Origin of the sequence: Thiohalocapsa sp. ML1, from assembly GCF_001469165.1 — a bacterium.
Lineage (GTDB): Bacteria > Pseudomonadota > Gammaproteobacteria > Chromatiales > Chromatiaceae > Thiohalocapsa.
On record NZ_JABX01000002.1, the window covers coordinates 57,323 to 112,550 of the forward strand.

Genomic DNA, 55,228 nt, shown 5'->3' on the forward strand with positions numbered 1-55,228 from the left:
GGCCTGCTCCGCGGCATCAGTCCGCCCCGGGTCGATCCGATACCGAACCCCCGTCACCCGCGGCTGGCCGGCAAAGCAGTCCGCGACTGCTTCTACGGCCGCGGTCTGGTAGGGCTGATGCTTGAGCTTGAGCTTCATGGGTGCTGTGCCTTTTCTGCATGTTGGCTCAGTCTTGCCCGTCCTCGAACAACGTGCGCATCCAAGCCACAAACCGCCTGCCAAGCGCCGAGTCATGACGGAGTGTCGCCATCTTGATGGCCGTACCGAAGGGCTGGCCTGGCTGGCGTTGCCACGCCAGCCAAGTGTGGCCTGAGCCTTGATCAGGTCCTTGGTCGCAAATGGGGCGCCAGCCGCCTTTGCCTCCGTTGCGCAGCGTGTCGACAGGGGCCAACAGGCATCCTGCTCGGGAATCAGCAACGACAGGAAGTCCTCCAATTTCCCGGGATTCTCGTTGTCGGGCATGATCCACACGCCGACGCGCCTTCCGTCGTCGGCCTCGATAACCGTGCCGTCGGCGGATGGCCGCAGAGGCGGGCAGAATCCCGAATCCCTGATGCGCCCGCATACGGCCGCCCAGCGATTCGCCGGGTTCAAGTCCGCATCCAGCACGATGCCGACCCGCCGGTACGAGCGAACGGCGATCCTCAGCGCATCGAGTGCCTCGGCATCGCTGCCGGCATTGTCGACGAACGGATAGTGAGCTTGCGGGTTGTCCCAGTCCCAGCCGTGCCTCGCCATGAGCTGGATGATCGACCATTTATCGTCGATGCCCTCGACGATCAGCCGATGCGATGACTCCGGCCTGATTCTAAGCCGATTCACCCGCGCACCTCGACGTGATGGCGGGCCGCTATCTCGATATCCTCGGCGCTGTAGCGCACCGCGCTTGGGGCATCCTTGTCGATGCGGTGCACCGATACGTCCTGCGCCAGCTCCGGGTGCTCGGTTTGCAGCCACGCCAGCGCGCGAATGCAGTCCCCGCTGTGGGTGGTCGCGAACACCTGCACACCGAGCCTGCGGCTGGCCTCGATGATGAAGCGCCACATCGACTCCATGGTGCTGTAGTGCAGGCCGGTGTCGATCTCGTCGATCAGCAGCACGCCGCCCTGCGCCTGCGCCATGCAGATCGCCAGGCCGAGCAGCCGCTTGATGCCGTCGCCCAAGCTGCCAAGCGGCAACCGTCCGCGGGCATCCTTGAGCTTGATGAGCACAGTCGTGTTTAGGCCTTCGCCGGTGAAGACCAGGCGCTCGAAGCTGGGCTCAATGATCCGCATTGCGTCGTACACGCCATCTTCCTCCGGCGTCAGCGCGATGAATCCCTCCCAGATCTGAGAAAGGACCGCAAGCGTCGCCCCAGCTGTACCGAGATACAGAGCGCCCCCCTTTTCGCGTGGCCTTTGCAGATCGGCCACATTGGGCCGGTCCAGGGACCACTGTCGAGCCATGCCCGAAGGCATAGGCTGTGCCCAGTGGGAAAACTCGGTATGACCGAAGGGGATATTGAAGATCCCTTTTGGCGTAACAGGAAGCTGCGGGGGACGTTCGGTTTCCAGTGGGCTGTTCAACTCCAAAAGGAATGCGGCCTCAAACCCGAGTGCTTCGGCCAACGCGTTGCGGGCCACATCCGCCGTTGAGGTGCGCGCTGCCTTGAGCGAGACTGCACTGGCCGCACCATCGCGCTCTGCGAGAATCTCCAACGAGCTCCCCGCGTCGATACGGTGCCCATGAAACAGATGCGACAGCTCGATCTCGAGCCGTGGCTCCTGGTGGGTAGACTGCTGAATGTAATACTCGTCTCGACGAATAGGGCTGTTGAGTAAGGCGCCGAGCGGCCCACCGAGGGCCAAAATCTCTACCGCATCCAGCACGCAAGTCTTGCCGGCGTTGTTTCGGCCGACCAGCAGGTTCAGCCGCGTCAAATCGGGAATCCCGAAAGACTTAAACGCGCGGAAACCCCGGATTTCCAGTGATTCAATCATTGCTGTCGAAATGGACACGTAAAGGCTCCTGCGTCAGTCCGGCGCCGAGCTGAAGTGCCTCAGCCGGTCCAGGGGCTTGAGACCGCAGTCCAGGTAAGGCTCGGCCCGGTCAGCGGTTGGGCGCATCGTCCACGCCGGGCGGGAGTCGCAACCTGCGCTCGCTGCGCCAGATCCGCACCACCCGTACTTGGCCGGGGTCATGGCGGTAGACGATGCGAAAGGGCAGATGGATCAGCTCGCGCAGAAACGGCTGTTGGAACTCGGGGACGACACGGCCTGAGTCCGGGTGGTCCGTGAGCTGTTCGATATGCGTGAGGATGTCTGCCACGAGCCGGGTGCCGACATCCGCTACGCCTTCTTCCGCGTACCAAGCGCGGATGCCGCGCAGGTCGCGCAGGGCGGAGCCGGATAGGGTGACCTTGGCTTTGGGCATCCTGTGCACGCTCGGGGCCGGCGCGGGGCGTTGCAGTCAATCGATGCCGAGGTCCGACTTGACTTCGGCCAGTGTAACCTCGCGGCCGGCTTCGAGATCGGCGAGGCCCGCAACCACGGCGCGCATAAACTCGCGCTCCTCGGCTGCGTGCTCGTAGGCGGCGACGGACTGGAGCACCGCGACACCGCGCCCGCGGCTGGTGAGCAGAACGGGACGATGCGCCTCGGCGCTGTGGCGTATCACCCGACCCGGGTTGATCTTGAGGTCGCTCAGCGGCACCACGTCTTCGGAGAAGCGAACGGTCATGCGTTGTCCTCGTTGATCGGATTGGGCGAAGAATAGCACCTGTTGCGGGTGCTCTGAACCGCGCTCGCAAGCGCGCATGCCCGCCAATACGATCCGTGCGAGGTGTCAGCGCACGGCCAATCGCAGCATCACCAGCAGAACAGCCAGCGCGGCGGGCAGCGGCCAGAGCGGGTCGGCGAAGACGCCGAGCATCGCCGAGTCGATGACGCACCACGCGAGCGGGAGCGGCAGCAGCAGCCAGGCGCGCGCTGCCGGGAGCAGCGCGACCAGGGCCAGGGTCGCCAGCGCCGTTGGCGTCGGTGCCGTGCCGAACCAGCCGAGCGTGCCGACGGGCTGCCCGGCCAGTGCCTGCGCCAACGGCAGTGCGAACAACGCCAGGGCCAGCAGCCAGGCGGCGAGGGCGGGCCGGCGCCGCGGCTCGCCTACTTCCCGCAGCGGCAGCAGTGCGGACAGCAGGAGCAGCGCCCCTTCCGCCGCGAAACCTAGCGCGAGCCAGTGCGCGGCCCACAGCAGCTCGCCGAGCGCCCGGAACAGAAAGGCCCAGGCGACCCATAGCCAGCCGGCGGCAAGCAACGCCTGCGCCGCGCGCAGCCGCCACGCGGCGGTGCCCGCGGCGAGCCAGAGCAGCAGCACGCCGGCGCCGATGCCGGCCAGCACCGCCGGCAGGTGCGCTTGGTTGTAGCGCGCAATGAGCCCGAGCCAGGTGTCCCGCGAGAAGGGCACTAGGTCCGCCGGGCTGTAGAGCGTCAGCCAGTCCATCGGCGGGCGCCCCGCTCAGAGCCGCGCAAAGTCCTGCACGATACGCTCGCGCAGCGCCGTGTCCGGCAGCGGGCCCCGCGCGGCGGCCATGTTCTCCTGCATGTGGTCCACGCGGCTGGTGGCCGGGATGGCGCAGGTGACGGCCGGGTGGGACACGATGAAGGTCAAGAGCGCCTGCGGCCAGGTGTCGCAGCCGATCTCGCGCCCCCAGCCGGGCAGCGGCTTGCCCGCCGCGCGCTCGGGCAGCTCTCCGCCGCGATATGGGCGGTTGGCGATGACGGCGATGCCGCGCTCGCTGGCAATCGGCAACAAGCGCTGCTCAACTTCGCGGTCCACGACGTTGTAGGTGAGCTGCACGAAGTCGATGGGCTGCTGCTCCATGATCCGCGCCAGCTCCCGGTGCCGGCGGCCGTGGGAGGTGGTGATGCCGATGTAGCGCACCTCGCCCGCGGCGCGCATCGCCTGCAGCGTGTCGAGGTGCGCCTCCCAAGCCAGCAGGTTGTGGATCTGCAGCAGGTCGAAGCGCGGCAGGCCCCAGAGGCTTCGGGAGGTCTCGATCTCGGCGGGCCCGGCGGCGCCGTCGTTGGTCCAGACCTTGGTGGCGGAGAAAAGCCCCTGCTGCCCCGCGTCCGGCGGCAGCGTCTGCCCGAGCACCGCCTCCGCGGAGCCGTACATCGGGGAGGCGTCGATCATGCCGCCGCCGGCCGCGAAGAAGGCGTCGAGGATCTGCCGGCGCACCGCGCGCGCGGCGGGGTCAGCACCGACGTTGAAGGTGATCCAGGTGCCCATGCCAATGGCCGGCAACTGCTCGCCGGCGCCGGGGATGGGCTTGGAGAGCGGGCCGGTAGCGGTGCTAGCCGCTTGCGCCGCGGCCGCGCCGGGCAGCGCAGCGGCAGCGATGAGGCCGGCGCCGGCTTGCAGCAGCCGGCGGCGATGGGGGTCGAAGCAGGGGGTGCTCATGCCTGGTTCGTCGCGTGTCGATTGGCACCGTGCGGCTTGAGACAACAGCGGGCGGCGGGGGTGCCCGCCCGGGCGCCAGGGCCGCAAGGACGCTGACTCACTCCCGCGCCGGCACGTAGCGCCGGCCGAGCCGCTCGGCGAGCGCCCAGAGCCGGGCATCCACCGCCGCGGCTTGTCGGGTACGCAGCAGCGTGCCGAGCGCCTCGCGCTGCTCGGCGAGCACCCCGAGCAGGTCCGCGCGCATCTCCTCGCGAAAGCGCGCCTCGTCGATCTCGATCATCGCCTTGTCCACGGCCAGCCAGGCGGCGGCGCCGGCGCCGATGCCGCAGAGCACGGCCCAGGGGCCGCTCGGTGCGCACAGGGCCGTGGCGCCGAGCGCGGAGGCCGCGGACGCGCCGCCCTTCTTCGCCGCCGCCTTGCCGGCGAGCGCGACGGCGGCCTTGAAGCTCTGCTTCGCGCCGAGCTTGGCGGCGACCGCGCCTACCATCTGCTTCGAGACCAGCTTGGCGGTCACCGCCCCGGCGGCGGCGCCGGCCGCGGCGGCGCTGCCAGCACGGCCGAGGTCGCGCCCGAGCGCGGCCGGGTCGGCGAAGGCGCCGGCGAGTCCCGTCGCGCCGAGCAATTCCACCGTGCAGTCGTTCTGTTCCGCGGCGCTGCCGAGCCGCGCGCCTAAGCCGCCCGCGAGCGCGGCCATCTGCCTGTCCGCGTCGGTGTCGAGCGACGCGAAGGTGGCATCGAGCCAGGCCTCGAAGTCCGTGTCCGCGAACAGCCGCTGTTCCAATTGCCCGGCCATGAACGCGCCCATGTCGCTGACAGCGACGGCGGCGAGGCGCTGGTACTCACCGACCACGGTGAAGTACCAGTCGAGGTAGGCATCGACGCCCTGCTCCGCGCGCGCGAAGTAGTCATCCAAGGCGGCGTCGATGTGCCGGTCCGCGGAGGCCAGCGCGTCGGCGCGGGCGACGCCGAGCCGCGCATCCAGCTCGCCGGATAGGGCTGCGAGCGCCGGGTCCGCACGGCAGGGGTTGGTCCAGGCGACGACGGTCTCGGCCTGCTCGGCCAGCGCCGCAGGGTCGAAGTGGCGGAGCTTGTGCGCGGCGTACAGATAGGGCACCGCGAGCACGAGGATGGTGTAGATGAAGGCGGTCGAGACGGTGGCGCCCGCGCCCGGCGTAGCGCCCGCGGTGGCGAGCCGGCGCTGCTCCACCAGCGCCAGCGTGCCGAGCAAGAGGCTCGTGAACAGCCACGCGAACAGGCCCGTCTGCAACAGCAAGAGCGCCCAGGCGGCGAGCTTGAGCATCGGCTCCGGCAGGCTCGGGATCACCAACAGCGACGCATGCCAGGCCAGCGCATCCGCTGCCGCCAGGGCGCCCAAGCCCCAGCCGGCGGGCGGGCAGGCAGCCACCGCGGACGCGTCCCGGAAGGCCGCCTCGGCGACGTCGTGCCAGGCCTGCCCGCGGCTGTCCGGCCCACCCAGCACCGCGAAATCGAGCACCAGAAAGGCCGCCGCGAGCAGCGCCAGGTTGAGCAGCATCAGCGGCCAGCGCCGGGCGACGGTGCCGACCTTGTCCGCCTGCAGCTCGGTGCCGAGCCAGCGCTGCACCGGGCCGATCAGCAGCGACAGGAGCAGCACGTCGAGCGCGAGCAGGAGCCAGTGCTCCGGCCCGAGCAGCGCGGTCAGCACCAGCAGCAGCGCGGCGAACAGCACCGCCGGCACGGTCGCAAGCGCCTGCACCAGCCAGCCGCGCACGAGCAGGCGCCGCAGCCCGCTCTCGGCGCGCGTCACGCCGCTGAGCCAGAGCCGTCGCGCAAACAGCGCGTTGCCCGCCCAGTAGGCCCACAGCAGCCAGGCCACCGGCACCAGCAGCGGCAACAGCACCCAGCAGGGCAGCCGGGTGAGGCCGAGCGCGGCGACGTAGAGGAGGCCCGCGGCGAGTGCGAGCGGCAGCAGACGGCGCAGCGGGGTGTCAGCCTGCATCGCGGTGTCCACGGGCTCGCCGGGTCAGCCGGCGCCGGGCGGCACCGTCACCAGGGGATCGGCTCCCCGTGGCGGAAGAAGCCGCCGCTCGGGCCGTTGTCGGGCAGCGTCGCCGCCCAGACGATGCCGCGCGCGCCCGCGGCGACGCTCAACGTCGCGTTGGGGCCGCCCATGTCGGTCTGCACCCAGCCGGGACAGACCGAGTTGATCTTGACGCCGGCGCCCTGGAGCTCGTCGGCAAAGATGCGCGTGACGGCGTTCAGCGCCACCTTGGAGAGCCGATAGCCGGGGCAGCAGCCGTTCATGTCGCTGAGCTGGCCCATGCCGGAGGAGACGTTGACGACGCGCCCGTGCCCCGCCATGAGCGGGATGAGCTGCTGACAGAGCTTGAGCGCCGCGAGCGTGTTGGTCTCGAAGGCGGTGCGGATGGTTTCCAGCTCCGCCTCAAAGATGCTCGCGGCGGGCGTCCCGGGGCTCGGGTCCGGAAAGATGCCGGCATTGTTCACGAGCACGTCGAGCCGCCCGTAGTCGCGCACGAGCAGATCCTTGAGCGTGCGGATCGACTCCGCCGCCGTCACGTCGAGCGGCGCAAAGCGCACATCGGCGCCCTCGGCCGCGAGCTGCTCCGCGGCGCCGCGGCCGTCCGCCTCGCGCCGCGCCGTTAGCACCACGCGATGGCCCATGGCCGCGAGCTGGCGGGCGGTCTCCAGGCCGAGCCCGCGGTAGGCTCCGGTGACGACGGCGACAGGGGAAGAGCTGGTCATGGTTACCTCACCGGGAATGCTTTGTAAGCCTTACGAAACAGCGGAACGCGACGGCCCAGCCACCGCGTTCGGGAGCCGAGGGCCAAGGGCCAAGGCGGCTTCCTCGGCCCTCGGCCCTCCCTAATGCCGCCACTCGCCACCGTCGTCATCGCCGGCGTCGTGCCAGTCGCCGCCCGGCGCGTCGCCAAGGGGCTCGGAGATCTTGTGGGTCTCGTCGATCCAGTCGCCCAAGTCGATCAGCCGGCAGCGCTCGCTGCAAAAGGGGCGGTACTTGGACTCCGGCCCCCAGGGGACCGGGCGCTGGCAGTTGGGGCATTTAACGATGGTGGTCATGACTGCGGCTGGTTGTGGGCCGCGCATCGGGCCTGGTCGATGCGCATCTGCGGCCGTTGCGGTGCCATGGCGGGCAGTCTCAACCGACGGGAGCGGCAGATCAAGCGGGCTGCCGTGCGCCCCGCGCCGACTTCAATGGGGACCTGCCGATGGCGACCCAACGCGACGGCAGCGGGTGCCGAGGTGCCGGCGCCGCGGTGCTAGACTACCCGGCTGATTCCAGACCGCCGGCACGCCGGGCCGTTCTTGCTCGGATGGCGGCGGCAACGGCAACCGTTCAAACCGTTCAGCAAAGAGCAGCAGAGGTCAGCATGGCCGGTCACAGCAAATGGGCCAACATCAAGCATCGCAAGGCAGCGCAGGACAAGAAGCGCGGCAAGGTCTGGACCAAGCTGATTCGCGAGGTCACCATCGCCGCGCGTGAGGGCGGCGGCAGCGACCCGGGCGCCAACCCGCGCCTGCGGCTCGCAATGGACAAGGCCTTCGCGCAGAACATGCCGCGCGACACCGTCGAGCGTGCCATCAAGCGCGGCGCCGGCGCCGAGGACGGCGACAACTACGAGGAGATCCGCTACGAGGGCTACGGCCCCGGCGGCGTCGCCATTATGGTCGACTGCATGACCGACAACCGCAATCGCACCGCCGCCGAGGTGCGCCACGCCTTCACCAAGCTCGGCGGCAACTTGGGCACCGACGGCTCCGTGGCCTACCTGTTTACGAAGCAGGGCATCATCAGCTTCCAGCCCGGCACCGACGAGGACAAGGTCATGGAGGCCGCGCTGGAGGCCGGCGCCGAGGACATCGTCGTCAACGACGACGGCTCGCTCGACGTCATCACCGCCCCTGACGACTTCAGCACCATCTGCGACCGGCTCACCGCCGCCGGCTTCGACACCAGCGTGTCCGAGGTCACCTTCAACGCCGCCACCAGCGCCGAGCTGGACCGGGACACGGCCGAGAAGCTGCTCAAGATGGTCGACATGCTGGAAGACCTGGACGACGTGCAGGAGGTCTACCACAACGCCGACATCGCCGACGAGATCATGGCGGAGCTGGACGCTTAGTGCTTGAGGCGCAGACTGCGCAGCGCGCACCTCTTACTCCGTACTCCGTACTCCGTACTTCTTCCCAAATGCCGCCGAGTCCGCCACTGCGCCACCGCATCCTCGGCATCGACCCGGGCTCGCGCAATACGGGCTACGCAGTCATCGACAGCGACGGCCGCCACAGTCGCGCCGTCGCCAGCGGCTGCATCCGCGTCGGTCAGGAGCCATGGCCCGACCGGCTCGGGCTCATCTTCGACCGCGTCGCCGAGCTGGTCGCCGAGCACAAGCCGAACGAGATGGCCGTCGAGCAGCTCATCTTCGCCCGCGACCCGACGGCGGCGCTCAAGATCGGCCAAGCCCGCGGTGCCGTGCTCTGCGCCGGGCTCAAGGGCGGCGTGATCGTGCACGAGTACAGCCCCAAGTCCGTCAAGCTCGCCGTCGTCGGCAGCGGCGGCGCCGACAAGGCCCAGGTGCAGCACATGGTGCGCATCCTGCTGAGCCTGCCCGCGACGCCCGGCGAGGACGAGGCCGACGCGCTCGCCATCGCGCTCTGCCACGCGCATTCCATGGGCATCCCGCAGCGCAAGCGCGCCGCGGCAAGCTGGCGGGACTTTCGCCCCTGAGCCGACGACAGCCGCCACCGGCGGCGCGGCCGGCTCGCTGTTCGCCAACGAGCGCACCACCGGCGTCGCATCGACGCTGGCGGCAGCACGGGATGCTGCCATGGGCCGCTCGGCCGGCGCTCAGGTGTGGTGGGGACCACCGGGTTGGGCAACGGCCTCGGCCGTCTCGCCCGCCAGCCCGGGCTCGGCCGCGGCGATGTCGCCGAGAGAGACGACGCCCACCAGGCGCTTATTGCGGTCGAGCACCGGCATGCGGCGCACCCGCTGATCGGACATCGACTGGGCGACCTGCCCCAGGTCCTCGTCTTCGAAGCAATACTTCACGTCCTGCGTCATGACGTCCTTCACCAAGGTATCCGGTCCTTTGCCCGCCGCCACGGCCCGGACGGCGATATCGCGGTCGGTAATGCTGCCGACGAGCTTGTCGTTGTCGCCGACGGGCATGAAACCGGCGTCGATGTCCGCCATCAGGCGCGCGACCTCTTTGATGCTCTGGTCCGGGGTCGCAACCCGGACGTCTCGACTCATCTGTTGGCTAACCTGCATCTCTGTGCTCCCCTTCGGTTGGGCGCCGGGGGATCCGGCGCGGTCGGTTGCGGCTGGCTCGCGATGGGTCCGATTGCGGGCCGCGCCGCGGTCCCCCAGGGGGCAGCAAGAAGGATGCCCCGGGGGCATGCTTGACGGCGCCAACTGCGTGTTGCGTCAAGTTTCACGACGACAGGGCGTTTGGAGGCAGAAGGGCCGAGGGCCAAGGGCCGAGGGGGTCCTCCTTGGCCCTTGGCCCTTGGCCCTCGGCATGCGCCACAGGATCGATCCAGCCATCGGCGCCCGGCATCGGATCGCTGCCGACCGGGGCATTTCCCGGCCGTGCGGGGCTATTGCGCCGCCCGTCGCCGTGCCAGCATCGGCTCCCGCAGTCGAGCTTGGAGAAAGATTCAGCGAGCCGCACGGGTCGTAATGAAGAGTCAAAGACAACCGGTACACTCCTCAAACGGGTCAGCGCGGCGGCACCCGACGGCTGGGCCATCGCTATCGCGAGCGACGATGAGCGACATCGCACGACAGAGGTATCTTGCACTGCGACGTCGCTTGAGCCAGATGCGCTTAAGGGTGAAATTTCGATCCCGATTTCGATCCCGATCCCGATCCCGATTTCGATTTCGACGGAGGGGCGGCTGAACGAAAGCAGCGGCGATGAGGCTGCATCCGATGCTTGCACATTGGTCTTGGCGACGCCGCAAGCGCCTTGCCGAGCGCGCTGCGCGGCCGGCGCCCCGGCCGGCGCCGAGCCGAGATCAACCCGAGGAACCCGCCATGACCCGCCGACTGCTCATCATCGAGGACGACGCTGCCCTCAGTGAGATGCTCGCGCTGCACTTCGAGGATCTGGACTTCGCGGTGACCCGCTCGGCGCGTGCCGCGGCCGGGCTGGAGCAGGCGCGCGCGGGGCGCTTCGACCTGATCCTGCTCGACCAGCAGCTCCCGGACGGGCTCGGCAGTGAGCAGATCGGCCCGCTGCTTGCCACCGACCCGCAATTGCCGATCCTGATGATGACCGGCAAGCACGACCTGGAGCTGGCCATTGAGGCCATCCAGAACGGCGCCGCGGACTTCGTGCACAAGCCCATCGACACGCGGGACCTAACGGCGACCGTGGAGCGCCTGCTGCGCGAGCGCGCGGCGGTGGGCGAGGTCGGCGCGACGACGCAGGCCGCGCCGACAGAGGAGCCCGCGCGGGATCTCATCGGGCGCAGCGGCGCCATGCTCGCCGTCAGCAAGGCCATTGCGCAGAGCGCCCGCAGCCAGGCGACGGTGCTGATCAGCGGCGAGTCCGGCACCGGCAAGGAGGTGGTCGCGCGGCTGCTCCACCAGCACAGCGGCCGCGCCGGGCCCTTCGTGGCCGTCAACTGTGCCGCCATTGTCGACACGCTGCTGGAGAGCGAGCTGTTCGGGCACGAGAAGGGCGCCTTCACCGGCGCGCACGCCCGCACGCAGGGGCGCTTCGAGCAGGCCGCGGGCGGCACGCTGTTTCTGGACGAGATCGGCGAGCTGGCGCCCGCGCTGCAAGCCAAGCTGCTGCGCGTGCTGCAAGAGCGCGTGTTCGAGCGCGTCGGCGGCGGCGAGCCCATCGGCACCGACGCGCGCATCGTCGCCGCGACCAACCGCGACCTGCTCGCGGAGGCCGCCGCGGGGCGCTTTCGCCAAGACCTGGTCTACCGGCTCCGGGTGTTCGAGATCCGCATGCCACCGCTGCGCGAGCGGCGCGAGGACATCCCGCTACTCGCGACCGGGCTCCTCGCGCGCATCGCCGTGCGCCTCGGGCGGCCCTGCCCGAGCCTCACCGCCGCGGCGCTGCAACGCCTCGGCGAGCACGACTGGCCCGGCAACGTGCGCGAGCTGGAGAACGCGCTGAGCCAAGCGCTGCTGCAGGCGCGCCACGGCGTCATCACGCCGGAGATGCTCCCGCTCGGCGGCAGCACGCCGGTCGCCGGCGGCGGCGCGGGCGATGCATCAGCGCCATCGGCAGACCTGCGTAGCCTGGACGAGGTGTCCGCCGCGCACATCCAGCGCGTGCTCGATCACACCGACGGCCATAAGGGGCACGCCTGCGAGATCCTCGACATCTCGCGCCCGGCGCTCGACCGCAAGATCGAGAAGTACCAGCTACGCGTGCCCAAGCGCTGACGGCGCCAGCCGCAGCGGTCGGCACGGCGCTCAAGCCGGCAGGCGCGGCAGCTCCACCTCGACGCTGGTGCCCTGCTCCGCGCTGGAGTGAATCGCGAGCCGCCCGCCATGCTGCTCCACCAGCCGGCGCACGATGGCGAGTCCGAGCCCGGTGCCGCTCTGCTTGGTGCTGAGGAAGGGCTCGGTTAGGCGCGGCAGCAGCGCGGGCGGGATCGGCTCGCCGCCGTTGTGCACCGCGAGCCGCACCTCCCCGGCGCCCGCCGGCCCAGCCGTCGCGCCGATGTGCCAGGTCACGACGCTGCCCGCGGGCGCCGCCTCGCAGGCGTTGTCCGTGAGGTTGGTCAGGATCTGGCGCAGCCGGTCCGGGTCCGCCATCACCCGCACCTCGGCGGGCGGGTGCTCCAGCCGGATCAGGCACGCCGGATGCTGCTCGCGCGCCGCCGCGATCTGCTCTTCGAGCAGCGGACCAAGCGCCAGCGGGCGCGGGTCCAGGCTCAGCGGCTTGGCGTAGAGCAGGATGTCCGACAAGAGCCGGCGCATGCGCTCCGCCTCACCCAGGGCCAGGTCTACGCGGCGCTGCACGCGCGGCGCCTGCTCCTGCCCCGCCAGAAACCCAAGCGCCATCGACACCGTGGTCAGCGGCGTGCGCAGCTCATGCACGATGCCAGAGGCAAACTCGCCGATGGCCGCGAGCCGCGCCTGCTCCGCGAGCCGCGCCGTGCGCGCGACGCCCTGGGTCAGCAGTTGCGCGATGTTGCCGAGCAGCCGCCGACGCGCGTCGCCGAAGCCCTCCGGGTCGCGCGTGGCGAACACCACCACCGCCGGGATCGGCGTCTGCGTCTGCGGCGTCAGCGGCAGGAAGATCGCATCGCGCATGCCGTGGCCGATGAGATGGCGCAGCAGCTCGAAGGCGGGATTTTCGCTGCCGCGTTTGACCATGTCCTCGACGTAGAGCGGCGTCGCGTCGGCCAGCACGCGCTCCAACAGCGTGCCCTGCAGCCGGTACAGTCGCCGGTCGCCGGGCTGCGAGGCGCCATCGAGCCAGCTCGTCTCGACCCTCGCGCTGGCGCGGCGCTCGTCGATGAACACGAGACCGCTCCAGTCGCAGCCCAGCAGCGGCCGGAACTCGGTGTTGAGCAGCCCCATGAGCTGGTCTAAGTCCTGGCCCTGCTGGAGCGCGTGGATCAGCCGATAGAGTAGGTCGAGCCGCTCCGAGAGCCGGTTGAAGCTCGCGCTCAGGTCTTGCAGCTCCGTGGTGCCGGCGACCGGGAGCCGGTGGCTGAAATCGCCGTCGGCGACGCGCTGGAAGCCCGCCGTCGTGCGCCTGAGCGGCGCCAACACCTTCCAGTGCACCAGGGCGAGCAACAGCGCGGCGATCCATAAGGTTGCGATGCCGACGGCGACGGTGCCGTGGGTCATCACCTCGTACTCCCGCTCGGCCCAATCGCGCAGCGCCCGGGCGAACGCCTCCACCGCGGCGTTGAGCCCGTTGTGAGCGTCGATCACGTGCTCCGCGCCCCACTCCAGGCGCGGCTCGTCCGTGTCCTCGCCGAGCGCGGCGAACAGGTCCGCGCGCCAGTCCTCCCAGGTGCGCTCCAGCGCGGCGACGGACGCCTGCGCCTCGGCCCCCAGGTGCGGCTGCAGCCAGGCCGGCAAGCGCATCGGCATGGTGTCGCGAAAATCGCCGCTCATGAAGGCGCCGACGACGGCATCGATGGTGCGCACCTGCGCCATCAGGTCCTGGTAATACAGGCGCACATCGCGGTAGTAGGTCGGATAGTCGCGCGGGGCGTTCTGCCAATAGTTCATCGCCTGCGCGTGCAACTGCTCGACGGTCAGCTCCAACTGCGCGGCACGGTCCACCAGCTCCGTCGAGCCGAGCTGGCGCTGGAAGGCGCCGAGGGCGTACAGACCGGCGGCGGCCAGCAGCAGCCCGAGCGCGAGATAGGCCGCGGCGACCTGAACGCTCAGACTCGCAAGATGCCGGGAGAGGGACATGGGCGATGGCAGGCGGGGACATCCGGGGAAAGGACAGCAGCGCCGAGCGCTGCCCGACCAAGTCTAGCCCCTGACGCGTTCCGCGGTCGGCCCTTGAGCCGCCCGGCGCGTCATCCCCGCGGAACAAGCAGTTGGCCGGTCGCCCACCCGGTGGTGACTGACGAGACGGGGCGATCGCTTGTCCTGTTCGGATGCACGCCACGCCGGATACCTTGACCCGAACCGGGTCTCTGCCTAGCCTTGCTGGGCCGTCACCTGTCGCCGCGCTGACGACCTTTCGCAGAACCCCGTATACGACCGGCATCGCTGCGGCGCCCGCTTCCCTCACTGATCGGAGTCACCATGTCCCTCAAGCTGTGCAACCTCGCCGGGCTCGCCGCCGGTACGACCTTAGCCCTGGCCGCAGCCGGCGCGGCGCTCGCCGACCCGGTGGAGGAGCAGGTGCTCGAAGGGCTGAAACTGTACAAGGCCGGCGAGCTGGGCGCCGCCGTGACCGAGCTGGAATTCGCCATCAGCGACATCCGCAAGGCCATGTCCGGCAAGCTCAGCGACACCTTCCCGCCGGCACCGGCAGGCTGGACCGCCGCCGAGGCTGAGTCCTCCGCCGAGGCGGGCGCCGCTGCCGCCATGTTCGGCGGCATGATGGGCACCATGCTCGAGCGCACCTACAACCAGACCAACGGCGACGGCACCATGACGGCCCAGCTCATGATCGATAACCCCATGGTCCAGGGCATGGCCGCGCTGATCAACAACCCCATGCTCATGGGCGCGCAGCCCGGTGTCGAGCGCCTGCGCATCGGGCGCGAGACGGGCATGCTCAAATGGGAGCCGGACAGCGGCACCGCCGAAGCCACGCTGCTGCTCGATGGGCGCATCCTGATGCAGGTGTCCGGCGAGAATCTCGAATCCGCCGACACCGCCGCCGACCTGCTCACGGCCTGGGACATCGACGCCGTGCGCGAGCGCACCGCGCGCTGACGCGGCGCGGCGATCGGATTTACCCGCGGGCGACGCGCTGCCCCGAGGCAGCGGCAGCGCCCTCGCCGCAGCGCGGCCCCTGCTCGGGGTCCGCCGCGGCCGACGCCTCCGGCAGCGTCAGGATCATGTGCTGATCGACGCTGTGCTGCCGGAGCGTGCCGGCCTTCACGAGCTTGCCGATGCGCATGTAAAGCCCGGATATACTGACGCCGTCGTCGGCGCCGAAGTGCCGCTCCTTGAGCGCCCGCGCGAGGTCGCTGCGCGACATCGCGCCGTTGGCGAGCAGGGCGCTGCTCAAGGGCGCAAGGACGGCTTCCTCGGGCTCCAGCCTAGGCCTAGGTCCGGGCCTCGGCACGCGCGTCGCCGGCATCGCGGCGGCTGCTTCTGACTCTGGCGCCACCGGCGGTCGTCCCTTGGCGCTCAGCACGTAATCGCTGCACCCCGGGTCCATGCGGAGCGACAGGGACGCGTCCGTCGCAACCGCGGCCTTGAGGAAATCGCTGAAGCGCTTGAAGCCGAGCCTGCTCTCGTCGAAGCCCGTCTCGATCTGTCGCATCGTGACCTTGATCCGAGAGCTTTGCGCGCCGTTCCCTTTGGCGGCGAGCATCGCCAGTGCCCGGTGCAGCAGGCGCATGGCGGTGCCCGGCACCTTGGTGGCGGCGGCGGCGGCCTGCGTGGGCGTCGGCTGGGGCGCGGTCTTGGGCTTGGTCTGTGCCTTGGGTGTGGCTTTGGGCTCGGGCGCTGGCGTCGGCGCTGCGGGCTGCAAAGGCGCGACCCGCAGCAGCTCATCCGCGTGCACCGCCAGGAGACCGCTCATGGTGGCCTCCACGGACGCGATGATGACGCGTTTGCCGTGCTCGCGCAGCTTCACCAGCAGCGGCGTGAAGTCGCTGTCGCCGGTTGCGATGACGAAGCCGTGGATATGCGGCAACGACAGCGCGATCTCGACAGCGTCCACCACCAGCCTAATGTCGGCAGCGTTCTTGCGCGGCTTGCCGTGCGCGGGCAGCTCGATCAGCTCGATGCCGAGCGCCGCCAGCTCCGGCTTGCGCGCCGCGAATCGGCCCCAGTCGGCGTAGGCGCGCTTGATCAACGGCCGCCCGCGCGCACCGGCCGCGGCAAGGAGCCCGCCGATGTCCAGGCGCGGGTCGGCGCCGACGTTCTCGAAGTCGATGAGGAGGGCCAGATTCGGCCGTGCAGGCTCCATGGGGTGCTCGCTGCGGCGCGGTGGCGGTGCCCAAGGCACCGGCAGCGCGCCGCCGCGGGTCCGCTCAGCTCAGTGCTGCGGGCTCGGCTGCGCCGGCTCCGACACCGACGGAATCACGGTCCGCCCGGCGGTGTCCGGCAACCGCGGCATCGCGATCTCCGGAAACGCGCCGGTGAGGGCGCCCAGGAAGGCGACGAGGTCGGCCGCCTGCGCGTCGGTGAGGTCGCGGCCGAGCTGCGTCTTCGCCATCACGCGCACGGCCTCGTCGAGCGTCGGCACGGCGCCGTTGTGGAAGTACGGCGCGGTCAGCGCGATGTTGCGCAGCGTCGGCACCCGCCACAGGTGCTTGTCGGCCTCGCTGCCGGTGGCCGCGAACCGGCCGGTGTCCGCGGTGAGGTCGTACTCGGCCTCGTAGGGGCTGCCGGGGATGGTCGGGAACTTCTGGTAGAAGCCCGTCCCCATCGGTAGCGCGGGGCCGTTGAAGTTGGCCCCCGAGTGGCAGGCGGTGCAGCCGACCTCGGCGAAGGTCACCAGGCCGCGCACCTGATCCTCCGTCATCGCCTTGTGCTCGCCCTTGATGAAGCGGTCGTAAGGGCTGTTCGGCGTAATCAGCGTGCGCTCGAAGGCCGCGACGGCGCGGGCCGCGTTGTTCGCCGTGACCGGGCTCGGGTCATCCGGGAAGGCGGCCTCGAACAGCGGGATGTAGCCGTCGATCTGCCGTAAGCGCGCCATGGCCGCGTCCAGGCTCGCCATGCCCATCTCGACCGGGTTCACCACCGGGCCCTTGGCCTGATCCTCCAGCGTCGCGGCGCGGCCGTCCCAGAACTGCACCGTGTGGAAGGCGGCGTTCCAGACCGTCGGTGCGCTGCGGCTGCCGCGGGCGTCATGAAAGCCGATGGAATTCGGCCGGTTGTCGTCGCCGCCGGCCATCAGGTTGTGGCAGGAATTGCAGGAAATGTTGCCGTCCGCCGAGAAGCGCGGGTCGAAGTAGAGCGCCTTGCCCAGCTCGATCTTCGCCGGGCTCTGCGGGTTGTCGGCGGGGATCGGCGGCGTGTCGGGCAGCGCCTCCCAGCGCGCGCCGACGGCAACAGAGGCCGACAGCGCGGCGGCAACGGCGAGCAGCGCGCCAGTGATCAGGACCGGGGTGCGAGCGGACATCGGGACTCTCCTTGCGGGTTCGGGCTCGGGACGAGGGTCGCGTCGCCGGCCGGCTTGGGTGCCTACCGGACGTGCCCGTCGGGGAGCAACCTAGCCGCGTCAGGCGGCGGGCTCATTGACCTTTGTCACGGGGCAGCGGATCGGCGTTGCCGCCGGCAAGCGGGACGGCCGGCGCGCGGCACGACCGGTGGCGGCTTGGGTGCGGTGCCGTCGCTGCGTGCGCAGGCGGGCAGCCGCGCGCACCCGCTCAGCCGCCCTTGCCCGACCAGCCGCCCTTGCCCGACCAGCCGCCGCGCAGGCGCGCGATGCGCGCATCCGCCGCCAGCACGCGGCTGCACGTCTCCCACGCGACGGGCTGCACGGCCGTCCAGCGGAGCGCGAAGGGGTGCTGCGCGGGCACCGCGTCGATGGTCGCTCGGGCGCGGTCCAGCTCGCCCAGCGCGACGTCGATCCACACCGCCTCGAGCACGTCCGGCAGTTGACCGAACAGGCTTGCGATCTGCTCCAGCCGAGACGACAGCAGCGCGTGCACCCGGTCCTCCACGGAGCCCGCATAGCGCAGATTGCAGATGTCCACGGTCTGCCGGCGCTGGCCGATGCGCTGGATGCGGCCCTTGCGCTGCTCCAGCCGCGACGGGTTCCACGGCAGATCGACGTTGATCAGGGTGCCGAGGCGCTGGAGATTCAGCCCCTCGGAGGCGGCATCGGTACCGAGCAGCAGCCGGATCTCGCCATCGCGCACCTGGTCTTTCAGCAGCTCCCGCTGCCGGCGCTGGAACACCCCGCCCTGCATCAGCCCGGAGCGATCCGATCCCGCATAGATGCCGATGGGCTCGTCCGGCAGCGCCGCGCTCAGTTGCTCCGCGAGCCAATACACCGAATCGTAATACTGGCTGAACAGGATGCAGCCAAGCTCGAGCCAGTCTTGTTCGAGCAACAGCCCGCGCACGGCGGCGAGCTTCGGGTCCTGCTCGCGGGTGGCCGCGAGCGCCCGCAGAAAGCGCTCCAGTAGCTCGCGCTCCGGCCCGGTGAGGCTCGTCAGCTCGGCGAGCGTCTCCTCGTCGTCCTCGTCGTCGTCGAGCCGCCCCCAGTCGTTCAGGAGCCGCTCCACGGTGCGCCGGCCCGCCTCCATGGTGCTGCCGACGCGGCGCAGAAGCATGGTGCGGAAGAAGCCGGCATTGCTGCGCTCCGCGAGCCGCGTGCAGAAGTCTTCCGCGAGCCGGTAGGCATCCTCGAGAAACGGCGGCAGCCGGATGGCGTCCGCATCGCCGTCGCCGTGCAGCCGCACGCGCACCGGCCGCAGCAGCGGCTCACCCGTCTCCGGGTCCGGGGTCGTCTCCAGGTACTCGCGCGTGCGCAGCACGATGTGCCGGATGAACGGGTTGGCGTGCTGCACGAAGCGCGGAAAGACCCGGCGCACCCGCGCCCGGTCCGGTGCGCCGAGGCGCTGAAAGCTCTCGCCATCGGCGCAGCAGTCGGCATCCGCCATGCGCAGCGCGCGCCGCAGTGCGGTGTAGTCCGGGCCTTCCGCCGCCGGCGGCAGCGGGTTGCGCATCCAGGCCCACATGCCGAGCTCATCCGTCGGCAGCTCGGCGCGGCCGAGCAGCAGCTCGATGGCCTGCTTCGGCTTGCGCCAGGGGCTGCCGATGCGGCCCAGCACGGCGTCGCAGCCGCGGCCCAGGGCGTCCAGCAGGTCCCAGGCCTCGATGGGGTGCAGTTGCACCGGCGTTGCGGTGGCGAGCAGCAGGCTCTTGGTGCGCGGCGCGATGTCCCACAGAAAGCGCAGCAGGTTGTTCGGCTGCGCCGGCTGGTAGACGTTTTGCGGCGACAGGTTGCGGCGGCGCGCCCGGTGCGCCTCGTCCAGGATCACGCACTCGAAGTCCATGTGCCGGAGCCGGTCCGCCGCCTCCGAGCCCGCCGTGATGAGCCCCGTGGAGACGATACCGACCCGCCGCGGGCAGCGACGGATGGCCTCGGCGCCCGCCGCCGGGTGCTCGACGCCATGCTCGTCGCACCATCCGGCGCCGGTCCAGACCGCGGAGGGCATGTCCAAGAGGCTCGCCATCTCCCGCTGCCATTGCCAGATCAGCGGCTTCGGCGCCAGGATCAATACGGGCTTGGTGCCGAGCAGCGCCATCAACTGCGCCGCCAGCGCGAGCTGGATGGTCTTGCCGAGGCCGACCTGGTCCGCCAGCACCAGGCGCGCGCCGTGCGGCCCGCGGTGGGCATCGAAGGCGAGCTTGACGAAGTGCTTCTGGTGCGCCCACAGCCCATCCTCGCGGCGGTACAGCGGCAACTCTACGATGGGTGCGGCGGGCTCCGGCGCGGCCTGCCAGTCGGCAACGTCCGGCACCACGACACGGGCGGCGATCCGCGCGATGTCCTGCACCACCGCCTCGCTCAGATCCAGCGCGAAGGGGGACTCCCACAGCGCGTCGAACTCCTGCTGCACCCAGTCCACGGCCTTCGGGTCGTCGTCCTCCCACAAGAGCTCGTAGTTCAGCCGCCAGGCGGTCTTGGACTCGTTGACGCTGCCGAGGAAGGCGCGCCGGCTGCCGTCCGCGGCGCTGATGACGCCGGCCTTGCCGTGGATCAGGCCGAAGTGGGCATCGGGCAGCACCCGGACCTTGAGCTTGCCGCTCGTTAGAAACCCGTGCAGGCGCGCGAAGCGCGGGCGGGCCGCGTCCGGCAGCCGCTCCGGCTCGCTCGCGCACCACTCGCGGCGCAGCGCCGCCTGCGCCGCGCGCTGCGCGATCTGCACGTCGCGCGGGTCCACCACGGAGTTGCAGACCATGCGCACTTGGCCCGCCACCTGTTCCAGCGCCTCCCCGGCGACCTCCAGGATCGATGATGAGAAAAAGCCCGCGATGCGGTCGTAGGCCAGCGCGCCGGCCAGGCGGTCATTCAGAAAGTGTCGGTCCAGGCGTTGGAGGCGGGAGCTGAAGCGGGTGATCATGCTGCCATAAGGCTTGGTTACTCGCGGTACGCGGGGCTCTGATGGGCACGCTGCGCTTTGCCCATCCTACGGACTGATACGCCGACGCCAATAATCCGGTCGACGCCGCTGATCCGCGACCGCGATGACGTGGATGGCTTTACCGGTGTTTTCGTACAGCACGGCAAACGGGAATCGCCGCACCAAGCGGCGCCGCAGACGAGCGGAGATCGGCGAGCCCGCATCGGGGTTAGTCGCACGCCAGCTCGATACTGCGATAGACCTCCGCGGCGAAGTCGAGGCCGAGGCCGGGCCGGCACGCTTCGTAGAAGGCCACGGCGGCATCCAGCTCTGTGTCCGCATCGTCGTGAAGGAAGAATTTCAACCGTGGTACTTGGCGCGCAGACGACGGAACGCCGCCTCGCCATCGACCAGCGTGCATTCCCCGGCATCCAGTCGCGCCAGACGGCGCTCGGCCTCGTCGCGCCAAGCCGCGTCGACCTGCGGGTCAGCGTCCGGATGCAGGCTTTCGAGCAGGGTATCCACCAGGCGCAGGCGTTCGCCCTCCGGCAGCGCCAGGGCGTCATGAAACAGGCCAGACTCACTTGGCTTCATGTGTGATCTCCGTACGCAGCACCGTGATCTCGACAGTGATTTCGACAGTGATTTCGCTGGTCATTCTACCGGCCGCGATCGGCTTCACGCCGCCAATGGCACCCGCAGGTCGATCTCATCCCACGGCACCAAGACGCGCCCGCTCGCATCTGCCTCCAGGATGCCGAGGGCGCTCAAGGCCGCCAGGTGCTCGCGGATGTCTTCGCTCGACTGCCCGGCCAGCGCCGGCAGCTGCTCCGGTGCGAGCGGACCATGCCGGCGCACGAGCCGGATCAGCTCCCAGCGCGCCGACGTCAGGGTGGCCAGCAGCTCCGCAAGGCTCTCGAACCCGATGGATTCCGTCGGCATCACCGCCTCGCCGCGCCGGGCACGCTCCCAGATATCCGCGAACGCGTCCATGGCTGCCTGCGGCGTGGAGACCTCGATGTGCAGAATGCGTGGATCAGTCATTGTCGATGCTCCTGACGTCGGCCCAGAAATGGCGCAGCAACGAGCGCACGTCGGTGAAGCGATAAGGCTCCTCGCGCGCCCCGAGGTGCTTATGATCACCCTTGCCGCGCTCGTTGTCATAGCCGACCACACGAGCCCGGTCACGCACGTAAACCAGCCGATATTTGAGGCCGTGCGGCCAATGGATGCTGCGCTCGGGCAGCTCCCAAATGACCATCTCGATGAGGCCGCCACGGTAGGTCTGGCGGCGATGCAACAACTTCTTGGCCTTCTCCATCGCACTTTGGCCTGGTGGGCGTGCTTCGTCTCACCCAGCCTGACCCATCTTTACACGCTGTCCTGCCGCAGCAGCCCGGCCAGCACCCGCGCCGCCTCGGCGTCGCCGCGCCAGTGCGCCATGGGCAGCCCGGACAGATACTCCGCCAGCCAGAAATCGCATAGGGCAGATACAATCAGGCCGCGCTCAACACCGGATGATCCAACTGGCGCGCAGCGTAAGCGAGCGCAGCGCTGATATCGGCGGCCTCCAGGTACGGATAATCGTCGAGGATCTCCTCGTTGCTGGCGCCGGCAGCCAGCAAATCCAGCACATCGGTGACGCGGACGCGCATGCCGCGGATGCAGGGCCGCCCGCCACAGACATTCGGGTCGATTGTGATGCGTTGCTCGCTCATGGGTGCTCCGAACGCTCCGTCTGCGCGACGGGTGCTTGACGTTGCGAATAGGCAGAGCATGGCGCCCCCTCGCGCGACGCGCAAGTGAGCTACACGGCCTTGATCATCATTCCGGCCAAGCGGCGGGCATGGCAGGGGCCGAAGGAATGCGTCTGCTGTCCCGCACCATCAACGCAGCCACTGGCGCGACTGGATCTCTCTGGTGACACCGCTCCCGCGGTGTCACCGCCTCCCGGCGCTCCGCGCCCACCCGCCGCGCTCGCTGTGCCAAGGCCGCTGCCGACCTTGTCGCCCCGTCACACCCCGCGGGGCGCAGAGCGCCGAAGAGCGCGTGACACCGCAGGAGCGGTGTCACGAGCAGGACCTCGGGTCATGGCGGCCGGAACGATGATTAAGGCCTTTGGGATGATCATGACCTCATTTCTCCCATATGACCGCGCGACCGACGCATGGCGGCGTTGTGCTCGATGCGCCAGTCCGTGATCTGCCGATCCACCGCGGCAAAGACCCGCTGCTGTGCCTCGCGTACCCGGGCCGCCACCGCGGGCCCGCCGCCGACGATGTGGAGCGCGGCCCAGGTGAGCAGCGCCGCCACCGGGTTCAGGTCCGAGCCGACGGCGTTGCAGCCGATGCGTGCGGCCTCGAAGGGCACGCTGCCGCCGCCGCAGAAGGCATCGCCCACCGTCGGCACATGGCCGAAGCGGCGCTCGCCGAGCACCCTCACCAAGGCCGGCAGGCTGTCCGCAGCGGTGCCCAGATGCGCGTTGATGGCCGCCCAGGCGTCGGCGTCCGGCCCCGGCACCTGCTCGGGGCGGTCGCAGTAGCCGAGCTTGTCGTCGTAGCTGAGGCGCTCGAACACCAGCTTCTGCAGGCGCTCGCGGTCGGCGGGCTCGAGGCCGGCGCGGAGCTTCGGGCGGGCCGGGTCCGCGTCGGGGCGGAACCAGTCGCGGCGTTCGGCCGGGCCCAGCAGGGCATAGACATCCTTCAGCGCGATGGGCTTGGTCTTGCGCCGCCACAGGCCCGCGTCGTCCATGGTCAGCAGCTTCAAGAACACGCAAAGGGCAACGACGCCTTCGTCGCTGCCCTTGAGGTAGAAGGACAAAACACCCGTGTCCAACAGGACCGGCTTCACCGCTCAGGCCGATCCGTGAATGCGGCTCGACGGCGCGCGAAGACCTCGTCGAGGAAGCCGGTAAGCTCCGCATCGGACATATCGGCCCAAGCACCCGCAAAGTCCTCCGCCGCGGTTGCACTACCGGGTTGAGAGTCTCCCGGGGCTGGCTCCAATGATGAATCGGCGGCGGCCAAGTCCAAACGCAGGCCGTGCAGCAGCGCGTAAGCGCGCGGCAGGCCCTCATCCGGCAAGGCGGCGATTTCTTCGATCAGTTGTGCTCTGGAAATGGACATTTGGATCTTGCTCCTCCAAGCGCCGTATCGCCGTATAGGATGGGTAGAGTGCAGCGAAACTCATCCTACAACCAGTTCTTGCCCAGCCTCTGGAGCGCGGGAGCCAGCCACAGCACCCACGCCTACGCCGCATCGAAGTGCAGCGGCTCGACCCGGCTCAGGTCCAACCGTTGCCGGGCCTCCCAGAGGTCATGGATGTGCTGCATCAAGAGCCAGCTCTCGGCAGAGCGGCCGAGGCTCTTGGACAGGCGCAGCGCCATCTCGGGGCTGATGCCGCTGGTGCCCGCCAGCAGGCGGGCCACCGTCGATGCGGAGACGTCCAGCTTCGCGGCCAGTTGCCGGCCGGCGAGGCCGAAGGGCTCCAGATAGACCTCGCGGATGTGAGATAGCGCTGCGCATGCAGGCCACTGTGCCACAGGCGCGCGGCGACGATGCGCATGAGCCGGATCAGGCCGCGGGTCTGCTGGAAGCCGGGGTTCTCCTTGAAGCGGGCGTAGAGGTCGCGAATGGCCGGATGGAATGGATAGGACGCCGCGATGCGCGCCGCGAGCTGCTCGGGGGATGCATTCGTCACGTCCATCTGCCGCGCCTCCTTGATGGACTTGGCGTAGGCGCCCGCGACCTCGGCGATGACCGCGGGCGGCGGCAGCTCGGTGAAGAGCCGCCGGCGCAGGATCTGGTAGAACTCGTCCGTGTTCATGCGCACCGGCTCCAGGCTCATGGCGGTGCGGCCGGTCTCCTTGTCCAGGTCGCCCAAGGCCTGGACGATCTGCTGGCTGCCTTCGGCATAGGTGGCGGTGAGGTCGGTAATGATGACGCAGACGTTGGCCAGCTCGTCCTTGGTCACCGCCACCAGCAGGTTGGACAGCGCGGTGGCCGTGACCACGGACAGGTCCGAGTTGCCGATGGGCTTGGCCTTGGCGTACTGAAAGTATGGCGGCAGCTCGTCCAGCATGATGAGCAGCGGCTCGCCCTTAAGCAGCTCGACCCAGGCCGTCTGCCCCGGCGCCGACAGCGGCGCGTAATAGGGCGCAAACTGCTCCTGCTTGCCGAGCTGGGCGGCGATGGCGCCCCAGATGCCGTAGGGCGCGTCGCTCTCGCGGCCGGTGAAGGCCACCACCCGCACCGGCCCGATGTCGCCGGGGGTGTAGAAGTCCCCCATCACCGGCGCGCGCAGCTCCGGATGCTCCGCCAGCAGGCCGGCCGCGAGCAGGTTGTGCGTCTTGCCGCCGCCCATGGCCTGCGCGAGCTTGAACACGCCCTGGGTGCTCTTGCCTTCGAGGCGCCGAAACGCCTCGGTCAGCAGCATCCGCATGCCCTCGGTGATGTGGTTCTCGGCAAAGAACGCGTCCGGGTCGATGCGGCCCTGCACCAGATCGGTGAGGTCCAGCACCGTGTCGCGGCGCGTGCTGTCGAAAATACTGTCGCGGGGCTTGCAGGCTTCGGCGAGCGTTTGCACCGGTGCGGCTCCTGTGTCCGGGGGAGGCTGGGGCGGCATTCTGGCATACGGGCTGCCCCGATGCTGCGCGCACTGGTTTTCGCATGGGTACTCCGGCGTCAGGTCGGAGCCCGGCGACCGTGGGCATGATCGAGCGCTGGCGGGCGCTGGCGGGCGCTGGCGAAGAGATCAGGGTGATGCGTCATCGATCGGCGCAAGGTCAAGCATCCTATGCAAGCTGCTACAATGCCCGCCGCTTGGACTAGACTTCGCGTATAGACGTGGGCAGAACGTCCTGTGGAGATCATCAATAGATCATCAATAGATCATCAATAGATCATCAATAGATCATCAATGTCAGACGCCACCGAAACCCCGCGACGGATAATGTTCGAGGGTCTTCCGAAGCCGACTGCCGCTAAGGCTCCCGCGCCTGTTGCCGACGCAGATGCCGGTACCAGGCCTCACTTCACCGTGACCGGAGCAGGCGTATTGCATGTTCGTGCTTCCGACATTCTGAAGTCGAAGAGAGCGCGTCGGCAAATCGCGGCCTTGTCCCGTTTGCGGGAGCGTTCGCCAGAGCGTTAAACCACGAGCTGCTCCGACGGCGGTTCACTTCACAACCAACTACGACAGGGTGCTGAGGCAGCTGGAGCACCCGAATCTGAGTCACCTGAGGCCGGGGGACTTCGAGGTGGTCATACCCGTCAGTCAGATCTCCGCCAGCCACTTATTCGATGTCGAAGCCTACGAATACTTCCGCCAGCAGGACCAAGAAAACGATGTCGAATTCTACGACGTGCGCGGTAGAGTATTGAGCACGCCGGAGGGGGAACAAGCTGGCTAATCACTGGCAGCGGTGTCGGGGTCGCGTCTCTCTCGGTGGCTGCTTTAGCTACGGCGCGGCTCGTGCATGCTCGCCTGCACATTCCTCTTGGTCTGCACGTTGGCGCCATCGCCGGTCTGCGCGCATGCCATTCATCAGATCAAGTCCAGGCAGCACTTCTTGTACTTCTTGCCGCTGCCGCAGGGGCAGGGGTCGTTGCGGCCGACTTTTTTGCTCTTCACCACGGGCTGGGTCGGGGCAACGATGCCGGAGGGCGCAGCCAGGGCGGGGTCCGGCATGTTGAAACCGGCCCAGCAGCTCATCTCGGCCACGGTGTCGTCGATGAGGCCTCGGTACCGTTCTCGCGCCTCCTGCAAGACGCGTTCCTGGTCCCGGGCGAGGGTCCGCTGAACGCTTTTCAAACTGATGTAGTACGGATCGATCAGACCGTCGCCGTACGCCCGCTCGATGTCGCCAAGCAGCTCTTGCGGATACAAATCGACGCTTTCGACCACGAGTGAGGACCAGATGAGACCCCCTTCGCGAGGCAGCCGTTCGCGGAACAGGCTGGCGAAGTAGTCGATCACCTGCTCCCGCGGCACCCGACCTTCGCAGACCAGGATCGTGTGCGCCGTCAGGCAGGCGCTGCGCACGTAGTCGCCGACGGCGGGATCCTCGATCATCCGTTGCATCGGGGCGAGGTCGGTATCGCACACAGAGGCCAAGATGCGGGCTAAGTCCTCCGTCACGACATCGCCGGTGAGGTCTAGGCAGATCTCGTCGGGCAGCGAGAAGAGCCTGCACAGCAGCGGGTAGGCGGCTGGCTCGCGAAACTGGGCCAGCAGGTACAGCGCGAAGACGTGCAGCATCGCCCGGTCGTTTGCCGCCAGGGCTTCCGGGTCGTCCACTGCCGCCTGGAGCGCGTCCAGCAGGATCGGCGTGATGGCCTCGCGCTGCTGCACCGCGGCGCGCACGGCCTCCGTCGGAAAGTGCCCGCGATGGACGGCGAGCTGTTGCTTGATGGTCTCGATGTCGGTAATTGGCATCGTCGGTGGTCGTGTGGTTTGGATGGGCGGGCGCCGCATGTCGCAGGAGCGCTCCGAACGCGCCCGCCTCTTGGCGCGAGCGCGATCGGTATCAACGCGGCCGGGCAACCATAATCCATCCCTCGGCTAGAGCTCCACCCGCAGACCGAACGCATGGTCGAAGCGCATCGCCCGCAGTACCTTCACCGCGGCACGCTTCTGCTCCGGCTCCACGGCACCCACGTCCAGCCGGAACTGATGCCCGTCACGGGTCTCGATCTGCACCTCCTCGCCCTGCCAGCGGAGGCTTTTCAGCCGATCATCGTCATCGATGCCCGGGAATCCCTCGTGCGAAACGTAGACTCCCCGGTCTTCCAGCGGCAGAAAGGGCTCGAATTCCAGTTGACGCAGCAACGTCAGGCTGTTGACGGAGTCAAACGGCTCGTCGCGGATCGCGAAGGAGACGATCAGGTCGCGATCTTTCTGGGTGGTGATGAAGTCCACGATCTCCGGTTGCATGCGCTTACTCCAAGGGGGGCGCGGCACGGGCGCCCCGTGGGTGCCCGCTGTGCCGCTCGGCGTCATGGCAGCAAAGCTTAGCCAAGATGGTCGCGCCTTGTAAGCCGATGTGTTGCCCGGGTCGCTTGCGAAGTGTTGACTGGAGTGTTGACCTCCAGGTCAACACGGCGACAGAGCGGGTCGCTGCGGTCGCGACTACGGAGCCGACCTGGAGGTCGGCTCTCCGGCCCGGCTCGGCCCGGCTCGGCTCCAGCCGGGCTCCGCACGGGCAACTGCGTCGCTGCCTGGTTCCCGAGTCCGACGGGCTGGACCGGATTCCGCGTAGTCCACCCAGCAAGCCTGCGCCAACGCGCTCCGTGCGCGCGCTGTTCAGGCCGGCGCCTGCGTCCAGATACAGATAAGCGGCCAAGGGCCGGCCGCGGCGATAGGTCACATCCAGCTACGGCGTCTTCATGCTGCTACCTCGGCCGACGCAGCGCCTCCAAGGCCCGCCGCAGCACCGCCGCGTCGGCCTGGTCCTTCGGCCGCAACGCCTGCTTGGTCTTCAGCAGCCCTTCCAGGTCGAGCACCGGCACCTGCTCGCCGCCCAGGTCGAGGCGGACGATGTGCGGCACGAGCTCAGCGAAGGGGATGCCGGCGACGGACGGCAGAATGTCCACGGTGAACTCGTCGTTGAGGCGGATGCCGTGCAGATGATCGCCCTCGAACGGGCCCGCTTCGCCGGCAAGCTCCAGGCTGACGCCGTCCGGCAGCGCACCCAGCGCCTGAATCCAGCGGCGGGTGTTGGCGGGATCGACGGCCACGGCGATGTCGATGTCCTGCGTCATGCGCACATGGCCATGCGCGGCCAGGGCGTAGCCGCCCACCAACGCGTACTCGACACCGGCGGCATTCAGCAGCCGCGTGGTCGCGAGGACATCTTCCCAGCGGGCGGGGCGGGTGAACGCCGGGTTATGCGTTGCCTGCTCGGACTCGCCGCCGGCCCGAGTTTCAGCGCTCGCGGTCGCTGCCCCGCTGCCCCGCCGCCGAGCCGTCGCCGCAACCAGCTCAGCATGCCAGCGCTCCCAGTCGGCGTTGGCTTCTGCGTGCGAGCGGTAGCGAAAGACGCCCTTCGGCACGCGGGTGCGGTAGTTGGACATGGCGCGGATCCATTCGATCTCCTCCGGCGTGGGACCGGCCGCGGTGCGGGCGCGCAGGGCGAGGTCGGGGGCCAGGCGCCTGCCGACGGTGCGCCGGTGCGTGTCGTCGCCCGCCATCGGGTTAGGCAGCGGCCAGGCAATCAGCCCAGACTCGGCAGGCAGTTAAAGCCAAAGGACCGGAAGTCCGGGTCGACGGCAAGACAAACCGGCAAGGCCAGCCGCCGCACGAGCACGAAGCTGGTGCAGTCCGTGAAGCTGTAGCGTTTGTCGCGGTACTGCTCGAAGATTGACCAGGCAGCGGCTTCGTCCTGCGGCGTCACGCGCTCGAGGCGTGCGACGCGTTGCTCGCGCAACGCATTGCCGAGCTTATCGGCGACGTCCCAGCCGAGCCGATAGCGGGCTAGGGTAACCGCCTCGTCAAAGACGAAATTGCTCGTCAACAGCCTGCCGCGATATGCACGGAAGGCGTCGGCCACGGAGGTGTGGTCCGGATCCTTCTTGTCCAGCAGCGCGGACCAGGCGCCGGTGTCCACGAAGGCGCACTTCACGCGTCACCCGGTCCGTAAAGGTACCGGTCGTGCTCCCGGCCGACGGCGTCTCCCGTGCCCTCGGCGATGCCGACCAGCCCTTCGAGCGGATCTTCTTCCGGCGCTTGGCCGTGTCCGAGGTGGTCGTCGATGAGGCTGCGGATAAGGGCGGCAAGGCTGATGCCGCGACGGCGCGCCTCGTCGCCCAGGCGCCGATACTGATCGGGCTCCAGCGAAATCTGTGTGCGATGCATGGGCATTTGCTTCAAGCGAGACGCGAACGCCGCCACGCTACATCGCCCGCCGTGTGATGTAAACATCACAGCCATGACGGCGCCCGCCGTTGGCGTCTGTCATGATCTTCCGCCTGAATCAGGCTCTCGAGCGGGATATTCAGCCCCTTCCAGAGCTTGCGGATCATGTCCAGGGTCAGCGGTCGCTGGCGGCTCAGTACCTCGGAGACGCGGCCGCTGTGGCCGATGTAGGGCTCCAAGTCTTTGTTCTGCAAACCGGCTTGCTCCATGCGGAACAGGATGGCCTCCACGGGGTCCGGGGGCGCAACCGGATCGTGCTTGGTCTCGTAGGCCTCGGCCAGGGTCAGCAGTACGTCCAGCTTGTCGCCCTCGGGACTGCCGATTGCGGCCCCCCACAGCGCCTCGATCTCCGCCAAGGCGGCATCGTAGTCCTGCTCGGTCTTGGTGAGTCGGATGTCCATGCATCGGGCTACAGAGCGTTCATCCGGCCCTGCGGAATCTCCGGCTCGACGTCCGCGACCTTGGCCAGCGCGGCGTCGAAGGCACGACGGTCGTCCCGTGCGGCGCGTTGCTGAAGGTAGCGCTCGGCCTCCAAGGCGGCGATCTTCTCCGCGAGCGCGGTGGCGATGAGCTGGTCGAGTGAGACCTGATCCTCGCGCGCCAGCGCCTCCGCTGCCGTGCGCAGCGATTCCGGCAGTTGGATGCTGAGGGTACTCATGGCCGTTCTCCCCCTGTGTCAGGGTGGTTTTTCAAGAAATTCCCGTGGTCTCGGAACGCCGATGCCGAGCTGATCGAAGCCGCGGAAGTCCCGGGTGTTGAAAACCAGCTCGTGCGACCAGTCGCGCCGCGAGCGCAGCGCTCGGGACGCCGCCGCGATCAACGCCGGCTAGGCCACTTGGCGCACACGCGCGATCTCGTCCGCCGCGGCCGGTCGCACCTGCGCCGCGGTCAGCGTCAGTACCGCGAGCGTTTCGCCGGCGAGGGTCAGAAACTCGACTTCGTACGCCGCGCCTTGGTCGTGAACCATGACGACGGTGCCGATGTCGCCGGCCACGAGGCCGTGGCTCGCGAGGTTCTCCGTCAGGATGGCGTCGGCGTACTCTTCAATCATTTTGGCCCCCGGATTGGGTAGGCGGTGACGAGGCGAGGTCTGGACCGGGCGCAACCCGCCGCTCACGCCGGCCGCAACCGCCGCAGATGCCGCCCCACGGCGATGCGGCTGCCGACGATGCCGAGCAGGGTGGCGAGGCCGAGCAGGGCGAGGGAGTGGCGGAAGTCGAGGCCGGTGAGGACCAGGCGGGTGTCGTAGAGGGCGGCGACACGGCCGACGGGGGCGTCGAGCAGGGCGACGGTGGTGGTGACGATGCCCCAGGCGAGCATGCCGCCCAGCAGACCGTACCAGGCGCCGGCGTAGAGGAAGGGGCGGCGGATGAAGGCGCCGGTGGCGCCGACCAGGTCCATGATGAGGATCTCGTCGCGGCGGTTCTCGATCTCGAGCCGGATGGTGTTGCCGACGACGAGCACGACGCCGAGGGCGAGCATGCCGCCGAGCAAGAGCGTGCCGTCGCGCAGCAGCGACAGGATCGCCTTTAGCCGCCGCACCCACTGCGCGTCGGCCTGCGCGAAGTCCACGCCCGGCAGTGCGGCGAGGCCCTCCAGCAGTGCGTCCAGCTCATCGCCCGGCCCGAGGTCGCGCGCCGGGTAGACGGCGAGCACGACGGGCAGCGGATTCTCCGGCAATTGGTCGATGGCGCCGGCGAGCCCGCTGTATGCGCGGAACTCCGCGAGCCCCTGCGCGCGGGAGATGACCTGCACCCGGCCGATGTCGATGCGCGTGGTCAGCGTCTCGGCGAGCTTGCTGCCGGCGGCCTCGTCGAGCCCCGGCGACAGGAACAAAGACAGCGCCGCGCCCCGGCGCCAGTCGCCGCCCAGGCGCTCCAGGTTATCGGTGATGACCAACAGCGTCGCCGGCAGCGCCAATGCGATGGCGATGGCCGCGACGGTCATTAGCGTCGCGAGCGGCGCGCGGATCAGCCGGTCCAGCGTGTCCGCCGCGGCGTTCTGATGGTCGCCGACCCAGGTGCCCAGGCGCTTCAGCCAGCGCGGCTTGCGGCCCTTCATGCGCAGGCCCCCGGGCGCCCGGGCCGAGCGCTCATGCAACAGGCCCCGGGCGCCCACGCGGCAGCGCATCGGCGATGAGCCGGCCCTGCTTCAGCACCAGCGTGCGATGGCCCATGGACTGGATCAGGTCCAGGTCATGGGTGGCGATGAGCAGGCTCACGCCGAGCTGATGGAAGCGCTCGAAGAGGCGAAAGATCTCCCGCGACAGCGTCGGGTCCAGGTTGCCGGTGGGCTCGTCGGCGACGATGATCTCCGGCCGCCCGACCACGGCGCGGGCGATGCCGACGCGCTGCTGCTCGCCGCTCGAGAGCGTGAGCGGCAGCGCCCGCTCCAGCCGCAGGAGCCCCACTTGGTCCAGCGCCGCGCGCACGCGCTTGGCGGTCTCGTCCCGCGGCATGCCGGCGGTGACGAGCGGCAGGGCGACGTTGTCGAACACGGTGCGCTCCGCGAGCAGCCGGTGGTCCTGAAAGACCATGCCGATGCGCCGTCGGTGCGCCGGGATGCGCCGGCGCGGCAGGGTCGCGAGATCCTCGTCGCCGACGCGGATGCTGCCGCGGGTCGGCCGCTCCATGAGCCCGATGAGCTTGAGCAGCGTGCTCTTGCCGGCGCCCGAGTGGCCGGTCAAGAAGGCCATCTCCCCGGCCTCCAGCCGAAAGCTCAGGTCGCGCAGCGCATCGCCCCGCTCGGGGTAGCGCTTAGTCACGTGCTCGAACTCAATCATTGTGGGGAAGGGGCTAGGTGCTAGGAAGCTAGGAGCTAGGGGGAAGGGGCTGGGAGCTAGGCGGGCCGGCGGGAACTTAGAACCTTAGCCCCTAGTTCCTAGCTGCTCAGAATGGGCGTCTCTCCGCCGTGCCATGCCTCAGCGCACCGGGGCGCAGAGCGCCCGTAGACGCGCGACACCGCTGGAGCGGTGTCGCGAGTTGAAAGGAGCTGGGTGCTTGAGGCTGGCCGGCCGGCGGGCAACCCAGCCCTAGCCCCTAGCCCCTAGCCCCTAGCCCCTAGCCCCTAGCCCCTAGCCCCTAGCCACTCATTAAAGCATCGAGGAACACATCCGCCTCGAAGTGCTTCAAGTCCTCGATCTGCTCGCCGACGCCGATGAACCGGAACGGAATCTCCAGCCGCTCGGCGATGGCGAACAGGATGCCGCCCTTGGCGGTGCCGTCGAGCTTGGTCACGGTGATGCCGGTGATGGGCACGGCGGCGTTGAACTGCACGGCCTGGTGCAGCGCGTTCTGGCCCGTGGTGGCGTCGACGACGAGCATGACCTCGTGCGGCGCCTCGGGGTCGATCTTCTGCATGACGCGGACGATCTTCTTCAGCTCCTCCATCAGGTTGACCTTGGTGTGGAGGCGGCCGGCGGTGTCCGCGATGAGCACGTCGTAGCCGCGGGCGGTGGCCGCTTGCAGCGCGTCGTAGACCACGGACGCCGGGTCCGCGCCGGCGTGCTGGGCGATGACGGGCACGTCGTTGCGCTCGCCCCAGACCTGGAGCTGCTCCACGGCGGCGGCGCGGAAGGTGTCGCCGGCGGCGAGCATGACCCGGTTGCCGTCGGCCTGGAGCTGCTTGGTGAGCTTGCCGATGGTCGTGGTCTTGCCGACGCCGTTGACGCCGATCATGAGAATCACCTGGGGCCGGCCCGGCGCCGGCTGGCGCACCGGGGCGTCGGCCTTGTGCAGGATCTCCGCGAGCTGCCGGCGCACGGCCGCGAGCAGGCCCTTCGGGTCCGACACCTCGCGCAGCTTCACGCGGTAGGCGAGGTCCTCGATGATGCGGGTGGTCGCTGGCACGCCGACGTCGGCGGCGACGAGCAGCATCTCCAGCTCCTCCAGCAGGTCCTCGTCGATCTCCTTGCGGCCGCTGACCAGCTCCGCGATATCGGCGTTGAGCACCTCGCGGGTGCGGGCGAGACCATTGCGCAGGCCGCGCAGGAAGCGCGACTTGCCCTCGGCCTCCTGCTCGCCGCGGGCGCGCTCGGCAATGGCCTGCGCGAGGCGGCCGGCGGGCTCATCCGCTGGGCTCGCGGCCGCGGGCGGCGGCGGCTCGGGTACCTCGGCCTGGACGGCCGCGGCATCGGCCCTGGCCTGCTGCTTCTTCTTTCCGAATCCGAACATGGGGGTTTGGGCACGCTTGGCGCCGAGGATGCGGGCGCACCCCGGCAAGGTTGGGAGAGCAGCGGCCGGTGCCGGCCACGACGGGCGATCTTCGGCTGCCGACAAGCTTACGAAGCTGTCACTTGGCCGCCGCCGCGCGATCGGCGCATTGTATCAACAGCCGCCGGACGCCACGTCGGGCGACACAGAAAGGCCCGAGGAACATCTTCAACATGCGAATCGCTTTACTGCTGCCGGCCGTGCTTGCCGTCACCGCGCAGGCCGCGGTCGGCGCCACGCTGGGCACCACGTCGGGCACCACGTCGGGCACCCAGGTCCACGAGCGCGTGCTCGACAACGGCCTCAAGGTGCTGGTGCAGCCCGACCGGCGCGCGCCCATCGTCACATCCCAGGTTTGGTACAAGGTCGGCTCCAGCTACGAGCCGGGCGGCATCACCGGGGTCTCGCACATCCTGGAGCACATGATGTTCAAGGGCACCGAGAACCTTGCCCCCGGCGAGTTCTCGAAGATCATCGCCGCCAACGGCGGCGACGAGAACGCCTTCACCGGCACCGACTATACGGCCTACTTCCAGACCATGGCCGCCGACCGGCTCGCCGTGTCCTTCGAGCTGGAGGCCGAGCGCATGCGCCGCCTCACGCTGCCGGAGGACGAGTTCCTGAAGGAGCTGGAGGTCGTGAAGGAAGAGCGGCGCCTGCGCACCGACGACAACCCGCAGTCGTTGACCTACGAGCAATTCAACGCCGTCGCCTTCCAGGCCTCGCCGTATCGCAACCCCATCATCGGCTGGCCCGGCGACCTGGAGAGCATGCAGGTGGAAGACCTGCGCGCCTGGTACCGCAAGTGGTACGCGCCGAACAACGCGACGCTGGTGGTCGTTGGCGACGTGGACCCGCAAGCCGTCTTCGCGCTGGCCGAGGAGCACTTCGGCCCGCTCGAGGCCGAGCCCATCACGCCGCCGAAGCCCCGCGCCGAGCCCGAGCAGCAGGGCGAGCGTCGGCTGGTCGTGAAGGCGCCGGCGAAGGAGCCCTATCTGCTCATCGGCTACAAGGCGCCGGTGCTGACCAATGCCGAGCAGGACTGGGAGCCCTATGCGCTGGAGATGCTCGCCTCCGTGCTCGACGGCGGCGCCAGCGCCCGCTTCAGCCGCGAGCTGGTGCGCGGCGAGCGCATCGCCGCCAGCGCCGGCGCCGGCTACAACGCCTTTTCGCGGCTGCCGGGGCTGTTCCGCTTGAGCGGCACGCCGGCGGACGGGCGCAGCATCGATGAGCTCGAGGCCGCGCTCATCAAGCAGATCGAGCGCGTGCAGACCGAGCTTGTCGACCCCGAGGAGCTGGCGCGCATCCGCACCCAGCTCATCGCCGCGAAGGTCTACGAGAAGGACAGCGTCTTCTACCAGGCCCTGCAGCTCGGCCAGCTCGAAACCATCGGGCTCGGCTGGCAGTTGGTGGACGAGTACGTGGACAAGCTCTCCGCCGTGACGCCGGAGCAGATCCGCACCGTCGCGGCCAAGTACCTGGTGCCGGACGTGCGCACCGTCGCGCGGCTCGACCCGCAGCCGATGGACGCCGACGACGCCCGCACCGCCATGAATGCCGCCGCCGGAGGCCAAGCCCATGTTCAAGCCCATGACCGCTGACCTGACCCGACTGCCGCCTGCCGCGCTACTAGCCCCGGTGCTCACGCTCTTGGCGCTGCCCGCGGCGGCCACACCCGACATCGAGACCTGGCGCACCGCGAGCGGCGCCAAGGTCCTGTACGCGCCGGCCCCGGACCTGCCGATGGTGGACCTGCGCATCGCCTTCGATGCCGGCAGCGCCCGCGACGGCGACCAGCCGGGGCTCGCGTCCATGACGGCCAACATGCTGACCGAGGGCGCCGGCGGGCTCGATGCCGACAGCATCGCCGAGCGCGTCGAAGCCGTCGGTGCCGAGCTCGGCACCGGCGCCGACCGCGACATGAGCTATGCGAGCCTGCGCAGCCTGACGGCGCCCGAGACCCTGTCCACGGCGGTCGAGATCCTGACCAAGGTGCTCGCGGCGCCGGAGTTCCCGCAGGCGGACTTCGAGCGCGTGCGCGCCAATACTTTGGTGGGCCTGCGCCAGTCGGAGCAGAACCCCGGCAGCGTCGGCAGCCGCGCGCTGTACCAGGCCGTCTACAGCGAGCATCCCTACGCATCGGACCCGGACGGCACGCTTGCGAGCGTCGCCGAGCTGAGCCGGGATGACTTGGCCGCCTTCCACCGGCGCTGGTACAACGCCCCGAACGCCACCATCGCCATCGTCGGTGCCGTGGACCGCGCGCAGGCCGAGGTGCTCGCCGAGGTGCTGACGGCCGGCCTGCCCGAGGGCACCCGGCCCGCGCCGCTGCCGCCCGTGGCGGACCTGGGCCCCGGCGCCGCGCAGCGCATCGACTTCCCATCCAGCCAGACGCACCTGTATATGGGTCAGCCCGGCATGCGCCGCGGCGACCCGGACTACTTTCCGCTCTACGTCGGCAATCACATCCTGGGCGGCAGCGGCATGGTGTCGCTGCTGATGGACGAGGTGCGCGAGCAGCGCGGGCTGTCGTACTCCGCCTACAGCTACTTCGCGCCGATGGCCGAGCGCGGGCCAATGGTCATGGGCCTACAGACCAAGAACGCGCAGGTGGACGAGGCGCGCACGGTGATGCTCGACACCCTCGGGCGCTTCATCGAGCAGGGGCCGAGCACGGAGGAGCTCGAGGCCGCCGTGAAGAACATCACCGGCGGCTTTCCGCTGCGCATCGCGAGCAACGCCAAGATCGTGCAGTACCTGACCGTGATCGGCTTCTACGACCTGCCGCTCGACTATCTGGACCGCTTCACGGCGCGCGTCACGGCCGTCACCGCCGAGCAGATCCAGGACGCCTACCGCCGCCGCGTGCACCCGGAGCGGCTCGCCGTCGTCATGGTCGGCGGCGATCAGGGCAGCGCCGCGGATGGCGCGGCGGCGGACGCGGGCGCGGCGGAGCGCGCCGACCCGGCGCTGGCCCCAAGCACCGGCAGCGGGGGCTGAGCTCAGCCGCCACGGCGCCGCCGGCGTGGGCCAGCTTCGCATCATCGGCGGGCGCCTGCGCGGGCGCCGGCTGCCGGTGCCGGATCAGCCGGGGCTGCGGCCCACCACGGACCGCGTGCGCGAGACCCTGTTCAACTGGCTCGCGCCGAACATCGCCGGCAGCCGCTGTCTCGACTGCTTTGCAGGCGCCGGCGCGCTCGGCTTCGAGGCCTTCTCGCGCGGAGCCGCGGAGGTGGTATTGATCGAGCGCGCCGGCGCCGTCGCCGCGCAGCTCAAGGCCAACGCGGCGACGCTCAGCGCCGCCGCGGACGGACCCGGCGGCGTGCTCGGGGTGGTCAAGGCCGACGCGCTGCGCTGGCTCGCGCGCGAGGCGCCGTCGCCCTTCGACATCGTGTTTCTCGATCCGCCCTTTGCCGATGCCGCGGTGGAGCAGGCCATGGCGCTGCTCACCCGCGGCTGGCTAGCGGCGGACGCATTCGTCTATGTCGAGACGCCGGCGAGCGCAGCGCCGCCGGTCCTGCCCCCGGGCTGGACCTGGCACCGCGAGCGCACGGCCGGCCAGGTGCGCTACGCCCTGGCCCGCACGCTGGGAGCAGCGGACGCCGTCTGAGCGGCCAGTCGGGGGGCTGCCGTCGGGACTCTGCTATGCTCCGCCGCGGCCCGACTTGCCGCCCGCACGGGCGAGCACCGGCCCGAGATCCAGCCCGAGACCCGAGAGCATGATGCGCAGCGTCGTCTACCCCGGCACCTTCGACCCTGTCACCAACGGCCACACCGATCTCATTGCGCGGGCCGCGAAGCTCTGCGACCGCGTCGTCGTCGCCGTGGCCCAAGACACCGGCAAGAACACCACCTTCACGGCCGAGGAGCGGGTCGCGCTGGTGCGCGAGGTCTGCGGGGACATCGACAACGTCGAGGTGGTCGCCTTCTCGGGGCTGCTCGTGGAGTTCGCGCGGCGGGCCGACGTCCATGTGATCATGCGCGGGCTGCGGGCGGTGTCGGACTTCGAGTACGAGTTCCAGCTCGCGGGCATGAACCGGCGCATGGCGCCGGACATCGAGACGCTGTTTCTGACGCCGGCGGAGCAGTACGCGTACATCTCGTCATCGCTCGTGACGCAGATCGCCCGCCTGGGCGGCGACGTGTCCCCCTTCGTGGCGGCGGCGGTCCATACTGCATTACGCGAAAGGTTTGGATAAACTGCGCCGATCCCAACATGCCGCACAACGAGCGCGGGAGCTGCCGCTCGGCCGGACCGGCCAAGAACGGCACGGCGTTCGAAGCCTCGGTTTCAGAACGCCTTTGTTGCCAGTCGCGTGCTGACTGACAACGACGGGGTGTCGTGCCCCAGACGGCAAACGCCGATACAATCGGCATTGTCCATATTGCAATTGGCCTCAGCTACACCCGGAGTAACGCCATGGCCCTGATCATCACCGACGAGTGCATCAACTGCGACGTCTGCGAACCTGAATGCCCGAACGGTGCCATTTCGCAGGGCGACGAGATTTATGTCATCGCACCCGACCTCTGTACGGAGTGTGTCGGCCACTACGAGACCTCGCAGTGCGTCGAGGTCTGCCCCGTTGACTGCATCATCAAGGACCCGGATCACGACGAGACCGAAGATGAGCTGCGCGGCAAGTACGAGAAGCTCGTCGCCGAAGGAAAGACCGCTCCCACCACCGCCGGTTGACACCTGTCCGTCCCTGACACCCGGGGCCGCGCGGCCCCGGCCGGGGATTTGCGAGGGCACCGCTGCGGCGCCCTCCGCATGCTGCTTTCACGCCTTCGGGCCATCCATCCCATGAACCTTCGTCGCCCGCTCCGGCACGGCGCAGCGCCGCTCATCGGCCTGCTGCTGTGCCTTTCGATGCCCGCCGTTCCGGCAGCCGAGCCGCAGCCTGCTCATTGGCCGGCGCGTCCGACTAATGCCCCGGCTCGCCCCGGCACCGCCGCCGTGGCCAGCGCCCACCCCGCTGCCACTGCGGCCGGCATCGACATGCTGAACGCCGGCGGCAACGCCTTCGACGCGGCCGTGGCCGTGAGCGCGGCGCTGGCCGTAGTGGAGCCCTACAGTTCCGGCCTCGGCGGCGGCGGCTTCTGGCTGCTGCACCTTGCCGGCACTGGCATGGACGTGATGGTGGACGGGCGCGAGCGCGCGCCGCTCGCGGCCACCGCCGACATGTACCTGGATGCGCAGGGCAGCTTCGTGCCCGAGCGCGCACTGAACGGCCCGCTGGCCGCCGGCATCCCGGGGGAGCCCGCGGCACTGGTGTACCTCGCCGAGCGCTACGGTCGGCTGCCGCTGGCGGCGAGTCTGCTGCCCGCCATCGAGCTGGCGCGGGACGGCTTCGACGTGGACCCGGTTTACGTGCGCCTTGCGACCTGGCGCCAGGGCGTGCTCGGGGCGTTTCCCGCCGCGGCAAAGCAGTTCCTCACGGACGGCGCCGTGCCGGCCGTCGGCACGCGGCTGCGCCAGCCGGACCTCGCCGGGACGCTGCTGCGGCTCGCGACCCTCGGGCACGACGGCTTCTACGCCGGCGAGCTGGCCCACCGGCTCGTGGACGGCGTGCGTGCGGCGGGTGGCATCTGGACGCTGGAAGACCTCGCGCAGTACCGCGTCGTCGAGCGCGCGCCGATCACCGGCCGCTTCGCGACCCCCACCGGCGACTGGCGCATCGTCAGCGCCGCGCCACCGTCGTCCGGCGGCGTGCTCCTGGTGCAGATGCTAAACATGCTCGGCGCCTACGACCTTGCAGCGATGTCGGCGGCGGACCGCGCCCACGTCACCATCGAGGTCATGCGCCGCGCCTACCGCGACCGCGCGCTGTATCTCGGCGACCCGGACTTTGTCGATGTACCGCTGCCGCGCCTCACTCACCCCTTCTACGCCGCCGGGCTGATGCGCGACTTCTCGCCAGCGCGGGCGACGCCGAGCCTGCCCGAGACACTGACCGGGCCGGCCGGCGCGGACACCACGCACTTCTCGATCCTCGATGCCGACGGCAACCGCGTCGCCGCGACCCTCAGCATCAACTATCCGTTCGGTTCGGGCTTCGTCCCGCCCGGCACCGGCGTGTTGCTGAACGACGAGATGGACGACTTCTCGGCCCGGCCCGGCGAACCGAACGCCTATGGCCTGGTCGGTGGCGCCGTCAACGCCATCGCCCCCGGCAAGCGCATGCTCTCCAGCATGAGTCCGACCTTCATCGAGTCCGCCGACGACGTCGTGATCCTGGGCACTCCAGGCGGCAGCCGCATCATTAGCATGGTGCTGCACGGCATCCTTGCCGCCACCGGCGCAAACCCCGAGCCGGGCGACACCGCGGCGGACTGGGTGGCCGCGCCCCGCTACCATCACCAGTTCCTGCCGGATGATGTGCTGCTTGAGCCCGGCGCGCTGTCCGCGGATGTGCAGCGGAACCTCGGCGAGCGCGGCCACCGGCTCGCGCCCGGCGAGCGGCCCTATGGCAACATGCAATTGATCCACTGGGATCGCGCCGCGGGCCTTGTCTCCGCCGCGAGCGACCCGCGCGGCATTGGTGCCGCTGCGGTCATCCCTGTCGAAATCGAGGCCGGCGCCAAGCACGCGCGCCCACCGCAACCACAGACGGAACCACTGAGAGTGACCCCATGAAGACCTTTCTCATCGCCCTGCTGACCCTATTCGCCGTCGGCGCCCTGGTGCTGCCGGACACGGCCGACGCACGCCGCCTGGGCGGCGGCAAGAGCCTCGGCAAGCAGTACACCGCGCCGCGTCAGGCGCAGCGCCCGCAGGCACCGCAGCGCGACCAGCAGGCCGCGGGCCAGCAGCGCCCCGGTGCCGCCCCGGCCGCCGGCCAGCGCCCGCGCACGGGCATGGGCTGGCTCGGGCCGCTGGCCGGGCTCGCCGCCGGCGGGCTGCTCGCGTCGATGTTCTTCGGCGACGCCTTCGACGGCTTCCAGATCATGGACTTTCTGTTGATCGCGGCCTTGATCTTCGGCGGCTTCATGCTGTTCAAGATGCTGCGGCGAAACCGCAGCGCCGGCCCAACACCGTTACCGGTTGGTGCCGGTGCCGCCTATCGCGCGCACGACCAGAGCGGCGCGCAGTCGCCCTTCGGCGGCGGCGGCCAGGGCCGGCTCGAGCAGGACCAGCAGTACCTGCCGCCCGCGGCTGACCCGGGTGCCGCCGAGGCCCCGCGCTGGTTCGATGCGGACGGCTTCGTCGCCGGCGCCAAGACCCATTTCATCCGGCTCCAGGCCGCTTGGGACAAGTCCGACTTCCGCGACATCGGCGAGTACACCAGCCCGCAACTCTTCGCGGAGCTCAAGCGCGAGCGCGAGGCCCTGGGCGAGGCGCCGAACTACACCGAGGTGGTCACGCTCAACGCCGAGCTCCTGGGCGTGCAGCGCGACGGCGATCAGGTCATCGCCAGCGTGCACTTCACGGGCCTGATCCGCGAGGCCGAGACCGCGCCGGCCACGCCGCTGGATGAGATCTGGCACGTGGCGCACGACTGGGACAGCGCCGCCGGCGATTGGCTCATTACCGGCATTCAGCAGCCGGAATAACCGTTCGCTCCCGCGGACGCGGGGCGCAACGCGCCCGGCGCCCGCGGACCATGCGGAGGCATCCATGCGCCGCATCCTCTTCCTCTGCACCGGCAACTACTACCGCAGCCGCTTCGCGGAGGCGTACTTCAACCACACCGCCGCGCATCAGGTCTTGCCCTGGCGGGCAGACTCCAAGGCGTTGGTGCGCGACTTGGGCGCCACCGGCAACCGCGGCCCAATCTCCCCGCATGCGCTGGCAGCGCTCGACGCCCGCGGCATCCTCCACCGCGGCCCAGCGCGCTGGCCTGCGCGTGTGGAGCCAGCGGACTTCCTGCGCTATCCCCGGGTCATCGCGGTCAGCCGCCGCGAGCACGAGCCGATGATGCGCGCCCACTTCCCGGAGCACGCTGCACGCGTCGATTATCTTGAGATCGGTGACATCGACGTCGAGTCCCCGTCACAGGCCATCGCCCGGCTCGCCGCGGACGTGGAAGCGCTACTCACGGACCTGCGCGGCGGCTGAGCCAGTCGCGCTTCGTCACCCACCAGAGCCAGACCTGGTGCGTACACTCCAAGGTTGGCCCACGTCGCGCAGCGGGCGTCGATAGATCATCGGCGCCGTTATGCCGCAATCGAGTCGTTGAAGATCGGTTATGGCGGCATCGCCTATGTCGCCCAGGTGCTCGGGATGAGTCGTCGTTGGAACTGGAGCACATGGGCGAGGACGATCCGGATGACCCGAAACGCCCGAGCGGAGACGCCAAGCGAGTGCGCCAGCGCTCGACCGCCGATCAGCGAACGCAATCCGCTGCTGAAGTCGGTTTTGCAGGCCTTGATCATCGTTCCGGCCGCCAGGAGCCGAGGTCCTGCTCGTGACACCGCGGGAGCGGTGTCACCAGAGAGATCCAGTCGCGCCAGTGGCTGCGTTGATGGTGCGGGACAGCAGACGCATTCCTTCGGCCCCTGCCATGCCCGCCGCTTGGCCGGAATGATGATCAAGGCCACCTCATCGGCGTCGAATTCAGCCGCGAGCAGCGCACCGTGGTGGGGTTCGAAGTGGAGTCGATCGGCTGATGCCGCGCATGCGCGCACGCTGCCGAGCGCGCTCGGTCATAGGCGCCGCGACCACAAACGGTTCAGCCCGCTGCAGCGCACGCCCGGGGTTGCCGGCGGGTTATTCTTTCAACCAGTCTTCAGCCAAGCCCGAGGCCAGCATGCCCAAGCGCAAGAAGCTCCCCATCGGCATCCAGACCTTCCGCGAGATCCGCGAGGGCGGCTACTACTACGTCGACAAAACGGGCTTCGCGCTGCGGCTGATCGACGAGGGCAAGTACTACTTTCTGTCCCGGCCAAGGCGCTTCGGCAAGTCGCTGTTTCTGGATACGCTGGCGGAGCTGTTCGCGGGCAGCGAGGCGCTGTTCGCGGGCTTGAAGGCCGAGCAGCGTTGGGATTGGTCGCGGCCGTACCCGGTGCTGCGGCTCAGCTTCGGCGGTGGCGTGGTCCAGAGCCGCGCGGAGCTGGATCGGCGCATCCGCACCCTGTTGGCGAGGAACGCGAACACGCTCGGTCTCGCATGCAGCGACGCCGACGATAATGCCGGCTGCTTCGCGGAACTGATTGAGCAGGCACACGAGCGACATGGTGCGCCGGTCGTCGTGTTGGTGGACGAGTACGACAAGCCGATCCTGGACAATCTCACCCGTCCGGACGCGGCCCGCGAGATCCGCGACGGACTGCGCAATCTCTACTCGGTCATCAAGGACAGCGACGCGCACATCCGCTTTGCGTTCCTGACGGGCGTGTCCAAGTTCAGCAAGGTTAGCCTGTTCTCCGGGCTGAACAATCTGAAGGACATCACCGTCGATGCGCGCTATTCGGCCATCTGCGGCTACACCGAGGCCGATCTGGATACGGTCTTCGCCCCGGAGTTGGACGGGCTCGACCGCGCGCAGATCCGCGACTGGTACAACGGCTACAACTGGACCGGGGAGTCCGTCTACAACCCCTTCGATGCGCTGCTGCTGTTCGATGCCCGCCAGTTCCGCCCCTGGTGGTTCGAGACGGCGACGCCGACCTTCTTGGTGGACCTCTTGCTCGAACGCGAGGTGTTCGTGCCGAAGCTCGGGCAGACCATCGCCAGCGAAGCGCTGCTGTCGAGCTTCGACGTCGACCATATCGCCACCGAAGCGCTGCTGTTCCAAACCGGGTATCTCACCATCGCTGCCACGCGCCGGCTCGGCGCGATGATTCAGTATCGGCTGCGTTACCCGAATCTGGAGGTCTTTGCCGCCCTCAACGGCGCCCTGCTCGAGCCGCTGCGCGGGCACCACCGCTCCACCGGGGAGCAGACGGCACGCCTGTACGACTTGCTGCTCGCGAACGACTTCGCCGGCATGCAGGCGCTGTTCACCGCCTTCTTCCAGAGCATTCCTCATGACTGGTACCGCAATAACCCCATCGCCGCGTACGAGGGCTATTACGCCAGCGTCTTCTATGCCTACTTCGCCTCGCTCGGTCTGGACCTGACGCCGGAAGAATCGAGCAACGCCGGGAGGCTGGATATGGCACTGCGCTTCAACGCTCAGGTGTATCTGTTCGAGTTCAAGGTCGTGGAGCTCGCACCGGCGGGGCGCGCGCTGGCGCAGATCAAGGACAAGGGCTATGCGGACAAGTACCGCGCCGAGGGCCGGCCGATTCACCTCATCGGCGTCGAGTTCAGCCGCGAGCAGCGCACCGTGGTGGGGTTCGAGGTGGAATCGATCGGCTGATGCCGGCATGAGCACACGACGTCGCTGTTGTGCGCAGGCGCAGGGGCGGTCTCCGCCGCCGACGCGCTCGCGGGATGCCGGCGGCGCGTGCCCGTGGCACACTCGCGCCATGACCGCTGCCGCGACAAAGCATGGACCCATGGCGCCGCGCGCGCCCGCGCGCCGGTGCCACTCGTGAGCCCGAGGCCGGTGCTGTCCGACGTGCGCGGGAACGGCCGCCTCAGCGTCGTCGTGCCCTGTTACAACGAGCAGGCCGTCATCGCGACCACGCACCGGCGGCTCGTGGACGTGCTCGCGGGCCTGCCGGCCCCGGACTGGGAGGTCCTCTACGTCGACGACGGCAGCCGCGATGCGACGCTCACGCTGCTGCGCGATATCCAGGCCCGTGACCCGCGCGTGCGGGTGCTGTCGCTGTCGCGCAACTTCGGCCACCAGATCGCCGTGAGCGCGGGCCTGGAGGCGGCCGCCGGCGCCGCGGTGGTGCTGATCGATGCGGACCTGCAGGACCCGCCCGAGCTGATCCCGGACATGCTCGCGCGCTGGCGCGACGGCGCCGACGTCGTCTACGGGGAGCGCGCGGCCCGCGCCGGCGAGACGCGCTTCAAGCGGCTCACGGCGAGCCTCTTCTACCGACTCATCAACCGCATCTCGGCCACGCCGATCCCCATCGACACCGGCGACTTCCGGCTCATGGATCGGCGCGTGGTCGACGCGGTGCTGGCCATGCCGGAGCGCGACCGCTTTCTGCGCGGCATGGTGGCCTGGACCGGCTTCCGCCAAGAACCGATCCGCTACCAGCGGGCGGCGCGCTCCGCCGGTGAGAGCAAGTATCCGCTCGGGCGCATGCTGCGCTTCGCGGCGGACGGGCTCCTGTCGTTCTCGCTGGTGCCGCTGCGGCTGGCGGTGTACATGGGCCTCGCGGCGTCGGCACTGGCGCTGCTCGGTATCGTCTACGCGCTGGCCATGCGGCTGTTCACGGACATCTGGGTGCCGGGCTGGACGCTGCTCTTCATCGCCGTGCTCTTCCTCGGCGGGGTGCAACTGCTCGCGCTCGGCGTCATCGGCGAATACCTCGGGCGGGTCTATTGGGAGGTGAAGCGCCGACCGCTGTATCTGGTCAAGGAGCGGCTCGGCTTCGACGCCCCGCCCGAGGACAAGACCGCATGACGGCGCTGCGGTTGAGCGGCGCCGGCCGCTGGCTCAAGCCGGCGCTGGGGCTCCTGGTGACGCTGGCGTTTCTGTGGCTGATTGCGAGGCAGGTGGACGCCGCCGCCCTCGTCGGCGCCTTCGCCGGGCTTGCGCCGGCCTGGCTGTTGCTCGCGCTCGCGCTGCTCGCCGCCGACTATGCGCTGCGCATCCTGCGCTGGTGGTGGATGCTCAGGTCACTGGCGCCGGCGCTGCCCGCCCGGGCCTGCGCGTGGCCCTACCTCGCCAGCATCGCGGTCAACAACGTGCTGCCGTTTCGCGCGGGCGACGTGTTGCGGGCCTTCGGCTTCCGGCGTCAGTTGCAGTCGCCGGCCATGCGGGTGCTCGGCACGCTGGTGCTGGAGCGGCTCTTGGACATGACGACGCTGCTCGCACTCTTCTTCGTGGGCTTGCTGGCGGTGCCGACGGAGCTGTTTCCGCGCGCTATCACGCTGTCCGCCGCTTGGTTGGCGGGCACGACGGCGCTGACGCTCGCCGCCCTGCTGCTGCTCGCGCCGCGGCTGCCGGCCATAATGCAGTGGGTCGCGGAGCAGCGGGCGCTCGCGGCGCGCGGCTGGTCGGAGCGCATTGGGCACTGGGGCCAGAGCTTTGCCGAGAGCTTTGGCATCCTGCGCCGCCCGGCGGACGTGCTCGCGCTGTTCGGCCTGTCGTTCGCGATCTGGCTGCTGGAGGCGGCGCTGTTCGCCATCATCGCGCTGGCCTTCGCGGCGCCGTCCGGCCCCATTGGTGCGCTGTTCGCGATGGCCACCGGCACGCTGTCGACGCTGATCCCGAGCTCGCCCGGGTATGTCGGCACCTTCGATTACTTCACGTTGACCGCCTTCGCCGCCTATGGCGTGCCGGAGGCCGACGCCGCGGCCATCGCCTTCACCGTGCATGCGGTGCTGTGGCTGCCGCTGACGGTGCTCGGGCTCGGCTGGCTTGCGTTACGCGGGCGCGGGCTGCTGGCGCGGGCCGCGGCGGCGAAGGCGGAACAGGGGATGGCTTGATGGAAACAGATCAGGCGACGACGGCACACGTCGGCATCATCGGCGGCGGCTTCTGCGGCCTTGCGGCGGCCTACGAGCTCGGGCGCCGCGGCATCCGCGCGACGGTATTGGAGCAGGACGCAGAGCTCGGCGGGCTCGCCGGCAGCTTTGTGGTGGGCGGCGAGCGGCTGGAGAGGTTCTATCACCACTGGTTCACCAACGACCGCCACGTGATGGACCTGATCGACGATCTGGGCGCCGCCGATCAGGTGCTGCTGCGCCCGACCCGCACGGGCATGTATTACGCGAACCGCTTCCATAAGCTCTCGACGCCCCTCGACCTGCTGCGTTTCTCGGCGCTGCCCTTCCCGGACCGCATCCGCCTGGGGTTGCTGGCGCTGCGCGCCCGGCGGGTCCGCGACTGGCAGACACTGGAGCAGCGCACCGCCGCCGACTGGCTGCTTGAGCTTGGCGGCGAGCGGGTCTATCGCGTCGTCTGGGAGCCGCTGCTGCGCGGCAAGTTCGGCGCCGTCGCCGCCGAGGTCTCGGCGGTGTGGATCTGGAACAAGCTCAAGCTCCGCGGCGGCAGTCGCGGCAAGGGCGGCGCGGAGCAGCTCGCGTACTTTCGCGGCGGCTTTGCGGCACTGGCGGAGCGGCTCGCGGCGGCCATCGCCGCGCAGGGCGGCCGTGTGCACACCAGCGCCGCGGTGCGCGGCATCGAGGTCGCCGACGGGCGCGTGACGGCGCTCGACACCGCCGTCGGTCGCATCGCCGTGGACGCGGTCATTGCCACGCCCGCGCTGCCCATCGTCGCGGAGCTGCTGGCCCCGCACGTGCCGCCGGACTACCTCGCCCGGCTGGGGCGCATCCGCTACCTCGCCAACCTCTGCGTGGTGCTGGAGCTGGACCGCAGCCTGTCCGCGACCTACTGGCTCAACGTCAACGACCCAGGCTTCCCTTTCGTCGGCGTCATCGAGCACACCAATTTCGAGCCGGTGGACAGCTACGGCGGGCGGCACATCGTGTATCTGTCCAAGTACCTGCCGGAAGACGACCCGCTGTACCGCATGGATGATGCGGCGGTGGTGGACTTCACGCTCGGGCACCTGGCGCGCATGTTCCCGGACCTGCGTCCCGACTGGGTCCGCGCCGCCCACGTCTGGCGCGCGCGCTTCTCGCAGCCCATCGTCGAGCGCGGCTATGCTGGCCTAATCCCGCCGCGGAACACGCCCATCACCGGGCTCAAGCTCGCCACGATGGCGCAGATCTATCCCGAAGACCGCGGCACCAACTACGCGGTGCGCGAGGGGCGCGCGGCGGCGGCGGCGTTGGCAGCGGAGCTGGGTGCGGAGCCCGCTGCCGGCGCCCAACGTCCAGCATCCATGGCCTGACGAGACAGCTCAATCCCCAGCGGTCACCGGCTCCAGGCTGGCCCCGAACCCGGCAACCAGCGCCCGGTCCGCGTCGCCGACGGGCTTGCGCAGCAGAAACTGCGTGCCGCTCACCGCGACATAGTCGCGCTGCATGAGCTCCACCAGGCAGGGCGCATAGTCCGCCACGTCGTACCGATCCCACACCGGCCAGCGGTCCCAGACGATCAGCTTCGGCGGCGCACGCTCCAGGTCCGCGCAAGGGTCGAGCCGGTAGCCGAGCACCGGCGCGCGGTTGTAGGCCGCCTGCCACGGTAAGTAATAGTAGGCGCCGGATGACGGCAGACGCTCGATCAGCAGGTACCAGCGCGGCGAGAAGACCACGGCCAGGATCGGCTCGCCCGCCGGCACCAAGGCCTGCGCAAGACGGACGCGCTTCGCGGAGCCAGCATGCTTTTTCTCCGCGTAGGCGCGCGTCACATAGCGTCCATCGACATCGGACCAGCCCTTGATGCCAGCAAGGTAGACCGGCGCCGCGATCGCAACGAGCACCGCGAGCACGCGCAGCACGCGCACGGCGCCGGCGACGCCAGGCGCCGCCGGCGCTCGACAGATCAGGAGGCTTATCAGCGCAAGGCCGACGATCCACAGGGCCGCGTTCTTGAACACGACCTCACCTCGGGGATTCAGGAATAGGATCCCGACGAGGAAGATCACCGCGCCGCCCGGAAGCCACAGCCAGCGGAGCCGGTGCGCGCCCTGCATGGCCGCGCGCGCCTCCAGCAGAAGCGCGAGCCAGAACAATAGGATCGCCTGCAGCACCCAGCCGAGCGGGCTCTGGAAGACCTTCTCCAACTGGCGCAGCGCCACCCCGGGCTCAAAATCGATGAAGCCGGCATAGACCACCTGGTTGAACCAGAGGTGATAGACGGCGTAGCCGACCACGTCGCCGTAGCGCAGCAGCCAGAGCAGCATAAGCAGCGTCCCGGCGCCGAAGCCGGCCGCGGCGGCGAGCAGCGCCCCGCGGACATCGCGCCAAGCCAGGCCCCGCGAGCGCACTAGCAAGAGCGCCGCAAGCGTGAGCAAAACCACGGGAACGGCAAACGGATAGGCCGCGAAAACCGCAGCCGACAGGGCCGCACCGCCGGCCGCTGCCTGGAGCCTGGATGGGCAGAGGCCGAAGGACAGTGGCAGCAGCAGCAGACAGAGCGCGATGCTGATCGCCACGCCGCCCAGGGAGTGATAGAGCAGCGTATGGCCATACCAGAGCGGCGCGAGCAGGGCTACCAGCAGGCAGAACAGGCTCGCCGCCGCCACGCGCCGCAGTGCGCCCTCAAGCAGCGGACTCGCCGCCAGGGCCAATGCCGCGAGCAGCACCGTCGTCCACTGGGCGGCACGATAGGGCGCAAGCTCGATGGATCCGCTTAGCGCGTGCACGACATGTGCAAGCGCGTAGTTGAGCGGTCCGTGGTGGGCGAAGATGTCGTCGTAGAGCCGCCCGCCGCTGGCGATCATCCAGGCGGCAACGAGCTTCTCGTCCTCATCGCCCCAGTGCCAATAGTCAAGACTATCCCACGCGATCATGCCGAACCCGACCATCGCCACGCCCCCTGCGGCGAGCAGTAGGAGCGTGGGCCCGAGGTTCATGACTGAAAGCCGGTCGCCGGCATGCTGCGGCGGCCGGCGAGCGGGATCAGGCTCCGGGACGGGTCAGGCGGATTGGGAGTCATAGCCATGGACCGCCAGCGTCGGTGCCAGCGCCTCGGTCAGCTCCCGCAGCAGTGCCGGCGACACACGCTCGCGGAACTTGTGGTTCATGTCGCGAACTGCCTCGGCTGGCGCCGGGGCGGGCCGCGCGACACCGATGAAGGCGAGTAGCTCGGCAAGCGTTCCGGCCGGGTCGCTGCACAGGTCTTCGTAGCGGCAGACATGGCGGTGCCCGGCCGCGGTCCAGCCGAGTGCGGCGCCCGTGCGGTCGATCTCCGCGAGCGTTGCCTGCCAGAGTCCGCCCATGTGCCGGATCAGCGCATCTTTGTCGTACCAGGCACCGGCCGCGCGGTAGACCGCCGGCGCCGCAAGGAGCTTCCGGTGCTCCTTCTCGGCATACGAAAAGGCCACCGCCCGTCCGTCCCGCACGATATGGATGAAGCGCGCGTCCGGGAACAGCCGCGCAACGTCCATCAGCATGAAATTGATCATCGAGCTCTTGCCGAGGAATACCGGCCGGCGCCGCAGCCGCTGGTGCCAACCGAAGACGCGCCGGATGCGCTCGCCGTGCGCGGTGGGCCAGTGCGCGAGCGAGTCCGCGGTAAACTCCGCCGGCGCTTGCCACAGCGGCGGTGTCCGATGCTCGCTCGGCGCCCACGGGTAGCTGGTGGGGTGCCAGAGTTCGTTCGCCTCGCTCGGATAGGCATCGATGTCCGGATGGGCGCCGAGCAGCCGCTTAAGCACTGAGGTGCCGCTGCGGGCACAGCCGATGATGAACAGCGGTCGAGACGGCGCGATGGCGATGGGCAGCGCGGCAAGGCGCTTCGCCGCATGGACGGCCAAGGAGAAGCGGGGCGAAGGGCGCATATGCACTATACCCGGAGACGAGGGGCAGGAATCAATCGCGAGCGAAACGGCACTCGGCTAACGTGGCGCCCGCACGGGAATGGGCCGGCGGCAGCAGCAGGTCCATAGGCGGACGGCGGCCGACGCCGTGGCGGCCAGCTTAGCGCCATCGGCCCTTGCCCGTCCGGCCTGATAGAATCGACCGGCCTCACATTCGCCATCCGCACTGCCTAGAAGCAAGCTGAACCGTCCTATGCATAGGTCTAAGTCAACGGCGCCGTCGCGAAATGCGGCATGTCCCGGACTCTTCCAACGCCTTGCCGATGCACTGCGACCGGTCGCGGACACTGCATTGCGCGATCCCAAAACGCCGCCGCGCTTAACGCTGCTGCATCAGCTCATGATGCGCGTTGAATGGCACGCTGGCGATATTGACCGCGCTCGAATGCATGCGGAAGCGCTGTTGGCGGCAGGGGGTGAGCAGACGGCGGCCAAGCTCGTGATCCTGCACCAACTCAAGCAACGAGGTGAGCTGGCAGAGGCTGCCGCGCGCATTAATGCGCTACTTGACCCACTGCCGCGCCGACGAGGCGCAAGGGCCAGACTGCTGCTGCAGGCGGCGCGGATCGCGGCCGAGGCGGGGGAAATGGCAGCGGCCCGCCATTGGGCGAAACTGTTTCTGGCGCTGCGGCCCGGGCACCGGCAGGCGCTCAAGCTCTTGCACCGAGCCGGGGTCAAGATCCTGTCGCTAGATGAGCAGCGCGCGGAGATCTCTGCGTGGGTGGCTCACGGCGGCAAGATGGCGCAGGTGGCTGCACCGGCAGCCCTGCGCTTGGCCTTCCACGAGGACAAGGATTGGCGTGCAGTCATCGAGCATGCCAATCGGCTCCGCGACGACGACTTGGAGGCGACGACGCACCGGATCCTGGCGCTGGCGTTGCTGGCCGACTTCGAAGCCGCGGATGCGGCGCTGGCCAGTGCCCGCGCGGCAACGCGCGAGCGCAGCAACGTCGCAATGTTCCGGGACGAGTTGGCGCTTGCCGAGGCGAACATTGCGCAGCGCGCTGGGGACGTCCAGAAGCAGCTCGCATGCATCAACCGGCTGCTCTCCCAGCACGCGCTTGCGCCGATTGCGTTGCGGACGGACGCAAGCCCACCGCTCGCGCCCATGTCGGTCAACTGCGACCCCGCCGGTGTCGTCAGCACGGGGCCGCGGGTCGCGGTGGTAATGACCGTGTATGGCCGTGATGACGAAACGGCGCTGCGTGCGGCGGTGGGTTCGATCCTCGGGCAGTCTTACCGGAACCTGGAGCTGATACTCGTGGACGACTGCTCGCCCGACGACACGCTGTCGCTGCTGCACTCACTCGTTCGGGCGGACCCGCGCGTGCACGTCTTCCAGACGCCGGTCAACGGCGGCACCTACCGCGCAAAGAACCTCGGCATCACGCAGACCAACGCCGAGCTCGTCGCCTTTATGGACAGCGACGACTGGTCCCACCCCCAGCGCCTTGAGCGCCAGGTGCAGAGCCTGACCGCCCACGCCCAGGCCATGGCTGTTGTGCACAACAGTATCCGCATCGAGCCCGATGGTTGGATCGAGTTTCGCCAGCGGGCATCCAGGTTCGCCTACATCTCGACCATGCTGCGGCGTACCGTCATCGAGGAGCTGGGATACTTCGACGCGGTGCGGGTGAGCGGCGATGCCGAAATGATCGCCCGCATCCGCAGCTTCTACGGCCCCGAGGCGGTGCGCCATGAGCCGCTGCCGACCGTACTGATGGCGCGCCGCGCCGGCAGCCTCACCGGCGGCGGCATGCATTACATCGGCTGGCGCTCGGTGACCGGTGACCGCTGGCGTTACCACCGCGCGTTTAAGCACTGGCACCAGCGTTGCCGTGCCGACGGCCGCACGCCCTATGTCGACATCTGCCCGGCGGAACGGCCGTTCCCGGCCCCGCCGAGCGTTGTGGGGACGACCGACGCCCCGGCACCCGAACCCGAACGCGCCTGAACGACCGGTCGTGGGCAGCACTCAGACCCGCAACACCTGCGGCACCGGATAAGGCGGCGCCGGCAGCGGGTGCGGCACGTACAGGCTCCCGCCCAGGGCGAGCTGGCGGCGGTGCCAGCGCCGAAAGGCGAGGTGATGCGCCTGACGTGCGCCGCCGACGGGACGCCAGGTCATCGCGAGCGCCCCGCCGCCTGTCAGCGTGCTTGCCTGATATTGGGCGAGCAGCGTCACTGCAGGATCGACAAGCACGGCAGCGGCGCCGAAGCGCGCCTGGATCCGCTCCACGAGCTCCGTGTCGGCGCCAGCCCGCAACGGCATGAAGAAGCCAAGCGCCGCCAGCGCGCGCCTGCGCAACAGCAAGGTCTGCCATGCGGTCTTCACGGCGGTGCGCCTGAAAATGATGTGTCCGTCCGCATCCACGCGCACGTAGCGCACACAAACGGCCTCGGCGTCGGGGCGTTCCGCCAGCATCCGCACCTGGCGGGCGATGCGCTGCGGGTGGTTCCAGTCATCGCTATCGGCGAACGCAATGAGCTCGCCCGTGCACTCGACGAGCGCCGCGTTCTTCGCCAGGTAGGGTCCGCCGTTGCGAGGCATGCGCAGCAGCCGTACCCGCGCATCTGCGACCTGCCAACGAGCGAGGCGCTCAGCGGTGTCGTCCGGCGACGCATCGTCCAGCAGCAGCACTTCCAGCTTGGCGTAAGACTGCGCGAGCAGGGACGCCACGGCCATATCGAGCAGCGGACCGGCCTTGTACACCGGCATGATGACGCTCACCAGCGGGCTCTCGGGCTCGGGCGCGACCGCCGCCGCGGCTACCGGCAAGCGCAAGTCACCCGCCGCGGCGAGTGCCCGCACGGGCGCGACCGCATGCCGGGCGTTCCAGGCATTGAGTGCGGCAACCTGTCCGGCTGCGTCTGCGGTCATTCGGCATACCTCCGCCCGCGCCGCCGCCAGCTCCGCGCATGCCTGCGCACCAGCACCGGCAAGCGCGGCAAGCGCCTGCCGCCGCTCGCCGCGCCGCGCATGCGCCAGCGCTGCATGCACCCGAACAGCGCGCACCCCGGGAGGCGCCGCAGCGGCCAGCGCCAGCACCCGCGCATCGTCCCGGTCCTGGTAGTAGGCAAGAAATACGGCCAGAGGGCGGGCCGCATCGGCGTAACGCCCGCCGCGCGCGAGGTAGCCGGCCAGCTCCGCGCGCAACTCGTCCAGCGGCAGGTGGCGCGCATCGAGCAGCAGCCGGCGGTCCAGGGCCCGCGGGTGCGCGGCCGACCGGCCGGCGGCCAGCTCCAGTAGCGCGCGGGCGCGGTCGATGTGCCCTGCTTCTTCGGCGAGACGGGCGGCACCGAGCAACGTCTCGACTGCCAAGCTCGCACCGCCCTGCACGGCCGTTTCGACCTCCTCCAGCACGTTGCGCACCTCACCGCTATCCCCGGCGAGATAGGCCCTTTGCGTCCTAAGGGCGAGGAGCTCGCCCGCATCCGCAGCGCAGTCAAGCCCGCGCAGACAGTGCGCGTGCGCCGAAGCATAGTCGCCGGATTCGCCAGCTAGGCGGCTCGCCTGAAGGTGCAAGGCCGCGCCGGAAGCGGGGCAGCGTGCTAGGAAGAGCGCGAGCACAGCGTCGCGCGACGCCGCGCCACGGGCAGGCGCCAACGCCAACAACGCGCATAGGGGCTCAAGGGCGCATGGATCGCGCGCCGATGCGAGCGTTGCGGCGCGCCGGGCGAGATCGTGCTCGCCACGGCCGAGCGCGGTCGCCGCCAAGCGCGCGAGATGCCCCGGAGCGAGCACGCGCAGCAGGGGCAGCAAGAGCCGGGCGGAGACCGTCCAGAGCCTGCGCGAGAGCCCTCGCCCCAAGCTCGCCATTGTCCTCGCGCCGCGCCGCCAGGCAACGCCGCCGCCTAGAAGGCCGCCGAGCCCGGCCAACATGCGCGCTCGCTTCGGCCGGGGCGCGCGCGCGACACCTGCGCGATCAGCTGCACCCATGCCTGGCCAAGGCTCCCTGCTCCTCGAGCAGCTCCGGCGCGAAGGTCTCTATGACGCAACGCGCGCGCTGCCGCCAGGTCCGCTCCGCCATGCGCCGGCGCCCGCGCTCACCGAGCCGGGCCGCCAGCGCCGGGTCCTGTTGCAGACGGTCAAGGGCGGCGGCGACGGCGCCTGGATCATCCGGCGGCACGAGCAACGCCAGCTCGCCGCCGTCCGTGGCAGAGCGCAGAGATGGGATGTCGCTCGCGATGACGGGCCGCGCGGCGGCGAGATATTCGTAGAGCTTGAGCGAGAAGGTCCACCCCGCGGTGCGATCGGCACTGGAGTTCGGCACCAGGCAGGCGTCCGCGGCCGCGAGATAGCCGGGCAGCTCACTGTTCGGCACGAAGGGCAGCATGGAAAGATTTGGCACCGCGGCGGCGTCCGTTTGCCATGCGGCGATATCCTTCGCATCGCCGCCGATGGTCACGAAACCGTACTGCGGCCTGAGCCTTGCCGTCGCGATTAGCGTATCGATGCCCTTGTACGGCTTGAGCGAGCCGGTATAGGCAACGAGAAAGGTCCCCTCCTCGGCACGCAGCTCCATGCGCGCCCGAGCGCGCGCCGCAGGAGGCAGCTCGAAGCGCGCCACATCCACTGCGTTCGGGGTCGCCAGCACCTGCTCGGGGCGCACGCCTACTTCGCAAAAGGCTTGCTTTAGCGTCTCGGAGGTGGTCACGACGCCCTTGAGCCGCCGATAGCGGCCGAGCCGTGCCATCAGCTCCATCGTCTTGGGGTGTCCCGGTCCGTCGTGGGTCTCAAACAACAGCGGCAGGCCGTCGCGCAGCGCATAGTCGGCCGTCTCGTGGCAGCGCGTCATGAGGAGCCTCGGCCGCAGGAGTCGCGCATACCAGCGCGCGCGAGCAGAAAAGCGGCGCCAGTTGGAGCGTTCCAGCTCGCGCGGGTCGAGGTGCCAGCCCATGGGCAGGCGGTGTAGAGGAAACGGCCGGCGCACGCCATACCAGTCGAAGATGGCCGCATCGCTCGCCGCAACCGCCGCGAGCGCGCCCGGAATCACGAGCGCAAACGACGGCACGAGCGCCGCGAGCGCCTCGCTCATCTTCATGATCTGCAACGTATGCGCCCAACGCGACGGGATATTTCCGTTGGAAACATAGAGCAGGGCCGTGCGCACGCGACAATCCCCCTTGCGCTGGCCCAGCCGACGCCGGTGAGCCCTGCGGATCAGCGCGCTGTGCGCGCTTTTCGGGCGACACCCCAGCGCAGTTCCCTGAGCTCTTGCTCCATGGTGTAACCCAGGTGCGGCAGGATCAGCTCGCTGACGCGCCGCACCGTCTCGGTGGCCGCCTCGTCCTCGGAGTACCTCTCGGCCAGCGCGGGCTTGGACTGGAAATACTGCGAGCCGGCGATGCTCCAGCTCATGTCGTCCAACAGCAGAATACCGCCGGGTTTCAGCAGCATGTCCACCAACAGGACGCCGAACCCGGTCCCGTCCCAGGTGTGGCCGCCGTCGAAATAACAGAAATCGAAGCGC

The 55,228-nt window shown here is 69.5% G+C and carries 56 protein-coding genes and 2 pseudogenes (1 of these 58 only partly in view); 17 read left to right on the top strand and 41 right to left on the bottom strand.

Going from position 1 to position 55,228, the window contains the following annotated elements; translation table 11 throughout:
• Positions 1–166 precede the first annotated feature (166 nt).
• From ML01_RS31220 to ML01_RS01590, 10 genes and pseudogenes are all read right to left on the bottom strand, one after another.
• Positions 167–391 (bottom strand): DUF3226 domain-containing protein, encoded by a 225-nt coding sequence (locus ML01_RS31220; protein WP_371258171.1) that lies wholly within the window; start codon positions 389–391, stop codon positions 167–169.
• Positions 322–822 (bottom strand): annotated as a pseudogene (locus ML01_RS31225) (DUF3226 domain-containing protein); the annotation flags it as partial. The pseudogene ML01_RS31225 and the gene ML01_RS31220, both read right to left, overlap by 70 nt.
• A complete protein-coding gene (locus tag ML01_RS01555; protein ID WP_156427499.1) occupies positions 819–1,997 on the bottom strand; it encodes an ATP/GTP-binding protein in 1,179 nt (392 codons plus the stop codon). The pseudogene ML01_RS31225 and the gene ML01_RS01555, both read right to left, overlap by 4 nt.
• A 91-nt stretch (positions 1,998–2,088) precedes the next feature.
• Positions 2,089–2,412: a type II toxin-antitoxin system RelE/ParE family toxin gene (locus ML01_RS01560; protein ID WP_058553641.1), complete on the bottom strand. Its 324-nt coding sequence runs from the start codon at positions 2,410–2,412 to the stop codon at positions 2,089–2,091.
• A gap of 36 nt (positions 2,413–2,448) precedes the next feature.
• Positions 2,449–2,718: a type II toxin-antitoxin system Phd/YefM family antitoxin gene (locus ML01_RS01565; protein WP_058553642.1), complete on the bottom strand. Its 270-nt coding sequence runs from the start codon at positions 2,716–2,718 to the stop codon at positions 2,449–2,451.
• A 105-nt stretch (positions 2,719–2,823) separates the two neighbouring features.
• Entirely contained in the window at positions 2,824–3,477 is a 654-nt protein-coding gene (locus ML01_RS01570) for a DUF6064 family protein (protein ID WP_058553643.1), read from the bottom strand.
• A gap of 15 nt (positions 3,478–3,492) precedes the next feature.
• Entirely contained in the window at positions 3,493–4,437 is a 945-nt protein-coding gene (locus ML01_RS01575; RefSeq protein ID WP_082673847.1) for an aldo/keto reductase, read from the bottom strand.
• A 97-nt stretch (positions 4,438–4,534) separates the two neighbouring features.
• A complete protein-coding gene (locus tag ML01_RS28285; RefSeq protein ID WP_156427500.1) occupies positions 4,535–6,415 on the bottom strand; it encodes a hypothetical protein in 1,881 nt (626 codons plus the stop codon).
• Between the two features lie 47 nt (positions 6,416–6,462).
• The gene (locus tag ML01_RS01585; RefSeq protein WP_058553645.1) at positions 6,463–7,179 is read right to left on the bottom strand and encodes an SDR family oxidoreductase; all 717 of its coding nucleotides are present in this window, start codon (positions 7,177–7,179) and stop codon (positions 6,463–6,465) included.
• Between the two features lie 120 nt (positions 7,180–7,299).
• Complete coding sequence (locus ML01_RS01590; RefSeq protein ID WP_058553646.1) at positions 7,300–7,512, bottom strand: DNA gyrase inhibitor YacG; 213 nt, start codon at positions 7,510–7,512, stop codon at positions 7,300–7,302.
• 311 nt (positions 7,513–7,823) lie between these two features.
• Here ML01_RS01590 and ML01_RS01595 point away from each other — a divergent pair, with 311 nt between their 5' ends.
• A complete protein-coding gene (locus ML01_RS01595; RefSeq protein WP_058553647.1) occupies positions 7,824–8,576 on the top strand; it encodes a YebC/PmpR family DNA-binding transcriptional regulator in 753 nt (250 codons plus the stop codon).
• A 68-nt stretch (positions 8,577–8,644) separates the two neighbouring features.
• Entirely contained in the window at positions 8,645–9,181 is a 537-nt protein-coding gene (ruvC, locus tag ML01_RS01600; protein WP_058553648.1) for a crossover junction endodeoxyribonuclease RuvC, read from the top strand.
• 120 nt (positions 9,182–9,301) lie between these two features.
• Here ruvC and ML01_RS01605 read toward each other — a convergent pair whose 3' ends face one another.
• A complete protein-coding gene (locus ML01_RS01605) occupies positions 9,302–9,727 on the bottom strand; it encodes a CBS domain-containing protein (protein ID WP_058553649.1) in 426 nt (141 codons plus the stop codon).
• Positions 9,728–10,495: 768 nt separating this feature from the next.
• On the opposite strand from ML01_RS01605, the gene ML01_RS01610 reads away from it, so the two are divergent.
• Positions 10,496–11,866 carry a sigma-54 dependent transcriptional regulator gene (locus tag ML01_RS01610; protein ID WP_058553650.1) on the top strand — a complete coding sequence of 457 codons (1,371 nt, stop codon included), beginning with the start codon at positions 10,496–10,498 and terminating at the stop codon, positions 11,864–11,866.
• Positions 11,867–11,896: 30 nt separating this feature from the next.
• On the opposite strand, the gene ML01_RS01615 is transcribed toward ML01_RS01610, so the two are convergent.
• Positions 11,897–13,864 carry an ATP-binding protein gene (locus tag ML01_RS01615; RefSeq protein ID WP_058553651.1) on the bottom strand — a complete coding sequence of 656 codons (1,968 nt, stop codon included), beginning with the start codon at positions 13,862–13,864 and terminating at the stop codon, positions 11,897–11,899.
• Positions 13,865–14,206: 342 nt separating this feature from the next.
• On the opposite strand from ML01_RS01615, the gene ML01_RS01620 reads away from it, so the two are divergent.
• Positions 14,207–14,845, top strand: coding sequence for a hypothetical protein (locus ML01_RS01620; RefSeq protein ID WP_058553652.1), 639 nt, complete (start codon positions 14,207–14,209; stop codon positions 14,843–14,845).
• A gap of 19 nt (positions 14,846–14,864) precedes the next feature.
• On the opposite strand, the gene ML01_RS01625 is transcribed toward ML01_RS01620, so the two are convergent.
• From ML01_RS01625 to ftsY, 23 genes and pseudogenes are all read right to left on the bottom strand, one after another.
• Complete coding sequence (locus tag ML01_RS01625; protein WP_058553653.1) at positions 14,865–16,052, bottom strand: NYN domain-containing protein; 1,188 nt, start codon at positions 16,050–16,052, stop codon at positions 14,865–14,867.
• A 69-nt stretch (positions 16,053–16,121) separates the two neighbouring features.
• Positions 16,122–17,210: a cytochrome-c peroxidase gene (locus ML01_RS01630; RefSeq protein ID WP_058553654.1), complete on the bottom strand. Its 1,089-nt coding sequence runs from the start codon at positions 17,208–17,210 to the stop codon at positions 16,122–16,124.
• Between the two features lie 247 nt (positions 17,211–17,457).
• The gene (locus tag ML01_RS01635; protein WP_058553655.1) at positions 17,458–20,166 is read right to left on the bottom strand and encodes a phospholipase D-like domain-containing anti-phage protein; all 2,709 of its coding nucleotides are present in this window, start codon (positions 20,164–20,166) and stop codon (positions 17,458–17,460) included.
• 229 nt (positions 20,167–20,395) lie between these two features.
• Positions 20,396–20,530: a hypothetical protein gene (locus tag ML01_RS30960; RefSeq protein WP_256363607.1), complete on the bottom strand. Its 135-nt coding sequence runs from the start codon at positions 20,528–20,530 to the stop codon at positions 20,396–20,398.
• Positions 20,527–20,760 (bottom strand): addiction module protein, encoded by a 234-nt coding sequence (locus tag ML01_RS01640; RefSeq protein ID WP_058553656.1) that lies wholly within the window; start codon positions 20,758–20,760, stop codon positions 20,527–20,529. Before ML01_RS01640 ends, ML01_RS30960 begins: the two co-directional genes overlap by 4 nt.
• Positions 20,761–20,844: 84 nt before the next feature.
• Complete coding sequence (locus tag ML01_RS01645) at positions 20,845–21,210, bottom strand: hypothetical protein (protein WP_058553657.1); 366 nt, start codon at positions 21,208–21,210, stop codon at positions 20,845–20,847.
• Positions 21,203–21,487, bottom strand: a complete 285-nt coding sequence (locus tag ML01_RS01650) for a DUF6516 family protein (RefSeq protein ID WP_058553658.1) — start codon at positions 21,485–21,487, stop codon at positions 21,203–21,205. Before ML01_RS01650 ends, ML01_RS01645 begins: the two co-directional genes overlap by 8 nt.
• A gap of 175 nt (positions 21,488–21,662) precedes the next feature.
• Positions 21,663–21,884, bottom strand: coding sequence for a DUF433 domain-containing protein (locus ML01_RS01655; protein ID WP_058553659.1), 222 nt, complete (start codon positions 21,882–21,884; stop codon positions 21,663–21,665).
• 409 nt (positions 21,885–22,293) lie between these two features.
• Complete coding sequence (locus ML01_RS01660) at positions 22,294–23,016, bottom strand: hypothetical protein (RefSeq protein WP_058553660.1); 723 nt, start codon at positions 23,014–23,016, stop codon at positions 22,294–22,296.
• Positions 23,013–23,291, bottom strand: a complete 279-nt coding sequence (locus ML01_RS01665; RefSeq protein ID WP_058553661.1) for a hypothetical protein — start codon at positions 23,289–23,291, stop codon at positions 23,013–23,015. Before ML01_RS01665 ends, ML01_RS01660 begins: the two co-directional genes overlap by 4 nt.
• A gap of 122 nt (positions 23,292–23,413) precedes the next feature.
• Positions 23,414–23,707, bottom strand: a complete 294-nt coding sequence (locus ML01_RS01670) for a HigA family addiction module antitoxin (protein WP_058553662.1) — start codon at positions 23,705–23,707, stop codon at positions 23,414–23,416.
• An 8-nt stretch (positions 23,708–23,715) separates the two neighbouring features.
• Positions 23,716–24,789: pseudogene (locus ML01_RS28290) on the bottom strand (DUF499 domain-containing protein); the annotation flags it as partial.
• A gap of 921 nt (positions 24,790–25,710) precedes the next feature.
• A complete protein-coding gene (locus tag ML01_RS29480) occupies positions 25,711–26,601 on the bottom strand; it encodes a DUF1186 domain-containing protein (RefSeq protein WP_058553664.1) in 891 nt (296 codons plus the stop codon).
• A 126-nt stretch (positions 26,602–26,727) separates the two neighbouring features.
• The gene (locus ML01_RS01685) at positions 26,728–27,099 is read right to left on the bottom strand and encodes a hypothetical protein (protein WP_058553665.1); all 372 of its coding nucleotides are present in this window, start codon (positions 27,097–27,099) and stop codon (positions 26,728–26,730) included.
• 458 nt (positions 27,100–27,557) lie between these two features.
• Positions 27,558–28,355, bottom strand: coding sequence for a hypothetical protein (locus tag ML01_RS30070; RefSeq protein WP_216819087.1), 798 nt, complete (start codon positions 28,353–28,355; stop codon positions 27,558–27,560).
• A 23-nt stretch (positions 28,356–28,378) separates the two neighbouring features.
• Positions 28,379–28,771, bottom strand: coding sequence for a type II toxin-antitoxin system VapC family toxin (locus ML01_RS01695; RefSeq protein WP_162267944.1), 393 nt, complete (start codon positions 28,769–28,771; stop codon positions 28,379–28,381).
• 11 nt (positions 28,772–28,782) lie between these two features.
• Entirely contained in the window at positions 28,783–29,019 is a 237-nt protein-coding gene (locus tag ML01_RS01700) for a ribbon-helix-helix protein, CopG family (RefSeq protein WP_058553667.1), read from the bottom strand.
• 65 nt (positions 29,020–29,084) lie between these two features.
• Complete coding sequence (locus ML01_RS01705) at positions 29,085–29,480, bottom strand: type II toxin-antitoxin system HigA family antitoxin (RefSeq protein WP_058553668.1); 396 nt, start codon at positions 29,478–29,480, stop codon at positions 29,085–29,087.
• A gap of 8 nt (positions 29,481–29,488) precedes the next feature.
• Positions 29,489–29,737: a hypothetical protein gene (locus ML01_RS01710; RefSeq protein ID WP_058553669.1), complete on the bottom strand. Its 249-nt coding sequence runs from the start codon at positions 29,735–29,737 to the stop codon at positions 29,489–29,491.
• 168 nt (positions 29,738–29,905) lie between these two features.
• Positions 29,906–30,130: a DUF4926 domain-containing protein gene (locus ML01_RS01715; protein WP_058553670.1), complete on the bottom strand. Its 225-nt coding sequence runs from the start codon at positions 30,128–30,130 to the stop codon at positions 29,906–29,908.
• A 62-nt stretch (positions 30,131–30,192) separates the two neighbouring features.
• On the bottom strand, positions 30,193–31,140 hold the full coding sequence (gene ftsX / locus ML01_RS01720) for a permease-like cell division protein FtsX (RefSeq protein WP_058553794.1): 948 nt from the start codon (positions 31,138–31,140) through the stop codon (positions 30,193–30,195).
• A 31-nt stretch (positions 31,141–31,171) separates the two neighbouring features.
• Positions 31,172–31,861: a cell division ATP-binding protein FtsE gene (ftsE, locus tag ML01_RS01725; RefSeq protein WP_058553671.1), complete on the bottom strand. Its 690-nt coding sequence runs from the start codon at positions 31,859–31,861 to the stop codon at positions 31,172–31,174.
• 298 nt (positions 31,862–32,159) lie between these two features.
• On the bottom strand, positions 32,160–33,251 hold the full coding sequence (gene ftsY / locus ML01_RS01730) for a signal recognition particle-docking protein FtsY (protein WP_058553672.1): 1,092 nt from the start codon (positions 33,249–33,251) through the stop codon (positions 32,160–32,162).
• Between the two features lie 212 nt (positions 33,252–33,463).
• On the opposite strand from ftsY, the gene ML01_RS01735 reads away from it, so the two are divergent.
• The 8 genes from ML01_RS01735 to ML01_RS01770 all read left to right on the top strand — a co-directional run bounded on the left by ML01_RS01735 (position 33,464) and on the right by ML01_RS01770 (position 41,352).
• Positions 33,464–34,891: a pitrilysin family protein gene (locus tag ML01_RS01735; protein ID WP_082673848.1), complete on the top strand. Its 1,428-nt coding sequence runs from the start codon at positions 33,464–33,466 to the stop codon at positions 34,889–34,891.
• Positions 34,869–36,290: a pitrilysin family protein gene (locus tag ML01_RS01740; protein ID WP_156427502.1), complete on the top strand. Its 1,422-nt coding sequence runs from the start codon at positions 34,869–34,871 to the stop codon at positions 36,288–36,290. The genes ML01_RS01735 and ML01_RS01740 overlap by 23 nt, the downstream gene beginning before the upstream one ends.
• 25 nt (positions 36,291–36,315) lie before the next feature.
• Positions 36,316–36,900 (top strand): 16S rRNA (guanine(966)-N(2))-methyltransferase RsmD, encoded by a 585-nt coding sequence (gene rsmD / locus ML01_RS01745; protein WP_058553797.1) that lies wholly within the window; start codon positions 36,316–36,318, stop codon positions 36,898–36,900.
• A gap of 112 nt (positions 36,901–37,012) precedes the next feature.
• Complete coding sequence (gene coaD, locus ML01_RS01750; RefSeq protein ID WP_058553798.1) at positions 37,013–37,489, top strand: pantetheine-phosphate adenylyltransferase; 477 nt, start codon at positions 37,013–37,015, stop codon at positions 37,487–37,489.
• Positions 37,490–37,710: 221 nt separating this feature from the next.
• On the top strand, positions 37,711–37,986 hold the full coding sequence (locus tag ML01_RS01755) for a YfhL family 4Fe-4S dicluster ferredoxin (RefSeq protein WP_058553673.1): 276 nt from the start codon (positions 37,711–37,713) through the stop codon (positions 37,984–37,986).
• A 111-nt stretch (positions 37,987–38,097) separates the two neighbouring features.
• Positions 38,098–39,930, top strand: coding sequence for a gamma-glutamyltransferase (ggt, locus tag ML01_RS01760; RefSeq protein WP_371258172.1), 1,833 nt, complete (start codon positions 38,098–38,100; stop codon positions 39,928–39,930).
• Complete coding sequence (locus tag ML01_RS01765) at positions 39,927–40,847, top strand: Tim44 domain-containing protein (protein WP_058553674.1); 921 nt, start codon at positions 39,927–39,929, stop codon at positions 40,845–40,847. Before ggt ends, ML01_RS01765 begins: the two co-directional genes overlap by 4 nt.
• A 64-nt stretch (positions 40,848–40,911) precedes the next feature.
• A complete protein-coding gene (locus tag ML01_RS01770) occupies positions 40,912–41,352 on the top strand; it encodes a low molecular weight phosphatase family protein (protein WP_058553675.1) in 441 nt (146 codons plus the stop codon).
• Positions 41,353–41,495: 143 nt separating this feature from the next.
• On the opposite strand, the gene ML01_RS28300 is transcribed toward ML01_RS01770, so the two are convergent.
• The gene (locus ML01_RS28300) at positions 41,496–41,828 is read right to left on the bottom strand and encodes a hypothetical protein (RefSeq protein ID WP_156427503.1); all 333 of its coding nucleotides are present in this window, start codon (positions 41,826–41,828) and stop codon (positions 41,496–41,498) included.
• Between the two features lie 215 nt (positions 41,829–42,043).
• Between ML01_RS28300 and ML01_RS01775 the strand changes: the two genes are divergently transcribed.
• From ML01_RS01775 to ML01_RS01790, 4 genes are all read left to right on the top strand, one after another.
• The gene (locus ML01_RS01775; RefSeq protein WP_058553676.1) at positions 42,044–43,597 is read left to right on the top strand and encodes an ATP-binding protein; all 1,554 of its coding nucleotides are present in this window, start codon (positions 42,044–42,046) and stop codon (positions 43,595–43,597) included.
• 87 nt (positions 43,598–43,684) lie between these two features.
• Positions 43,685–44,764, top strand: coding sequence for a glycosyltransferase family 2 protein (locus tag ML01_RS01780; protein WP_216819089.1), 1,080 nt, complete (start codon positions 43,685–43,687; stop codon positions 44,762–44,764).
• Positions 44,761–45,792, top strand: a complete 1,032-nt coding sequence (locus tag ML01_RS01785; protein ID WP_058553677.1) for a lysylphosphatidylglycerol synthase transmembrane domain-containing protein — start codon at positions 44,761–44,763, stop codon at positions 45,790–45,792. The genes ML01_RS01780 and ML01_RS01785 overlap by 4 nt, the downstream gene beginning before the upstream one ends.
• The gene (locus tag ML01_RS01790; protein ID WP_058553678.1) at positions 45,792–47,162 is read left to right on the top strand and encodes an NAD(P)/FAD-dependent oxidoreductase; all 1,371 of its coding nucleotides are present in this window, start codon (positions 45,792–45,794) and stop codon (positions 47,160–47,162) included. Before ML01_RS01785 ends, ML01_RS01790 begins: the two co-directional genes overlap by 1 nt.
• Before the next feature lie 9 nt (positions 47,163–47,171).
• Here ML01_RS01790 and ML01_RS01795 read toward each other — a convergent pair whose 3' ends face one another.
• Both ML01_RS01795 and ML01_RS01800 read right to left on the bottom strand, forming a co-directional pair.
• Positions 47,172–48,788: a hypothetical protein gene (locus ML01_RS01795; RefSeq protein WP_058553679.1), complete on the bottom strand. Its 1,617-nt coding sequence runs from the start codon at positions 48,786–48,788 to the stop codon at positions 47,172–47,174.
• A gap of 63 nt (positions 48,789–48,851) precedes the next feature.
• Positions 48,852–49,715, bottom strand: coding sequence for a sulfotransferase (locus ML01_RS01800; protein ID WP_082673851.1), 864 nt, complete (start codon positions 49,713–49,715; stop codon positions 48,852–48,854).
• Between the two features lie 424 nt (positions 49,716–50,139).
• Between ML01_RS01800 and ML01_RS01805 the strand changes: the two genes are divergently transcribed.
• The gene (locus tag ML01_RS01805; protein ID WP_058553681.1) at positions 50,140–51,708 is read left to right on the top strand and encodes a glycosyltransferase family A protein; all 1,569 of its coding nucleotides are present in this window, start codon (positions 50,140–50,142) and stop codon (positions 51,706–51,708) included.
• Positions 51,709–51,729: 21 nt separating this feature from the next.
• On the opposite strand, the gene ML01_RS01810 is transcribed toward ML01_RS01805, so the two are convergent.
• The 3 genes from ML01_RS01810 to ML01_RS01820 form a co-directional block, all read right to left on the bottom strand.
• Positions 51,730–53,574, bottom strand: coding sequence for a glycosyltransferase family A protein (locus tag ML01_RS01810; protein ID WP_156427504.1), 1,845 nt, complete (start codon positions 53,572–53,574; stop codon positions 51,730–51,732).
• 106 nt (positions 53,575–53,680) lie between these two features.
• Positions 53,681–54,799, bottom strand: a complete 1,119-nt coding sequence (locus ML01_RS01815; protein WP_216819090.1) for a glycosyltransferase — start codon at positions 54,797–54,799, stop codon at positions 53,681–53,683.
• Between the two features lie 119 nt (positions 54,800–54,918).
• Positions 54,919–55,228, bottom strand: partial view of an O-methyltransferase gene (locus ML01_RS01820; protein WP_162267945.1) — the end only. 320 nt of this gene lie beyond the right edge of the window; 310 of the gene's 630 nt are visible here — the last part of the coding sequence; its start codon lies beyond the right edge, outside the window — the gene reads right to left on this strand; its stop codon occupies positions 54,919–54,921.

Excerpts from the sequence above, each read along its gene's own strand:
- ML01_RS01560 (WP_058553641.1), bottom strand. The coding sequence starts at position 2,412 with ATGCCCAAAGCCAAGGTCACCCTATCCGGCTCCGCCCTGCGCGACCTG.
- ML01_RS01565 (WP_058553642.1), bottom strand. The coding sequence starts at position 2,718 with ATGACCGTTCGCTTCTCCGAAGACGTGGTGCCGCTGAGCGACCTCAAG.
- ML01_RS01570 (WP_058553643.1), bottom strand. The coding sequence starts at position 3,477 with ATGGACTGGCTGACGCTCTACAGCCCGGCGGACCTAGTGCCCTTCTCG.
- ML01_RS01575 (WP_082673847.1), bottom strand. The coding sequence starts at position 4,437 with ATGAGCACCCCCTGCTTCGACCCCCATCGCCGCCGGCTGCTGCAAGCC.
- ML01_RS28285 (WP_156427500.1), bottom strand. The coding sequence starts at position 6,415 with ATGCAGGCTGACACCCCGCTGCGCCGTCTGCTGCCGCTCGCACTCGCC.
- ML01_RS01585 (WP_058553645.1), bottom strand. The coding sequence starts at position 7,179 with ATGACCAGCTCTTCCCCTGTCGCCGTCGTCACCGGAGCCTACCGCGGG.
- ML01_RS01590 (WP_058553646.1), bottom strand. The coding sequence starts at position 7,512 with ATGACCACCATCGTTAAATGCCCCAACTGCCAGCGCCCGGTCCCCTGG.
- ML01_RS01595 (WP_058553647.1), top strand. The coding sequence starts at position 7,824 with ATGGCCGGTCACAGCAAATGGGCCAACATCAAGCATCGCAAGGCAGCG.
- ruvC (WP_058553648.1), top strand. The coding sequence starts at position 8,645 with ATGCCGCCGAGTCCGCCACTGCGCCACCGCATCCTCGGCATCGACCCG.
- ML01_RS01605 (WP_058553649.1), bottom strand. The coding sequence starts at position 9,727 with ATGCAGGTTAGCCAACAGATGAGTCGAGACGTCCGGGTTGCGACCCCG.
- ML01_RS01610 (WP_058553650.1), top strand. The coding sequence starts at position 10,496 with ATGACCCGCCGACTGCTCATCATCGAGGACGACGCTGCCCTCAGTGAG.
- ML01_RS01615 (WP_058553651.1), bottom strand. The coding sequence starts at position 13,864 with ATGTCCCTCTCCCGGCATCTTGCGAGTCTGAGCGTTCAGGTCGCCGCG.
- ML01_RS01620 (WP_058553652.1), top strand. The coding sequence starts at position 14,207 with ATGTCCCTCAAGCTGTGCAACCTCGCCGGGCTCGCCGCCGGTACGACC.
- ML01_RS01625 (WP_058553653.1), bottom strand. The coding sequence starts at position 16,052 with ATGGAGCCTGCACGGCCGAATCTGGCCCTCCTCATCGACTTCGAGAAC.
- ML01_RS01630 (WP_058553654.1), bottom strand. The coding sequence starts at position 17,210 with ATGTCCGCTCGCACCCCGGTCCTGATCACTGGCGCGCTGCTCGCCGTT.
- ML01_RS01635 (WP_058553655.1), bottom strand. The coding sequence starts at position 20,166 with ATGATCACCCGCTTCAGCTCCCGCCTCCAACGCCTGGACCGACACTTT.
- ML01_RS01640 (WP_058553656.1), bottom strand. The coding sequence starts at position 20,760 with ATGAAGCCAAGTGAGTCTGGCCTGTTTCATGACGCCCTGGCGCTGCCG.
- ML01_RS01645 (WP_058553657.1), bottom strand. The coding sequence starts at position 21,210 with ATGACTGATCCACGCATTCTGCACATCGAGGTCTCCACGCCGCAGGCA.
- ML01_RS01650 (WP_058553658.1), bottom strand. The coding sequence starts at position 21,487 with ATGGAGAAGGCCAAGAAGTTGTTGCATCGCCGCCAGACCTACCGTGGC.
- ML01_RS01655 (WP_058553659.1), bottom strand. The coding sequence starts at position 21,884 with ATGAGCGAGCAACGCATCACAATCGACCCGAATGTCTGTGGCGGGCGG.
- ML01_RS01665 (WP_058553661.1), bottom strand. The coding sequence starts at position 23,291 with ATGTCCATTTCCAGAGCACAACTGATCGAAGAAATCGCCGCCTTGCCG.
- ML01_RS29480 (WP_058553664.1), bottom strand. The coding sequence starts at position 26,601 with ATGCCAATTACCGACATCGAGACCATCAAGCAACAGCTCGCCGTCCAT.
- ML01_RS01685 (WP_058553665.1), bottom strand. The coding sequence starts at position 27,099 with ATGCAACCGGAGATCGTGGACTTCATCACCACCCAGAAAGATCGCGAC.
- ML01_RS30070 (WP_216819087.1), bottom strand. The coding sequence starts at position 28,355 with ATGGCGGGCGACGACACGCACCGGCGCACCGTCGGCAGGCGCCTGGCC.
- ML01_RS01700 (WP_058553667.1), bottom strand. The coding sequence starts at position 29,019 with ATGCATCGCACACAGATTTCGCTGGAGCCCGATCAGTATCGGCGCCTG.
- ML01_RS01705 (WP_058553668.1), bottom strand. The coding sequence starts at position 29,480 with ATGGACATCCGACTCACCAAGACCGAGCAGGACTACGATGCCGCCTTG.
- ML01_RS01710 (WP_058553669.1), bottom strand. The coding sequence starts at position 29,737 with ATGAGTACCCTCAGCATCCAACTGCCGGAATCGCTGCGCACGGCAGCG.
- ML01_RS01715 (WP_058553670.1), bottom strand. The coding sequence starts at position 30,130 with ATGATTGAAGAGTACGCCGACGCCATCCTGACGGAGAACCTCGCGAGC.
- ftsX (WP_058553794.1), bottom strand. The coding sequence starts at position 31,140 with ATGAAGGGCCGCAAGCCGCGCTGGCTGAAGCGCCTGGGCACCTGGGTC.
- ftsE (WP_058553671.1), bottom strand. The coding sequence starts at position 31,861 with ATGATTGAGTTCGAGCACGTGACTAAGCGCTACCCCGAGCGGGGCGAT.
- ftsY (WP_058553672.1), bottom strand. The coding sequence starts at position 33,251 with ATGTTCGGATTCGGAAAGAAGAAGCAGCAGGCCAGGGCCGATGCCGCG.
- ML01_RS01735 (WP_082673848.1), top strand. The coding sequence starts at position 33,464 with ATGCGAATCGCTTTACTGCTGCCGGCCGTGCTTGCCGTCACCGCGCAG.
- ML01_RS01740 (WP_156427502.1), top strand. The coding sequence starts at position 34,869 with ATGTTCAAGCCCATGACCGCTGACCTGACCCGACTGCCGCCTGCCGCG.
- coaD (WP_058553798.1), top strand. The coding sequence starts at position 37,013 with ATGCGCAGCGTCGTCTACCCCGGCACCTTCGACCCTGTCACCAACGGC.
- ML01_RS01755 (WP_058553673.1), top strand. The coding sequence starts at position 37,711 with ATGGCCCTGATCATCACCGACGAGTGCATCAACTGCGACGTCTGCGAA.
- ggt (WP_371258172.1), top strand. The coding sequence starts at position 38,098 with ATGAACCTTCGTCGCCCGCTCCGGCACGGCGCAGCGCCGCTCATCGGC.
- ML01_RS01765 (WP_058553674.1), top strand. The coding sequence starts at position 39,927 with ATGAAGACCTTTCTCATCGCCCTGCTGACCCTATTCGCCGTCGGCGCC.
- ML01_RS01770 (WP_058553675.1), top strand. The coding sequence starts at position 40,912 with ATGCGCCGCATCCTCTTCCTCTGCACCGGCAACTACTACCGCAGCCGC.
- ML01_RS01775 (WP_058553676.1), top strand. The coding sequence starts at position 42,044 with ATGCCCAAGCGCAAGAAGCTCCCCATCGGCATCCAGACCTTCCGCGAG.
- ML01_RS01785 (WP_058553677.1), top strand. The coding sequence starts at position 44,761 with ATGACGGCGCTGCGGTTGAGCGGCGCCGGCCGCTGGCTCAAGCCGGCG.
- ML01_RS01790 (WP_058553678.1), top strand. The coding sequence starts at position 45,792 with ATGGAAACAGATCAGGCGACGACGGCACACGTCGGCATCATCGGCGGC.
- ML01_RS01795 (WP_058553679.1), bottom strand. The coding sequence starts at position 48,788 with ATGAACCTCGGGCCCACGCTCCTACTGCTCGCCGCAGGGGGCGTGGCG.
- ML01_RS01800 (WP_082673851.1), bottom strand. The coding sequence starts at position 49,715 with ATGCGCCCTTCGCCCCGCTTCTCCTTGGCCGTCCATGCGGCGAAGCGC.
- ML01_RS01805 (WP_058553681.1), top strand. The coding sequence starts at position 50,140 with ATGCATGCGGAAGCGCTGTTGGCGGCAGGGGGTGAGCAGACGGCGGCC.
- ML01_RS01810 (WP_156427504.1), bottom strand. The coding sequence starts at position 53,574 with ATGGCGAGCTTGGGGCGAGGGCTCTCGCGCAGGCTCTGGACGGTCTCC.
- ML01_RS01815 (WP_216819090.1), bottom strand. The coding sequence starts at position 54,799 with ATGAAGATGAGCGAGGCGCTCGCGGCGCTCGTGCCGTCGTTTGCGCTC.